General features: G+C 60.1%; 47 protein-coding genes and 1 CRISPR repeat array (2 of these 48 only partly in view). Of the genes, 25 read left to right on the plus strand and 22 right to left on the minus strand.

The window, feature by feature from the left end:
• A protein-coding gene (locus RVM26_RS17090; RefSeq protein WP_498939808.1) for a cupin domain-containing protein crosses the window boundary here: on the minus strand, positions 1-409 show its 5' portion. The gene continues 284 nt to the left of window position 1, outside the view; 409 of the gene's 693 nt are visible here — the first part of the coding sequence; the start codon lies at positions 407-409; its stop codon lies beyond the left edge, outside the window.
• A 136-nt stretch (positions 410-545) separates the two neighbouring features.
• Positions 546-1733, minus strand: a complete 1188-nt coding sequence (gene ampC, locus RVM26_RS17095) for a serine hydrolase family protein (RefSeq protein ID WP_498939810.1) — start codon at positions 1731-1733, stop codon at positions 546-548.
• 147 nt (positions 1734-1880) lie between these two features.
• On the opposite strand from ampC, the gene RVM26_RS17100 reads away from it, so the two are divergent.
• Positions 1881-2768: a LysR family transcriptional regulator gene (locus tag RVM26_RS17100; protein WP_498939812.1), complete on the plus strand. Its 888-nt coding sequence runs from the start codon at positions 1881-1883 to the stop codon at positions 2766-2768.
• Between the two features lie 20 nt (positions 2769-2788).
• On the opposite strand, the gene RVM26_RS17105 is transcribed toward RVM26_RS17100, so the two are convergent.
• From RVM26_RS17105 to RVM26_RS17125, 5 genes are all read right to left on the minus strand, one after another.
• Positions 2789-3892 (minus strand): TroA family protein, encoded by a 1104-nt coding sequence (locus RVM26_RS17105; protein WP_498939814.1) that lies wholly within the window; start codon positions 3890-3892, stop codon positions 2789-2791.
• Between the two features lie 22 nt (positions 3893-3914).
• On the minus strand, positions 3915-4805 hold the full coding sequence (locus RVM26_RS17110; RefSeq protein WP_096921635.1) for a metal ABC transporter permease: 891 nt from the start codon (positions 4803-4805) through the stop codon (positions 3915-3917).
• Complete coding sequence (locus RVM26_RS17115) at positions 4789-5523, minus strand: metal ABC transporter ATP-binding protein (protein ID WP_016915809.1); 735 nt, start codon at positions 5521-5523, stop codon at positions 4789-4791. Before RVM26_RS17115 ends, RVM26_RS17110 begins: the two co-directional genes overlap by 17 nt.
• Positions 5520-5669 (minus strand): hypothetical protein, encoded by a 150-nt coding sequence (locus RVM26_RS17120; RefSeq protein ID WP_167385702.1) that lies wholly within the window; start codon positions 5667-5669, stop codon positions 5520-5522. The genes RVM26_RS17115 and RVM26_RS17120 overlap by 4 nt, the downstream gene beginning before the upstream one ends.
• 158 nt (positions 5670-5827) lie before the next feature.
• Positions 5828-6496, minus strand: coding sequence for a hypothetical protein (locus tag RVM26_RS17125; protein ID WP_498939817.1), 669 nt, complete (start codon positions 6494-6496; stop codon positions 5828-5830).
• 157 nt (positions 6497-6653) lie between these two features.
• Here RVM26_RS17125 and cas1f point away from each other — a divergent pair, with 157 nt between their 5' ends.
• Positions 6654-7640, plus strand: a complete 987-nt coding sequence (gene cas1f / locus RVM26_RS17130) for a type I-F CRISPR-associated endonuclease Cas1 (protein WP_498939819.1) — start codon at positions 6654-6656, stop codon at positions 7638-7640.
• A complete protein-coding gene (gene cas3f / locus RVM26_RS17135; RefSeq protein WP_498939821.1) occupies positions 7637-10981 on the plus strand; it encodes a type I-F CRISPR-associated helicase Cas3f in 3345 nt (1114 codons plus the stop codon). Before cas1f ends, cas3f begins: the two co-directional genes overlap by 4 nt.
• Here the strand turns inward: cas3f and RVM26_RS17140 are convergent, their stop codons facing one another.
• A complete protein-coding gene (locus RVM26_RS17140; RefSeq protein WP_081192045.1) occupies positions 10982-11311 on the minus strand; it encodes a type II toxin-antitoxin system HicB family antitoxin in 330 nt (109 codons plus the stop codon). It abuts the gene before it with no gap.
• Positions 11312-11327: 16 nt separating this feature from the next.
• Complete coding sequence (locus tag RVM26_RS17145; RefSeq protein ID WP_081192043.1) at positions 11328-11579, minus strand: toxin HicA; 252 nt, start codon at positions 11577-11579, stop codon at positions 11328-11330.
• Between the two features lie 324 nt (positions 11580-11903).
• Between RVM26_RS17145 and csy1 the strand changes: the two genes are divergently transcribed.
• The 4 genes from csy1 to cas6f are packed head-to-tail and all read left to right on the plus strand — an operon-like array spanning position 11904 to position 15861.
• Positions 11904-13286 carry a type I-F CRISPR-associated protein Csy1 gene (gene csy1 / locus RVM26_RS17150; protein WP_498939824.1) on the plus strand — a complete coding sequence of 461 codons (1383 nt, stop codon included), beginning with the start codon at positions 11904-11906 and terminating at the stop codon, positions 13284-13286.
• On the plus strand, positions 13279-14247 hold the full coding sequence (gene csy2 / locus RVM26_RS17155; RefSeq protein ID WP_193461395.1) for a type I-F CRISPR-associated protein Csy2: 969 nt from the start codon (positions 13279-13281) through the stop codon (positions 14245-14247). The genes csy1 and csy2 overlap by 8 nt, the downstream gene beginning before the upstream one ends.
• Before the next feature lie 15 nt (positions 14248-14262).
• Complete coding sequence (csy3, locus tag RVM26_RS17160) at positions 14263-15288, plus strand: type I-F CRISPR-associated protein Csy3 (RefSeq protein ID WP_498939826.1); 1026 nt, start codon at positions 14263-14265, stop codon at positions 15286-15288.
• 3 nt (positions 15289-15291) lie between these two features.
• On the plus strand, positions 15292-15861 hold the full coding sequence (gene cas6f, locus RVM26_RS17165) for a type I-F CRISPR-associated endoribonuclease Cas6/Csy4 (RefSeq protein ID WP_498939828.1): 570 nt from the start codon (positions 15292-15294) through the stop codon (positions 15859-15861).
• Positions 15862-15990: 129 nt separating this feature from the next.
• Positions 15991-21239: a CRISPR direct-repeat array (repeat unit 28 nt; unit sequence GTGCGCTGCCGCCCAGGCAGCTCAGAAA).
• A gap of 107 nt (positions 21240-21346) precedes the next feature.
• On the opposite strand, the gene RVM26_RS17170 is transcribed toward cas6f, so the two are convergent.
• Positions 21347-21664, minus strand: a complete 318-nt coding sequence (locus tag RVM26_RS17170; RefSeq protein WP_039183279.1) for a hypothetical protein — start codon at positions 21662-21664, stop codon at positions 21347-21349.
• A 140-nt stretch (positions 21665-21804) separates the two neighbouring features.
• Here RVM26_RS17170 and RVM26_RS17175 point away from each other — a divergent pair, with 140 nt between their 5' ends.
• Entirely contained in the window at positions 21805-23424 is a 1620-nt protein-coding gene (locus RVM26_RS17175; protein WP_498939830.1) for a diguanylate cyclase domain-containing protein, read from the plus strand.
• Here RVM26_RS17175 and RVM26_RS17180 read toward each other — a convergent pair.
• A complete protein-coding gene (locus tag RVM26_RS17180; RefSeq protein ID WP_498939832.1) occupies positions 23394-24335 on the minus strand; it encodes an alpha/beta hydrolase in 942 nt (313 codons plus the stop codon). The genes RVM26_RS17175 and RVM26_RS17180 overlap by 31 nt on opposite strands.
• 570 nt (positions 24336-24905) lie before the next feature.
• Between RVM26_RS17180 and ltrA (RVM26_RS17185) the strand changes: the two genes are divergently transcribed.
• Together ltrA (RVM26_RS17185) and RVM26_RS17190 are read left to right on the plus strand one after the other, a co-directional pair.
• Positions 24906-26267: a group II intron reverse transcriptase/maturase gene (gene ltrA, locus RVM26_RS17185; RefSeq protein ID WP_498939834.1), complete on the plus strand. Its 1362-nt coding sequence runs from the start codon at positions 24906-24908 to the stop codon at positions 26265-26267.
• A 142-nt stretch (positions 26268-26409) separates the two neighbouring features.
• Entirely contained in the window at positions 26410-27312 is a 903-nt protein-coding gene (locus RVM26_RS17190) for an acyltransferase family protein (protein ID WP_498941794.1), read from the plus strand.
• Between the two features lie 92 nt (positions 27313-27404).
• On the opposite strand, the gene RVM26_RS17195 is transcribed toward RVM26_RS17190, so the two are convergent.
• Positions 27405-28022 (minus strand): hypothetical protein, encoded by a 618-nt coding sequence (locus RVM26_RS17195; protein ID WP_498939836.1) that lies wholly within the window; start codon positions 28020-28022, stop codon positions 27405-27407.
• 588 nt (positions 28023-28610) lie between these two features.
• Here RVM26_RS17195 and glnA point away from each other — a divergent pair.
• The 5 genes from glnA (at position 28611) to glnG (ending at position 35157) form a co-directional block, all read left to right on the plus strand.
• Complete coding sequence (glnA, locus tag RVM26_RS17200) at positions 28611-30017, plus strand: glutamate--ammonia ligase (protein ID WP_287808768.1); 1407 nt, start codon at positions 28611-28613, stop codon at positions 30015-30017.
• Between the two features lie 460 nt (positions 30018-30477).
• Entirely contained in the window at positions 30478-31839 is a 1362-nt protein-coding gene (ltrA, locus tag RVM26_RS17205; protein ID WP_498939834.1) for a group II intron reverse transcriptase/maturase, read from the plus strand.
• Between the two features lie 167 nt (positions 31840-32006).
• Positions 32007-32489, plus strand: coding sequence for a DUF4124 domain-containing protein (locus RVM26_RS17210; protein WP_096921621.1), 483 nt, complete (start codon positions 32007-32009; stop codon positions 32487-32489).
• A gap of 186 nt (positions 32490-32675) precedes the next feature.
• Positions 32676-33737, plus strand: a complete 1062-nt coding sequence (gene glnL / locus RVM26_RS17215; protein ID WP_498939838.1) for a two-component system sensor histidine kinase NtrB — start codon at positions 32676-32678, stop codon at positions 33735-33737.
• Complete coding sequence (gene glnG / locus RVM26_RS17220) at positions 33730-35157, plus strand: nitrogen regulation protein NR(I) (protein WP_081193481.1); 1428 nt, start codon at positions 33730-33732, stop codon at positions 35155-35157. Before glnL ends, glnG begins: the two co-directional genes overlap by 8 nt.
• A gap of 218 nt (positions 35158-35375) precedes the next feature.
• On the opposite strand, the gene RVM26_RS17225 is transcribed toward glnG, so the two are convergent.
• Both RVM26_RS17225 and RVM26_RS17230 read right to left on the minus strand, forming a co-directional pair.
• The gene (locus RVM26_RS17225) at positions 35376-35888 is read right to left on the minus strand and encodes a YqiA/YcfP family alpha/beta fold hydrolase (RefSeq protein WP_287808772.1); all 513 of its coding nucleotides are present in this window, start codon (positions 35886-35888) and stop codon (positions 35376-35378) included.
• A gap of 7 nt (positions 35889-35895) precedes the next feature.
• Positions 35896-36027, minus strand: a complete 132-nt coding sequence (locus RVM26_RS17230; protein ID WP_016915839.1) for an entericidin A/B family lipoprotein — start codon at positions 36025-36027, stop codon at positions 35896-35898.
• Positions 36028-37028: 1001 nt separating this feature from the next.
• Here RVM26_RS17230 and RVM26_RS17235 point away from each other — a divergent pair.
• Positions 37029-38165 (plus strand): RNA-guided endonuclease InsQ/TnpB family protein, encoded by a 1137-nt coding sequence (locus tag RVM26_RS17235; RefSeq protein ID WP_498939841.1) that lies wholly within the window; start codon positions 37029-37031, stop codon positions 38163-38165.
• An 82-nt stretch (positions 38166-38247) separates the two neighbouring features.
• Here the strand turns inward: RVM26_RS17235 and RVM26_RS17240 are convergent, their stop codons facing one another.
• The 3 genes from RVM26_RS17240 to RVM26_RS17250 all read right to left on the minus strand — a co-directional run bounded on the left by RVM26_RS17240 (position 38248) and on the right by RVM26_RS17250 (position 41451).
• Positions 38248-39693, minus strand: a complete 1446-nt coding sequence (locus RVM26_RS17240) for a sodium/glutamate symporter (RefSeq protein WP_287806342.1) — start codon at positions 39691-39693, stop codon at positions 38248-38250.
• A 92-nt stretch (positions 39694-39785) separates the two neighbouring features.
• Entirely contained in the window at positions 39786-40325 is a 540-nt protein-coding gene (locus tag RVM26_RS17245) for a phosphatase PAP2 family protein (protein ID WP_287806344.1), read from the minus strand.
• Complete coding sequence (locus RVM26_RS17250) at positions 40288-41451, minus strand: glycosyltransferase family 4 protein (protein WP_498939844.1); 1164 nt, start codon at positions 41449-41451, stop codon at positions 40288-40290. Before RVM26_RS17250 ends, RVM26_RS17245 begins: the two co-directional genes overlap by 38 nt.
• Positions 41452-41627: 176 nt before the next feature.
• Here RVM26_RS17250 and RVM26_RS17255 point away from each other — a divergent pair, with 176 nt between their 5' ends.
• A complete protein-coding gene (locus RVM26_RS17255; RefSeq protein WP_498939846.1) occupies positions 41628-43259 on the plus strand; it encodes a bifunctional metallophosphatase/5'-nucleotidase in 1632 nt (543 codons plus the stop codon).
• A 30-nt stretch (positions 43260-43289) separates the two neighbouring features.
• Here the strand turns inward: RVM26_RS17255 and RVM26_RS17260 are convergent, their stop codons facing one another.
• From RVM26_RS17260 to ugpB, 4 genes are all read right to left on the minus strand, one after another.
• On the minus strand, positions 43290-44342 hold the full coding sequence (locus tag RVM26_RS17260) for a sn-glycerol-3-phosphate import ATP-binding protein UgpC (RefSeq protein WP_498939848.1): 1053 nt from the start codon (positions 44340-44342) through the stop codon (positions 43290-43292).
• A gap of 2 nt (positions 44343-44344) precedes the next feature.
• On the minus strand, positions 44345-45187 hold the full coding sequence (gene ugpE / locus RVM26_RS17265) for an ABC transporter permease (RefSeq protein WP_498939850.1): 843 nt from the start codon (positions 45185-45187) through the stop codon (positions 44345-44347).
• 27 nt (positions 45188-45214) lie between these two features.
• Positions 45215-46099, minus strand: coding sequence for a sn-glycerol-3-phosphate ABC transporter permease UgpA (gene ugpA / locus RVM26_RS17270; RefSeq protein WP_039183234.1), 885 nt, complete (start codon positions 46097-46099; stop codon positions 45215-45217).
• Between the two features lie 129 nt (positions 46100-46228).
• Positions 46229-47554, minus strand: coding sequence for a type 2 periplasmic-binding domain-containing protein (gene ugpB / locus RVM26_RS17275; RefSeq protein ID WP_498939852.1), 1326 nt, complete (start codon positions 47552-47554; stop codon positions 46229-46231).
• A 175-nt stretch (positions 47555-47729) separates the two neighbouring features.
• Here ugpB and argE point away from each other — a divergent pair, with 175 nt between their 5' ends.
• Positions 47730-48911: an acetylornithine deacetylase gene (gene argE / locus RVM26_RS17280; protein WP_498939854.1), complete on the plus strand. Its 1182-nt coding sequence runs from the start codon at positions 47730-47732 to the stop codon at positions 48909-48911.
• A 74-nt stretch (positions 48912-48985) separates the two neighbouring features.
• Here the strand turns inward: argE and RVM26_RS17285 are convergent, their stop codons facing one another.
• Positions 48986-49300 (minus strand): hypothetical protein, encoded by a 315-nt coding sequence (locus tag RVM26_RS17285; RefSeq protein WP_039183225.1) that lies wholly within the window; start codon positions 49298-49300, stop codon positions 48986-48988.
• A gap of 156 nt (positions 49301-49456) precedes the next feature.
• On the opposite strand from RVM26_RS17285, the gene RVM26_RS17290 reads away from it, so the two are divergent.
• The 7 genes from RVM26_RS17290 to RVM26_RS17320 all read left to right on the plus strand — a co-directional run.
• A complete protein-coding gene (locus RVM26_RS17290; protein ID WP_498939856.1) occupies positions 49457-49921 on the plus strand; it encodes a YchJ family protein in 465 nt (154 codons plus the stop codon).
• 24 nt (positions 49922-49945) lie between these two features.
• Positions 49946-50974, plus strand: coding sequence for a Bug family tripartite tricarboxylate transporter substrate binding protein (locus RVM26_RS17295; protein WP_287805236.1), 1029 nt, complete (start codon positions 49946-49948; stop codon positions 50972-50974).
• Positions 50975-51004: 30 nt separating this feature from the next.
• Entirely contained in the window at positions 51005-54490 is a 3486-nt protein-coding gene (locus RVM26_RS17300) for a putative bifunctional diguanylate cyclase/phosphodiesterase (RefSeq protein ID WP_498939858.1), read from the plus strand.
• Between the two features lie 9 nt (positions 54491-54499).
• Positions 54500-54787 carry a GIY-YIG nuclease family protein gene (locus tag RVM26_RS17305; protein ID WP_039183214.1) on the plus strand — a complete coding sequence of 96 codons (288 nt, stop codon included), beginning with the start codon at positions 54500-54502 and terminating at the stop codon, positions 54785-54787.
• Positions 54788-54812: 25 nt separating this feature from the next.
• On the plus strand, positions 54813-55847 hold the full coding sequence (locus RVM26_RS17310) for a histone deacetylase family protein (RefSeq protein WP_498939861.1): 1035 nt from the start codon (positions 54813-54815) through the stop codon (positions 55845-55847).
• A 65-nt stretch (positions 55848-55912) separates the two neighbouring features.
• Positions 55913-56341, plus strand: a complete 429-nt coding sequence (locus RVM26_RS17315) for a hypothetical protein (RefSeq protein ID WP_498939863.1) — start codon at positions 55913-55915, stop codon at positions 56339-56341.
• Positions 56342-56373: 32 nt separating this feature from the next.
• Positions 56374-57671, plus strand: partial view of a VRR-NUC domain-containing protein gene (locus tag RVM26_RS17320; RefSeq protein WP_287805228.1) — the 5' portion only. The gene runs 382 nt beyond the window's last position; 1298 of the gene's 1680 nt are visible here — the first part of the coding sequence; its start codon is at positions 56374-56376; the stop codon falls past the right edge of the window.

Consider the following 57671-nt stretch of genomic DNA (forward strand, 5'->3'; position numbering starts at 1 on the left):
TGCCTGGCCGCCGGTCGGGCTGCCAGGGCAGGCGGTGGGCAGGAATGGCCAGCTGCAGCAGGTCGTTGTCATCGAATTGATGCAGTTTCACCAGAATCAGCGCCCCCTCTTCGCCAATATGGGGCGTATGGCCAGTGCCAATGGGATTGCGCAGGTAGCTGCCCGCAGGGTAGCGGCCATGTTCGTCGGCAAACACGCCCTCCAGCACCAGAATCTCTTCACCGCCGCCATGGGTATGGTGGCTGAACTGGCTGTGCGGCGCGTAACGTACCAGGCTGGTGGCGCGGGCGACTTCCTCGCCAATCCGGTCCAGCATCATACGTTCCACGCCTGCACTGGGCGACGCGACCCAGTGATACTGCTCCGGCGTCATACAGGCAAAGTGGCTAAAATCGGCGTTCAGGCGCATGGGCTTGGCTCTTTGCAATGAGTGAGATGAGCAGGGAGAGGGGCTAGTCTCCTTTATCAGCGCTGCAAAACGCAATCTTCCCTGATGCTTGACCTCGTCATTTGCAAACAAACCGCCGCTCGAAAGCGGCGGTTTTTCATTGCGGGGTGTCGGTCAGTGCACTGAGAATATGGTGAGCCGTCTCGATACGCGCCTGATTGGGGTAGTTGCGGTTTGCCAGCATCACCATAGCGATCTGCTCGCTGGGCACGAAGACCACATAGCCGCCGAAGCCATTGGTTGAGCCCGTCTTGTTGTAGTAGGCCGCTTGCCGAGGGGCCTGCGGTGGCGTGAGGCGATGTGCCGGGTTGGGCGCCAAAATCATCTCGAGCGAATTGCCTTCCAGCAGTGTCTCCAGGGTCACCGGGTAGTGATAATGCTCCCAGCCCAGGCCCTGGGTCATGGGGCCAACGTCGAAGTAGCCTGTGCGTGTCGTTGCCAAGGCGTCATCCAGCCGTTCCGTCGTGCCGCTGGCATTGGCCGGGTCTCGCATATTCGCTTCCAGAAAGGTCAGCACGTCGGCGGCATTGGCTTTCAGCCCGTAGGCCTGGGCATCCAGCACGCCTGGATTCACCCGAATGGGCTCATCCTCCTTCGAGTAGCCATAGGCATAATGTGCCCGTTGCGCGTCGGGCACTTGAAAATGGGTGTGTTCGAGCCCGAGCGGTATGAACAGCGCTTCTTCCATCAGCGTCTCGAAAGGGCTGCCCAAACGTTGCGCGGTGAGATAGCCCAGCAAACCGATGCTCGGATTGGAATACAGACGTTGTGCCCCTGGAGCCGATTCGGGTTGCCATTGGCGATAGTAATCGATCATTTGCTCTTCTGATTGCACCGAGTCCGGAAACTGCAGCGGAAGCTCGCCTGCCGTGTAGGTGCCCAGTTCCAGCAGGGTGATCTCATCGAAGGCACTGCCTTCAAGGGCTGGCCAGTAGCCGCTGGCGGGGTCAGAGAGGGAAAGGGCACCGCTGGCCTGCGCGTAGCCCGCCAGGGCAGCCGTGAAAACCTTGCTGATGGAGCCTAGTTCGAAAAGCGTCTCATCCGTGACCGGTTCCTCCGTCTCCAGGTTTGCAAGCCCATAATTAAAGTAATACGGCTGTCCCTGAATGCTTAGCGCGACGGCCATGCCGGGGATACGATACTGCTCCATCAGCGGGGTGATCGTGCTGTCCAGCAACGCTTGAAGGTCGGCCTCATGAGGCTCTTCGAGCGCCCAGGCTGCCCCGCTGAAAAGTAAGGAGGAGGCCATGAGAAGACAGCGGCGTGCTGAAAACGGCGTGCGCATGCAAAACTCCTGTTGCGATGAGTCATGTCGGTGGAAGGCAGCTCTGGTCGATACAGAAGCCACGGGTGACTAAAATAAAGAGCGCGATGGGTCTCCACAAATGGCAAGATTTTGCATGAGCTATTAGAAAAATTTGGGGGTGGCGCAGTGCGTTCCTATTTGCCGTTGAAGGCTCTGCGGGCCTTTGAGGCATCGGCCAGACATTTGAGCTTCACGCGTGCAGCAGAAGAGCTGCACGTGACACAGGCGGCCGTGAGCCATCAGGTCAAGCGCCTGGAAGGGCTATTGAAGGTGCCGCTATTCACACGTTTGCCCCGAGGGCTAATGCTGACTCAGGAAGGCGAGCTGCTGTTGCCTGTGCTGAAGAATGCGTTCGATCAGATGTCGCACACGTTGGAGCGGTTAGGCGAAAGCCGTCATCGTGAGGTCTTGAACGTGGGTGTGGTGGGTACGTTTGCCGTGGGTTGGCTGCTGCCACGGCTGGCCGACTTTCATGACGCGTATCCGTTCGTCGATTTACGGCTCTCCACCCACAACAATCGTGCCGATTTAGCCGCTGAAGGTCTCGATTTTGCGATTCGCTTTGGCACGGGCGCCTGGCATGGCACGGCGGCTCAGCCACTACTGCCTGCATCGCTTTCGGTGCTATGTGCTCCGGATATTGCTGTACGGCTCGACACGCCAGCCGATGTGTTGCATGAAACCTGGCTGCGTTCGTATCGTGCCGATGAGTGGGCCGAGTGGTTATTGGCCGCCGGATTGCCTCGTAGCCTTCCCACGACCCAGAGCATCGTCTTCGACTCTTCCATTGCCATGGTGGAAGCCGCACTTCAAGGGGTGGGCGTGGCATTGGCGCCACCGTTGATGTTTTCTCGGCAGCTGAGCAGTGGTGCGCTGGTGCAGCCTTTCGACACCACTGTCAGTCTAGGTGGGTACTGGCTGACACGCCTGCAAGCGCGGTCAGAAACCCATGCCATGGCGTCTTTCAGGCAGTGGCTGCTCACCACGATCAACCTGCATGAGGCTGAGCGGTAAGCAGCCGTTGACCTCAATAATCAGTGACGATGACCATGATCACCGTGGTCGTGGTCGTGGTCGTGGTCGCCATGACCATGATCATCGTGGCCTGGTTCGGCCAGGGCGGCGTGGAGTACCGTGGCGTTGTGGCGCATCATGCCCAGGTACGTACTGGCATCGCCCTCACTGGCCAGCGCATCCGCGTAAAGGGTGCCTGCAATGGGCAGGCCGGTTTCTTCGGCCAGTTGCACGATAATGGACTGGTTGGTCATGTTCTCGTGGAACAGCGCCTGAACATTCTCCTGCTCGATCACGTCCACCAGCGCTGCCATGCTGGCGCCGCTGGGGTCTGCTTCGGTAGAGAGCCCCACCGGCGACAGGAAGTTGACCCCATAGGCACGGGAGAAGTAACCGAAGGAGTCGTGGCCGGTGATGACGCTGGCGGAAGCCGGGATCTCACTGATCAGCGCACGAATCTCGGCATCCAGCTCCGCCATGTCAGCCAGGTAGCGATCGGCATTGGCCTGATACTGCTCGGCGTTGTCCGCATCGACTTCCATCAAGCCGTCGCGGATGTTCTCGACGTAGACCCGCGCCTGGGTCATGTCCTGCCAGGCATGGGGGTCATCGTCGCCGTGCTCGTGGTCATCATGGCCATGACCATGTTCATGAGCATCGTGCCCGTGATCGTGGCTGTGTCCATGGTCATGGCCGTGGCTATGTCCATGATCGTGGCTATGCCCATGATCATGCCCATGGTCGTGATCGTCATGCCCATGATCGTCATGGCCCGCGTAGGCCAGGGCGTTGATGCCATCCGTCGTGGTGACCACCGGGCCTTGATAGTCGCTGGAGTCGATCAGTCGCTCCATCCAGCCTTCGAACAGCAGGCCGTTGAAGACCACCAGATCGGCCTCGGCCAGCGCACGGGCATCACCTGGGCGCGGCGAGTAAACGTGGGCATCGCCATCAGGGCCGACCAGGGAAGTGACCTCGACATGCTCGCCGCCCACGTTCTCGACCATATCGGCCAGAATCGAGAAGCTGGTGACCACCTGCACACGCTCATTGGCGATGGCGGCAGGCAGGGCCAGCATGGCGGAAACGCCTACCAGCCAGCGGGAGGTATGGGAAAGGGACATGACAAACTCCTTTAGTGAATGATCAGGATGTCTGCTCCAGGGCGAGTGGCGTGGTCTTGCGTCGCAGCTTGGCCGCTAAGCTGTGATAGCGGCCAAACAGCGCTGACAACAAGTAAGCCACCCCTGCGAGCAGGATAATGCTTGGCCCCGAAGGGGTATCAAAATGGAACGACAGCAGCAGCCCGCCAGTGCTCGACACCATGGCCAGCACCACCGCGATGCCGATCAACCCTTCCAGCCGCTTGCTCCAGAACCGGGCCGCCGTGGCGGGCAGCATCATCAGCCCCACGGCCATCAGCGTGCCCAGGGTTTGGAAGCCCGCCGTCAGGTTCAGCACCAGCAGCCCCAGAAACACGCTATGCACCCAGCCACTGCGGTGGCTTTGGCCGCGCAAGAACAGCGGGTCCAGGCACTCCACCACCAGCGAGCGGAAAATCACCGCCAGCGTGACCACGATGAGCGTGCTGATACCGGCAATCAGTAGCAGGGCGGTCGAGTTGATGGCCAGAATGGAGCCAAACAGCACGTGGGTTAAATCCACGCTGCTGCCGCCCATGGAAATCAACATGACGCCCGCCGCCAACGAAATGATGAAAAAGCTCGCCATGGCTGCGTCTTCCCGCTGGCCGCCCATTTTGGAAACGGCCCCGGCCAGTAGCGCCACCATCAGCCCGAACAGCACGCCGCCCACACTCATCACCGGCAGCGAAAACCCCGCCAGCAAGAAGCCCAGCGCCACCCCCGGCAAAATGGCATGGGCCATGGCATCGCCAATCAGGCTCATGCCGCGCAGCACCAGAAACACACCCAGCGGCGGCGCAGCCAAGGAGAGTGCCAGCCCACCCACCACGGCGCGGCGCATGAAGCCGTAGTCGAACGGCGCGATAAACCACGCGTCAAGCAGTGCCAGCATGACGACCTCCCAACGAGAAGGGCACCACCTGGGCGGGGGCGTGATGCGTGTGCAAGGCACTCGGTGCCACCCAGCGGCCATGGCCGCCGCTCAGCATCAGCACCTCATCGGCCAGGCGGCGCAGGTGGTCCATGTCGTGCAGCACGATGATGATCGTCACGCCTTCATCGGCCATCTGGCGCAGGATACGGATCAAGATATCCACCGTGTCGCTGTCCACGTTGGCGAACGGCTCATCCAGCAGCAGCAGCTCGGCTTCCTGCATCAGCGTGCGGCCAATCAGTGCCCGCTGGCGCTGGCCGCCGGACAGCTCGCCCAGTGGCCGATGTGCCAAATGGGAGATGCCCAGCCGCGCCATGATCTCGCGACCCTTGCGGTAGTGCGCCGCGCAGTAACCTTTCATGGCCCCATGGCTTGGCCAACTGCCGGTCATCACCAGCTCTTCCACGCTCATGGGGAAGGTGAGGTCTAACGCCAGCTGCTGGGGCAGCCAGGCACGGCGCGCTTTATCCACCGTGCATACCACCTTGCCGCTAATCGGCCGAAGCTCACCCATAATGGCCTGAATCAGCGTGCTTTTACCGGCACCGTTCGCACCAATGAGCGCGGTGATCGCGCCGCGCTTGATGTCGCCGTCCACATGCTCCAGCACGGTGCGACCACCCTGTGCCAGGTGCAGGTCGTGCAGTTGCAGGCGAGAAGAGGAACGCTCACTCATAGCGGCCACCCGCCTGCCCACGCCACCAGCCCCCACAACGCCAGCAGGGGAAGGGCAACCAACCCCAGCCGTTTGGTGGCCGACAACGACATCAGCGAAAAATGACAAGGACCTTCCTTGTTATGGCGATGCATGTGCTCACTCATCGAGCAACCTCACTCACGAATAAATAAGTTATAACATAACGAATAGGGAAACAAAAAAAGAGCCGCATATTTTACGCGCTCATGCGGCCCTGACAACGACAAGCGTACCTATAAAAAGTGCCCGGCAAGCCGAGCACGAAAAGCAGCCTGGCCCACCTTCAGAACCGCCAGGTCGCGCTCAGCTGTTGAGGGGTAACCAGCAGGGCATATTCGCCTTCCAGCGTGACCGGGCCCAGCGACACACGGGCCGGTTGGAAGTGGTTGATCGCGCGGGACGCCTGATGGGGCTGGGTCCAGATCTGTAATTCATTGATCAGCATGCCGGTGGCAAAATTGACCGCGCCATCCCGCTCCCGGCCATCGGCCGCAATCACCGCGCCGGCCACGCTGTTCACCACCAGGGAGCTGACCCGCGCTTCCCAGCCACGGCGTTCGCGTTCAGCCTGGGCCAACTGCAGGCCCAACGCCTGCACCCCGCTCAACTCGCCCTGGGCCTTCAGCCGCTCATACTCTGCCAGCGCCGCCCGATGTGGCTGGCGATCGGTGAGCGTCCCCGCCAGCGCCAGCGCCGACTTCACCACGCCAATACGCGCATCGAAACGGTCATCGCGGCTGCTGGCCTCGCTGGACTGGTAGGCATCGACCACCAGGCTGGCCGCGTAAATGCCGCTCCAGCCCGCCTCCCACCACTGCGCCTGACGCGCCCCGTTCTCGAACACGCGGTCGTACGTGGCCCACTCATCCCCAGTTTGCGCCTGGGCGGGCAGTGTCAGCACCAGCAACGCCCCCGCCGCTAACATCTTCTGTACACGTTGCCGTAATTGCATGGCCAAACACCTGAGTCACCGAAACGATAGTGCTAAGCGTAGCACGGCGGAAAGGTGCCATGAGCGTGGAAAGTGGGTAGGCAAAGCGTGATGAGGATCAATGGTGTTTCAGGGCGAAGAGTGCTTAGATGGTGGCAAGAACAATAGGAGAGCCGCCATGGATGACTTTTCACCTTCTGATCTTAAAACCATCCTGCACTCCAAGCGTGCGAACCTGTACTACCTCCAGCACTGCCGAGTGTTGGTGAACGGTGGGCGGGTAGAGTACGTCACCGATGAAGGTAGCAAGTCGCGCTACTGGAATATTCCCATTGCCAATACCACCTCGATACTGCTGGGCACAGGCACCTCGATTACCCAAGCGGCCATGCGCGAACTCGCCAAGGCAGGCGTACTGGTCGGGTTTTGTGGTGGCGGTGGCACACCGCTGTTTGCCGCCAATGAAGTGGATGTGGACGTTGCCTGGCTGACGCCACAAAGCGAGTACCGGCCCACGGAGTATCTCCAATACTGGGTACGCTTCTGGTTTGATGATGCCAAACGCCTGGATGCTGCGCGCGCCTTTCAGCAGGCGCGCTTGGCCCGTATCGAAGCGCTGTGGACAAGCCGAGTGATGAAAGACGCAGGCTTTACTATTGCCACCGATCACCTGCACAGCGCACTCACCCATCATCGCGAAGCCATCAAGCAAGCCCCCAGCACGGTTGACCTGCTCACCCTGGAAGCGCGATTAACCAAAACGCTGTTCAAGCTAGCGGTGAACGCCGTTGATTACGGCGACTTCACCCGCGCCAAGCGCGGCGCGGGTACCGACCCCGCCAACCGTTTTCTCGATCATGGCAACTACCTGGCCTATGGCTTGGCGGCGACCGCCACTTGGGTATTGGGCATTCCCCACGGCCTGGCGGTACTCCACGGTAAAACCCGCCGAGGTGGGCTAGTGTTCGATGTGGCGGATCTGGTGAAAGACGCGGTGATTCTGCCCCAAGCGTTCATTTCCGCCATGCGCGGCGATGAAGAGCAGGAGTTCCGCCAAGCCTGCATCGAACGCTTGACCCGCACCGAATCCCTCGACTTCATGATCGATACGCTCAAGGAAGTCGCCCAGGCGCTGGGGCAAGAACTGGGGAACGGCGATTCATGAACGTGCTGCTGATTTCCCAGTGCAATAAAAATGCCCTGAAAGAAACGCGCCGAATTCTCGACCAGTTTGCCGAACGCCGGGGCGACCGCACTTGGCAAACGCCGATTACCCAAGCCGGGCTGGATACACTGCGTAAGCTGTTGCGTAAAACCGCCCGTAAGAATACCGCCGTCGCCTGCCACTGGATTCGTGGCCACGACCACAGTGAGTTGATGTGGGTGGTGGGGGATGCTGCCCAGTTCAATCTCAATGGCGCCGTACCGACCAACACCACCGCCCGAGATATCCTGCGACGCCGCGATGAAAATGATTGGCACAACGGCGAAGATATTCTCCTGCTCACCGCGCTGGCTGCGTTGCTGCATGATTTGGGGAAAGCCTGTGATGCCTTTCAGCAGCGGCTCAAGGGCAAGTTGGAAGGGCGTAATTTATACCGCCATGAGTGGATATCCCTACGTCTGTTCCAGGCATTCGTGGGAAGTGATGACGATGCCTCCTGGTTGGCGCGCTTGGCTGAAGGCAGTTATCAAGAGCAAGACTGGCTGGGTGGATTAGAGCGTGACGGGATAGATACACCCGCCTCTGCGGTATTTAGCCGTTTACCCCCGTTGGCGGCTGCGCTGGGTTGGCTAGTGCTTAGCCACCATCGGCTACCGTTAAAGCCACCGGAACGCGATGGCGAGGCTGAACGGCGCTGGGGCAGAGGAAATACGCCACTTCAATCAGAGCAACTAGGCGGGCTGTTTGCTTCTATTCATGCCGAATGGAACGAGCTTCCCGAGACCCAGGACCCTAAACGCATTACGCCCTACTGGCAGTTCAAGGGCGGGTTGCCTGTTAGTACGCCACGTTGGCGTGAGCGTGCCTCAAAGCTTGCCATGCGATTACAGGCACGGCTGCCCAATGGTTGCCACTGGTTGGAAAGCCGCTATGTCATGCACTTGGCACGGCTTAGCTTGATGTTGGCCGACCACCACTACTCAAGCCTTGAAGACCTCCAGCATCGCGTGCGCGGCGAGCCCAGCTACCCGTTAATTGCCAATACCGTGCGCAAAACTGGCAAGCCCAACCAGCCATTGGATGAGCATATTCTGGGGGTTGAGAAACATGCGGCGGCGGTTGCTCGCGCGCTACCCAGCGTCGACAGCCACTTACCCCGTTTAGCGCGCCACAAAGGGTTCCGTAAGCGCAGTAGCCACCCACGTTTTCGCTGGCAAGATAAAGCGTTTGACCTTGCCCAGTCGCTAAGGGAGCGCAGCCAGCGCCAAGGATTTTTTGGCATTAACATGGCGTCCACCGGGTGCGGTAAAACCCTCGCCAATGGGCGCATCATGTATGCGTTGGCTGACCCTCAGCAGGGCGCGCGGTTTAGCATTGCGCTGGGGCTACGCACCCTGACGCTTCAAACTGGCCAGGCTTTACGAGATCGCTTGAATTTAGGGGAAGACGAACTCGCCGTACGCGTAGGGGGAAGTGCCAATAAAGCCCTATTCGAACACTATGAGCAACAGGCTGAAGCCCGAGGCTCGGCGTCGCAACAGGCGTTGATCGAAGAAGATGCTCACGTGGTGTTCGACGGTAATTTTGATAATCACCCGGTGCTGCGCCGCTTGAGCGATGAGTCGGGCACTCGCGCGCTGATCGCTGCGCCCATTTTGGTATGTACCGTTGACCACCTAGTGCCAGCCACCGAGAGCATTCGGGGTGGACGTCAGATCGTGCCCATGCTGCGCCTGATGAGCAGCGATCTGGTGCTCGATGAAATAGACGATTTCGATATCAACGACTTGCCGGCGCTTACCCGATTAGTCAATTGGGCTGGGCTGCTAGGTTCACGGGTGCTGCTTTCATCGGCCACCTTGCCGCCTGCGCTGGTTGAAGGGTTGTATGAAGCCTACCGAAGCGGTCGTGAAGCTTTTCAACGCCATCGAGGCGAACCAGGCTTGGCGGTGGATATTTGCTGTGCCTGGTTCGACGAGCATGACCGCCAGCATGAAAACTGCGCCAGTAGCGAGACCTTCAAGGCCGCACACAACGCTTTTGCCAAGCGCCGCTTAGAACGTTTGGCCAAAAGCCCAGTACGCCGCCGTGCAGATATTTTAGCGTTACCGCCGTTGAGCAAACGCCCTGAAGAGGTAAGGCCAACGATTGCGACCCTGCTGCGTCAAAATGCGCTAGCACTCCACCAGCAGCATCATTCCGTTGACCCACACTCGGACAAGCGCGTCAGCTTTGGCTTGGTTCGCATGGCTAATATTGATCCCTTGGTGGATGTTGCCAAAGCGCTGTTTCAACAGGGCGCGCCGGAGGGTGTTCGCATTCACCTCTGCGTTTACCACTCTCGTCACCCGTTGGTCATGCGCTCAGAAATTGAGCGCCGGTTAGACAAAACGCTGCAACGGGCTGAACCAGATCGCGTTTTTCAGCAGCCGGATATTCGTCACCTTCTGGATGGCAGCGAAGAGCAAGACCATCTGTTTATCGTTCTAGGCTCGCCAGTCACTGAGGTGGGGCGCGACCACGACTACGACTGGGCCATTGTCGAACCATCGTCCATGCGCTCGATTATCCAGTTGGTTGGCCGTGTTCGACGACACCGCGAGCAGGCGTGTGATTCGCCCAATATTTTGCTGCTCGATACCAACCTCAAACATTTAGAGCAGCCTGGAAAACCCGCTTTCCACAAACCCGGCTTTGAAACAGATCTGCAATGGCGGCTAAGTAGCCACTCGCTTAGTGAGCTGTTAACGCAAGATGAGTACCAGGTGATCGATGCCCGCCCCCGCGTGCTGGCGCGGGAAGTGCTGCGCGCCAAAGATAGTCTTGTCGACCTGGAGCATGAGCGGCTACATCAACTGATGATCGAGCAGCCCGCCGAGCCATTGACCAAAAAAGAGCTACGAATTGGCAAAACGCCCAAACCACCGCCGTTAGGAGCCTACAGCTGGCATGTGATGCCGCAACTGCATTTGACGGGTGTATTGATACAGCGCGACCCCTTTCGCAAACAGCTCGAATCTGAAACCACGCTAGCGCTGCTGCCCGATGAGGGCGGTGAAACCTGGACACTCCACCGCGTAGACGATGGCGCAAGGCGAGGCGAAAAGCTCTACGTGCCGGTGGAAGAGAGCCTGCTGGTGCGGGTAGCGCTAGAAAAAGAGCAGGGCGAGCGGATACAGCCCTGGGGTGCAACCGACTATTTAACAGCCCTGGCCGACTTGGCGGAAGACCTGGATATCTCCCTGGATCGCGCCGCCCGTACCTTCGGCACGGTAACAGCTTCGGCTAGAAATCAGCGATGGGGGTATCACCCTGTGTTGGGGTTTTGGCGGAGTAACTAGCTATACGTTCGCGAGCCGATCACTGATTAAGCGGTTGAGGCTGATATTTTCCTCTGCTGCCTTGATCGCAAGCTCGCGGTGTTTTTCTGGGGGAATGCGCACATTAAAACGACCAGAGTAGTGGCGTTCAGACAGTGGGAGCGGTGGTGTTTCTCCTTCGGCCTCCATGTCGGCCACTACGTCGGCCACCAGAGACAGAATACCTTCCAGCGCTTCTTGGTGAGTATCTGCAAGCCAGGAGAGGCTGGGTAGTTCGGCGCATAAACCAACGAATTGGTCATCTTCTTCGGACCAGCGGATGCGGTAGGTGTAATGGGTATGGTTCACCATGGTGCGACTCCCATCGTCATGCTGATGACGATAATTTATCAATGGCAGCGAGCGCTTGGCGTACCTGATAAGCCTTGGCTTCTCCATTTTTCCCTCGCTGAATATTAACGCGAGGGTCGCGGGGCCAAGGTGTTTTGTACACTCGATGGCTGGTTTTTTGCTGGCGAGGAGGGCCAAAGTAGTGATCGCATAAATAGGCCAATTCGTCGAAGCTCATGCTTTGAGGCTGTCGACGTGCTTTATCCAGAAGCTTATCAAGCTTTGCCATAAGCGCTCTCAAATAGTAGTACTAATAATAGTACTGTATTGGATGTATGTCACGCTGCCATGATGAGTCTGCTGCCTGTTCGGCAGGACATTGCCAAATGCAAATATAAGGCGTGCGATAGTATTGCTGAGCTACCTTCTCGGCAGTCAGAAATGAAGGTTAGGAGCCTTGGAGCAGGTAGTCAAGCCTTTTTGATTTTATAAGCGTGCGATAGTAGGATGTTTCTTGTGCTCGCGATTTTTTGCTGTGTAGAAGGGCTTACTGGTTTGTAGTTGTCAGAGCTGTTCAGGCTACAGTGTAAAAATATGATTAGAGGGGGAATTTATGCTTGAAAGTACCGAAAGTGAGGGGCAAGGACTCAAATTGGTAATCCAGCGCTTTCTGAAGGAGCGCTTCGATACCAAGGCAGAAAAGCTATCCCCCGACGATCCAAAATACCAAGCGCTGGTTGAGCAGTTTCAATTCGATACCTGGATCAACGATGCAGCCAGGCGCGTTGGTCAACTGCAAGTCGTCACCCATTCTCTCAAGCCGATTCACCCGGATGCCAAAGGCTCCAATCTTTACGCCCCACCTGAATCGCTAAATAACCATTCTCTGGTTGGCAGCCACACGCTATCCACTGATTTTGCGGGCGATGTGGTGGGGAACGCTGCCGCCCTGGATGTTTATAAGTTCTTGAAGCTGCAATTCGAAGGAAAGTCACTGCTTGAGCGGGTGCTGGAAAACGACTCTGAGCTGGCAAAGGCGTTAAGCGCCAATCCTGAGCAGGCTCAAGCATGGATCAAAGCCTTTGCGGCGATTACCGAACCGCGTGGAGAGCATGCCTCACATACCCGAGGCAAACAGCTCTATTGGCTGGTGGGGGAGGATGCAGCAGACCTGGAAAATGATGCTGAGAATTTTCATCTGCTCGCACCGCTTTACGCCACTTCGCTGGCGCACCGTGTATTCCAAACCATTAACCATGATCGCTTTAGCGAAGAGGCCAAAGAGGCACGTAAGGCCAAGCGAGAAAGCAAGTACGCTGGGCAGGCCGTGCACAGCTACCCCAACTTGGCTGCACAGAAAATGGGCGGTACCAAGCCGCAGAATATCTCGCAGCTGAATAGCGAACGGGGTGGCAATAACTATTTGCTGGCCTCCATGCCACCCAGTTGGAATGTTCGAGATATTCGTCCGCCGCTGAAAACCGCGACGGTATTCTCTCACCCCGGCATCTTTGGCAGTCGTTCAGACGTGCGCTCGCTGGTTAGAGACCTCAAACAGTTTCTTGAAACGAACCCTACGCCAGACATGCACACCCGCGACCTGCGCGATGACTACACCGCCATGTTGATGGACGAGCTGGCGCTGTTTGCCATGCAGATGCATAGCCTGCCATCGGGGTGGAGCGACGATGAAAAGTGTGAATTACCAGTAGAAGAAATGTATTGGCTAGACCCCGGTCGTGCTGAAGGTGATATTGCTTTTCGTGAAGCGCGAAACAGCATGGAATGGGCAGACGATATTCGCCATCGATTCGCTAATTGGCTCAATGCCGCGTTAGGCGGAAAGCTGCCTTTGGGTGATGTGGAATTCCGCCACTGGAAGAAAGCGCTAGAGAAAGATGTGACCCACCAACGCTTGCTTGATCGTGATCGCCGCTGGATGGAAAGCCTAATGGAAGACTTAACCAACCTGCCAGGAGGTGATGACGATGAGTAAAGTAAAAAACCTTTTGGTTCTGCCGCGCCTGCGAGTGCAAAACGCCAACGCGATTTCCAGCCCCATGACCTGGGGCTTTCCTGCCATGAGTGCATTTGTGGGCTTGATGCATGCTCTGGAGCGGAAGCTGGTAGAGGCGAGTATTCCCGTGTCGTTAGACCGCGTTGGGGTTATTTGCCATGACTTTGAAGCCCAGGCCACTGAGGGTGGTTACATCCGTGGCTTTCACCTGACGCGTAATCCGGTGGATAAGACAGGTGGTACGGCAGCGATTGTAGAAGAAGGGCGTGTCCATCTGGATATCACGCTGATCTTTACAATTGATACCGGCGCTACAGAAAGCGAGCATGAGAATATCGCTAAAAAAATCGGAGAGATTGTAGCGGGCATGCGCATTGCCGGAGGCAGTGTCATCCCTAACCGTGCGGAGCCAACCCATAAACAACGTCCTCAATGGGTCACGCTTGATGACGATGAAGAAGAGCGGCAAAAGCAGTTCGCGCGCTTAAAGCGGCGCTGGCTGCCGGGCTTTGCCCTCACCCTTCGGGATGATTACCTCACCGAGCACCTTCACACACTGCAACAGCAAAATCCAGACGCCAGTTTACTGGATGCATGGTTAGACCTCTCTCGTCTTAACCATGTTTGTACGCTAGAGAACGAAGGCAAACCCAACGAAAAGCCTGTTTGGCAGGCGCAGCGTCCCTATCGTGGCTGGTTGGTGCCTATTCCAGTCGGTTATGGCGCTATTTCAGATCTTTTCCAGCCAGGTGAAGTCGCCAACGCCCGCGATACCAAGACCCCGTTCCGCTTTGTCGAAAGTCTCTACTCCATCGGTGAGTGGGTTAGCCCGCACCGTATGAAGCAACCTGAAGACCTGCTTTGGTACGTTGATAACGACGAAGAAGCGGGCCTCTACCGTCTCAATAACGACTATCACCTTCGCACCTCAGCACAGTAAACAAGGAGCTTTATCATGGCTAAAAACGATACCCTTAAAACCGCTTCTGTCCTCGCCTTCGAACGCAAGCTCGACCCTTCCGATGCGCTACTGTACGCCAGCAACTGGGATAAGCGGCAAGAAGAACAGCAATGGCAGCCGGTCAAGGTGCGTGAAAAGTCGGTGCGCGGCACGATTTCCAATCGCTTGAAAGCCAAAGACCAGGACCCCGCCAAGCTAGATGCCGCGATTGAAAATCCCAATCTACAAACCGTCGATGTAGCCACGTTGCCCCATGATGCAGATACCCTGGTGGCTCGCTTCACTCTGCGCGTACTGGCTGGTGCGGGAACACCGTCAGCCTGTAATAACGCTGAGTACCAAGCCAAGCTGGAACAGGCCGTTGCCGAATATAAACAAGCACAAGGATTCGGCGAACTGGCGCATCGTTACGCCAATAACCTCGCCAATGGCCGTTTTTTGTGGCGCAACCGCATGGGCGCAGAGCAAGTAGAAGTGAGTGTTCGCCAGTTGGCTCAAGGCAAAGCCACCAAAGAGTGGACGTTTGATGCGCTGTCACTTTCGTTGCGTGCTTTCGAGGATACTGCCGAGCTTAAAGAACTTGCGGGTGTCATCGCCGCTGCGTTGGCGGGCGAGCAGCACTTGCTGCTAGAAGTGGTGGCCTATGTCCGCATGGGCAGTGGTCAAGAAGTATTCCCTTCTCAAGAGCTGATTCTTGACCGAGGCCGAGGCGACAAAAGCAAAACGCTTTACCACGTCAGCGATATTGCCGGTATTCACTCGCAGAAGCTGGGTAATGCCATCCGTACCATCGACACCTGGTACCCCAATGAAAGCGATGAAGATCTTGGGCCTATTGCTGTCGAGCCTTATGGTTCAGTGACCACCCAGGGCAAAGCGTACCGCCAGCCCAAGCAGAAGGCCGACTTTTACTCACTGCTGGATAACTGGATGATCAAAGACCAAGTGCCTTCCAAGGAAAACCAGCACTTTGTGATGGCAACACTCATCCGTGGTGGCGTGTTCGGCGAGGCGGGGTAAGCCATGGATTATTACATTGATATCCGGCTCAGGCCCGACCCCGACTTTCCCGAAGCCATGCTGATGGGTGCGCTATACAACAAGTTGCATCGAGCGCTATTTGACCTACAGGCAACGGATCTAGGCGTGAGCTTTCCAGTCCATAAACACGGTGTTCGTGCCCGCACGTTAGGCAGCCATTTGCGTTTGCATGGCACCCATGAGCGACTAAAGCAGCTGATGGGTATGGATTGGCTGATAGGCATGCGGGATCACACGCAGGTAAGCGAAGTGTTGGAAGTTCCTGCGGGTGCTCAGCATATCAACGTAGCGCGGAAGCAGTTCAACACGGGCAGCGAGAGCCGTGCCAAGCGCTATGCCAAACGGCACAGCATTAGCGAAGAGGAGGCAAGGAGCATTTACGCCAAGGTGGCGGCTCGACGAATTGAGCTACCGTTTGTGCAGATCAATAGCCGATCTACTCAGCAGCGTTTCAGCCTGTTTATTGAACATGGCAAACCTGCAGCGTCTTCATCGGAAGGCACATTCAGCCATTACGGCTTAAGCCCCAGCGCCACCGTGCCCTGGTTTTGACCCTTTTTTCTAACATGAAAATAGGCAGCTAATAATCAATGACTTAGCGGTATTGCTCCTGAAAGGGTAATACCGCTTTTTTTGGTGAAAGCTCTTTAACAATCAGCACATTAGTTTTGATATGCTCTAGTGCGCTGCCGCCCAGGCAGCTCAGAAATGCCAACTCTTCTAGCAATGCGCATAGCTGCTGTGCGCTGCCGCCCAGGCAGCTCAGAAAAAGTGAGCGGGACTGCTCCTCCAGTTGCTTCATGTGCGCTGCCGCCCAGGCAGCTCAGAAATGGCAGCCATTGAGCCGGGCAAAGGCCCGACCGTGCGCTGCCGCCCAGGCAGCTCAGAAAGTCTGGGGCGACCTCTCCGAGCTGATCGACAGGTGCGCTGCCGCCCAGGCAGCTCAGAAAGACATGCGCAGCCATGCCCGGCGGATGCTCGAGTGCGCTGCCGCCCAGGCAGCTCAGAAAGTTTCGCCTGGGCGGGCTCGCCGACCGAGCTCGTGCGCTGCCGCCCAGGCAGCTCAGAAATATGCCCGGTAGACGCCCTGCCCTGCCGCTGTGTGCGCTGCCGCCCAGGCAGCTCAGAAAAGAACGTATGCGCAGTGGATACCGAACACGTCGTGCGCTGCCGCCCAGGCAGCTCAGAAACAAACGGCACGCACCAGTTGGCTGGCGCTACAGTGCGCTGCCGCCCAGGCAGCTCAGAAAATCGCAGCCTTGAAAGCCGCCAAGGCAGATGCGTGCGCTGCCGCCCAGGCAGCTCAGAAACGAGCCAGCCTGTATCCGGGCTGCCGTTGGCCGTGCGCTGCCGCCCAGGCAGCTCAGAAAAAGCCGTCGACAAGATATGGCGGACTCGAACGGTGCGCTGCCGCCCAGGCAGCTCAGAAAATGGCAGCGATGACGCCCGCCAGGCAGAGAGCGTGCGCTGCCGCCCAGGCAGCTCAGAAATCCCGGGATGAGGGGTAGAGAGAACACCATGAGTGCGCTGCCGCCCAGGCAGCTCAGAAACAGAGGGACGCCTACCAGGCCGAAGCGGTGCAGTGCGCTGCCGCCCAGGCAGCTCAGAAAAAAGACCGGTTCCAGCTCGTCACGGTCATGATGTGCGCTGCCGCCCAGGCAGCTCAGAAACCACGCCCTGGGAGATCCGCCACATTGTCGGGGTGCGCTGCCGCCCAGGCAGCTCAGAAATGCATCGCCGCAGGCATGACACACAAAGAGATGTGCGCTGCCGCCCAGGCAGCTCAGAAAATCACCACCAGGTCGCTCACGCCGGATTTCACGTGCGCTGCCGCCCAGGCAGCTCAGAAATGGACGGCATACCGAGAGACATTCTGGAGGCCGTGCGCTGCCGCCCAGGCAGCTCAGAAAACGCCAGAAAAGCCCGCACCACCGGAGGAAGCGTGCGCTGCCGCCCAGGCAGCTCAGAAAACTGAGCAGCGTTTAACCGACCAGCTACACGAGTGCGCTGCCGCCCAGGCAGCTCAGAAATGGGGCGGCAACGTTGCCGTCAATTTTCATAAGTGCGCTGCCGCCCAGGCAGCTCAGAAAAGGTCCATCGCGGTTTTGCGGGGCTGGCTCAGGTGCGCTGCCGCCCAGGCAGCTCAGAAAATACAAAGGCGCTGGAGCAGGCCAACGCCAAGGTGCGCTGCCGCCCAGGCAGCTCAGAAAAGTAGAAGGTGTCGCCGCCGGGGTTGTCCTTGGTGCGCTGCCGCCCAGGCAGCTCAGAAACAGCAGATAGAAACGCTCAACGCTGCCATGGCGTGCGCTGCCGCCCAGGCAGCTCAGAAATGGATGCCGAGCAACTGCACCGCCATACAAAGGTGCGCTGCCGCCCAGGCAGCTCAGAAAAGCAGCTTTTCAACCGTGATCGAGAGGCCGTCGTGCGCTGCCGCCCAGGCAGCTCAGAAACCAGGTTTTCATATCGGTGTCATCGGCACCGTGTGCGCTGCCGCCCAGGCAGCTCAGAAAAGCATCATGGGCGACGGCAAGGCCCATAAAGCGTGCGCTGCCGCCCAGGCAGCTCAGAAAAAGTCCGTGCGAGCAATCCGGCCAGACGATTAGTGCGCTGCCGCCCAGGCAGCTCAGAAATTCCAGCGCCATGCGGTGGATGTACTCGACGGGTGCGCTGCCGCCCAGGCAGCTCAGAAAATCCATGCCTGCCGTCGCATCTGGGCGAGCCTGTGCGCTGCCGCCCAGGCAGCTCAGAAAAGCTTACCCGGCGTGGCTTCTACTCCGGTGTCGTGCGCTGCCGCCCAGGCAGCTCAGAAAGCACCTAGACGGCGGTTCATGCGGTTAAGCGAGTGCGCTGCCGCCCAGGCAGCTCAGAAACGCAAAACATGCGCGCCGATGCGCTGCTATCCGTGCGCTGCCGCCCAGGCAGCTCAGAAATGCTGGCGGACACGGCGCAGGCCGATGGCCAGGTGCGCTGCCGCCCAGGCAGCTCAGAAACAGACCAAGGCGCTGGAGTGGGGCTTGAACGCGTGCGCTGCCGCCCAGGCAGCTCAGAAAGACTGGACCCGCCGCTTTGTGCGCTGGGTCTTGTGCGCTGCCGCCCAGGCAGCTCAGAAACAGGTCAGCTCTGCAAACCCCGCCTTGAGTGCGTGCGCTGCCGCCCAGGCAGCTCAGAAATGCCATGACGCGATTCACCAGCGCCTCGTACTGTGCGCTGCCGCCCAGGCAGCTCAGAAAAAATGGCCCCCCCGCTCCATTCGGTCGATTACGTGCGCTGCCGCCCAGGCAGCTCAGAAATGCGCGCTGATGCTCGATCAGCTACCCAAGCGGTGCGCTGCCGCCCAGGCAGCTCAGAAAAACATGGCGCATCATGACAAGCATGGCATCTTGTGCGCTGCCGCCCAGGCAGCTCAGAAATGAGCGACGTAGCTGACGCTACAACAGCCCGTGTGCGCTGCCGCCCAGGCAGCTCAGAAATCTTGAACCCATTGCTCTGAGTGACTGATACCGTGCGCTGCCGCCCAGGCAGCTCAGAAAATTGCGCGGTAAAGACTCTCGATAGACGATATGTGCGCTGCCGCCCAGGCAGCTCAGAAATAAACATGCATGCGTCAAGTCAACGCTAGCGCGTGCGCTGCCGCCCAGGCAGCTCAGAAAAGCACCGGGGCGGCGGCCAGAAAGCGTCCGACGTGCGCTGCCGCCCAGGCAGCTCAGAAACACTGGATCGAGGACTGGCACCACTGCATCACGTGCGCTGCCGCCCAGGCAGCTCAGAAAAAGAGCATACGGTAGTAGATTGCTCACTGATCGTGCGCTGCCGCCCAGGCAGCTCAGAAATTCACCTCGGGAAATTTCAGGATTTCCCATGCGTGCGCTGCCGCCCAGGCAGCTCAGAAACTCTGCTGTTGACTCAATGAAGATGATGCCCTGTGCGCTGCCGCCCAGGCAGCTCAGAAAATCGTCAAGCCAATCACGAGCTTCCGCATCGGGTGCGCTGCCGCCCAGGCAGCTCAGAAAAATTCGACGGGCATCGGCGTGGCCCAGCGGCCGTGCGCTGCCGCCCAGGCAGCTCAGAAAAGCACCAGGGGCTGCAAGCGCGCCCCCATGCCGTGCGCTGCCGCCCAGGCAGCTCAGAAAGGTGACAGGGGGAGGGTGTCACCCGTGTCACCGTGCGCTGCCGCCCAGGCAGCTCAGAAAAAGGTCAAACCCCGCGTCATCGTGCTTGAAAAGTGCGCTGCCGCCCAGGCAGCTCAGAAAATCGCAAAAGACATGCGGGCGCTGAACGAAACGTGCGCTGCCGCCCAGGCAGCTCAGAAAGCCGATGCCTGGCGGGAGGCCAGCGCCCACGCGTGCGCTGCCGCCCAGGCAGCTCAGAAAAACCGCCACCACACAGCGGAGGGCGACTGATGGTGCGCTGCCGCCCAGGCAGCTCAGAAACACACGTAGCCAGTCTTCTGGAGCTCGTTGACGTGCGCTGCCGCCCAGGCAGCTCAGAAATGACCCGCTACCACTTCCGCCGCCCGCATTTGGTGCGCTGCCGCCCAGGCAGCTCAGAAAAAAGCCGTTGGGCGCGAAATGGGTTTGCCACCGTGCGCTGCCGCCCAGGCAGCTCAGAAAAAGGCGCGATTGATGCAGCGCGTGTCTTTCAGGTGCGCTGCCGCCCAGGCAGCTCAGAAATCTTGCGCAGGTTTCTTACGGGCCACGGTTATGTGCGCTGCCGCCCAGGCAGCTCAGAAAAGCAGGCGCATCACGCCATCGGTGACTTCGTTGTGCGCTGCCGCCCAGGCAGCTCAGAAATGAAAATACAGCCCCAACCCGGCGTAGCCGTAGTGCGCTGCCGCCCAGGCAGCTCAGAAAAGCCCAGTCACGGTTGCCCATGTGCCGCTTACGTGCGCTGCCGCCCAGGCAGCTCAGAAATATGAGCAATGGCAAGAGCGCCTATTCCCGAAGTGCGCTGCCGCCCAGGCAGCTCAGAAATTCCGGTACCAGCATGGTGGGCTCAAACGTGCGTGCGCTGCCGCCCAGGCAGCTCAGAAAATGGGTATCAGCACAACTGCAATGCCAGCAAGGTGCGCTGCCGCCCAGGCAGCTCAGAAAAACATGTGGCATTCACGAATGTCGGCTGTGTAGTGCGCTGCCGCCCAGGCAGCTCAGAAATTCGCGATGCCCAGGCCGCGCCCATGGACATGGTGCGCTGCCGCCCAGGCAGCTCAGAAACGGCACCGAGGAGTGCATCGAGTGCGGCGATCGTGCGCTGCCGCCCAGGCAGCTCAGAAAGATGTGAAAGGCAAGCAGATGCTGAGCATCAAGTGCGCTGCCGCCCAGGCAGCTCAGAAAGGGTACAGGGGAAGTCCAGCGGCTCCTGCATCGTGCGCTGCCGCCCAGGCAGCTCAGAAACTGCACAGGTAGATCGCATGATGAAAGAGGCCGTGCGCTGCCGCCCAGGCAGCTCAGAAATGCAGGTCGGCCAGCTCTTCGCTCAGCTCTTCGTGCGCTGCCGCCCAGGCAGCTCAGAAAAGCCCCTTCATGCCGCGTTATCGATGCACCTAGTGCGCTGCCGCCCAGGCAGCTCAGAAACAGGGCGGCCAGGCGCTCGTCGATATAGGCGAGTGCGCTGCCGCCCAGGCAGCTCAGAAAGCTGCGCTTTGGGGCACGGCGGCGGGCTTCGTGTGCGCTGCCGCCCAGGCAGCTCAGAAAAGCGGAGGCCGTGGCTGCGCTCAAGGCTTCCAGTGCGCTGCCGCCCAGGCAGCTCAGAAACACCAGCGAGGTGTGGCATGAGCGAGCCAACCGTGCGCAGCCGCCCAGGCAGCTCAGAAATGCAGCGTGCCATCGGGCAGGAACTCCGGTGAGTGCGCTGCCGCCCAGGCAGCTCAGAAAAACGACCCCGCCACCGGCGAGAGCGTCACGCTGTGCGCTGCCGCCCAGGCAGCTCTTGTTCCGGTCGGTGCGCTAGTGTTGAGGCGGTGAGTTCGTGCAGGTGCCTGCCGCATGGGTGGCCCATGCTTAACCCCCGCCCCAACATGTCGCCCGAGCGGGGGCTGTGGTTACTCTTTTTCGTCCTCTTCTTCCTCTTCCCAGTGTTCCATGGCGCGTTTGTCGTCGGGTAGGCGCACGATGTCGCCGATGACGATTTTCTGGTGCGATTTGAAGCGGTGGCCGTGTTCGTCGAGGATGGCGGCGACGCTGCCGATGCTGACGGCGTCGTCGTCGCGGTAGGCTTCTACTTTGACGCGTACGATGCGGCCCTGGTAGCGGGCGGAAAGGATAGCGCCGGGGTAGGGGGAGGTGTGGTCAGGGTCGTTCTTGAAGTACTCCACCACGCTCGCGCTGCCGGGGTCGTCCCATTCAATATGTTTATGCATAGGAAGGCTTCCTTTCGTGTGTCCAGAAAAAGGGTTCCTTTTCAGTGTAGTTTGCGTTGGTAGAAGTCAACCAATGTTCGTGGACACCGTGGGCTGGGCCGCTTAACTTAACCGTTTACGAACCAGGGAGCGGAGCGCCCATGCACTTATACCATGCGCTGTTCGAGCAGTCGGCGACCCCGCTGTTTGTGATGATGTGCGATGGCCAGGCGTGCGTTCAGGGCAATGCTGCTTTTCGGCGTGTGGCCGGTTGGCAAACCATGGGCTCGGAAGCGGCCTTGGGGCGCTGTTTTCCATTGGATGGGGCGAGCGTGCTGGACACTATTCGCCGCTGTGACGAACAGCAGCAGCCATGCGCGTTGAATGTCCGGTGGGGGGAGTCGGGGCGGGCGTGGCAACTGCAGCTTTCGCCCGTGCGCGATGGGGGCCAGCGAGCGGTGTATGGCGAACTGAGCCAATTGATGCTGCCGTTTGGCGAGTCGCTGGATGATCTGCTCTCGCAGCTGCCGGGGTTCGTGTACCAGCTGCATCTCTCCTTGGAGGGGGCGTGGCGCTACACCTACGTGGGCCAGCGGGTCACGGAGCTGTTTGGTGCCACCGTGGAAGAGGTGCTGGCAGATGCCCAAACGCTGTTGGCCAACATTCATCCCAGTGACCGCGATACGGTGATTGAAGGGTCACTGCAAAGTGCGCGCTCCTTGACGCCCTGGCGAAGTGAGTTTCGCATGTTTCGTCGCGATGGCGAGATGCTGTGGGTCGAGGCCCATGATCGTCCTCGCCGCCAGCCCGATGGCAGCCTGCTATGGACAGGCTACGCCAACGACATTACCCAGCGTAAGGCGCTGGAGGCCGCGCTGCGCTCCAGCGAGCAGCGTTTTCGCCAGCTGGTCGAGCAGGCCAACGACATCATCTACACGCTGAATGCCGAAGGCACGCTGACCTATGTGTCGCCGAACTGGCCGCGCATTCTGGGCCATGAGGTCGAGGAGGTGCTGGGGCAGAACATGAGCTTCGTGCTGCACCCGGAGGACCTGGAGGCCTGCCAACGCTACATCGAAAAAGTGTACTGCACCGGCGAACCCCAGGGGGTGATCGAGTACCGTGTGCAGCACGCCAACGGCGAGTGGCGCTGGCACTTTACCAACGGGGCACCGCTGCTGGACGAGCAGGGGCGGGTGATGAGTTTTCTGGGGATTTCCCATGATGTGACGCCGCGCCGAGAAATGGAGCAGACAATGCTGCATCTGGCCCAGCACGATACCTTGACCGACTTGCCCAACCGGTCGCTGTTTTTCAGCCACTTGAGCAGTGCCATTGCTCAAGCCAAACGGTGCGATACGCCGCTGGCGCTGCTGTTCATCGATTTGGATGATTTCAAGCCGGTCAATGATCGTTTTGGCCATGGTGTCGGTGACCAGTTACTGCAGGCCGTGGCCCAGCGCCTCCGGCAACGGCTGCGCGGGGGCGACCATGTGGGGCGCATAGGGGGCGATGAGTTCGTGGCCATGCTGGGCGGGCCCGTGGGTGCCGAAGAGGCCCTGAGGGTGGCAGACCAGCTGTGCCAGGCACTGGCGGTGCCGTTCACGCTGTCGGTGGGGGAAGTCCATGTCTCGGCCAGTATTGGAGTGGCGCTGTTGCCCCTGCACGCTGCTGAAGAGTCCACGCTGATCCATTGTGCCGACCAGGCGATGTATCAGGCAAAGGCGCAGGGGCGTAACCAGGCGGTGCTCTATGCGCCCGTTTCGCCAGGTGCTTCGTGACCCACGTACTGGAACAGGAAGTTGAGCGCGGCGGGCAGGCTGGCTCGCCATACACGCCAAGTGTGCCCACCGGGGTACAGGTCTAGCCGCACCAGCTCTGGCTGAATGCGTTCCATGGCCTGGCGTAGCTGGCGAGCGTGGTATTCGGCGTCGTATACGTCACTGCGCCCGGCACTGATGTAGAGCGGCACGGGCGGAGTGTCGCCCTGTTCGGCGGCGGGGCGCGGTGTGACCTGAAGGCGATAGTGTTCCAGGTGCGCGGGGTAATTGAGCTGCTCCCACAGTGCCTGGTCGAACTGGCCTCGTTCATCCAGAAAGGTGGGGTGGCGGTGCGCCGAAGAGTTGCTGGGCGGCGTGGGCACGTAGCTGGCCGGGCTCAGCGCGGCGGCGGCAGCAAACATTTCGGGGTGTTCCAGCGCGAAGTTGAGCGCGCCGTAGCCGCCTGCCGAAAGCCCGGCCACCCCACGCTGCTCACGAGTGGTGCCCACGTGGTAGTGGGCTTCGATGTGAGGCATCAGGTCGTTGAAAAAGGCGCTGCGGGCGGGTTCGTTATGGCCATCTACCCACCAGCTGCGGCTGCCTGGCATCACGAATACGGCGGGGGGGATATGCCCTGCCTGAATCAGTCGGTCTGCCACTTGTGGCAGGTTGCCCCGAGTAGCCCAGTCCAGCTCGTTACCGAAAGAACCGTGCAGCAGGTAGATCACGGGGTAGGGCGTTGTCGCTTGGCTGTCATAGCCATCGGGTAAATACAGCGTATAAGGGTAATCGTAGCCCAGCGTGGGGGAGTAGAACTGCTCGCGCACCACCTCGCCTGCCAGTGCGACGTTGCTCAACACCAGCCAGCCAAAGAGCCCGGCCAAGCGTCCAGCCAGCAGAGCAATGCGTTGCAAGGCAGTTCTTCTGATCACGGGGCCTCCGGAATTTACGGGCATTTACAAGGTCGGACAACAGGCGGCTCGCGGGTGTTCACTCTCGGCCGCTATCTAACAGGATAGCGGCTAGGCGGTGCGCTGGGGGAAAACCGGGAGGCTGGATGCAGAAAATCGAGGAAATCTACTGGCTTCGTGCTTACGGCTGCATTGCCGTTTTTTTGGTGCGCCCGGCACGGGCGCACTCCTGGAGGTGCAAGTCCTCCCGTGAGCTGGCCACAGCGAACGAAGCGAAGCGCAACTGCGGAAGGGCGACCGACCGTGGGGAGGAAGCGTGGAGCGTAAACCGTGAGCCGATGAACAAGAATCGGATACGAGGCACTGCCAAGCAGGGCGAGCGGGCCAAAAGTCGCGAAGCTCTTGTGGCCAAGGCGAGGCGGTGTAAATCCGGCGGTTGTGCGGTGAAGGAGTGTGTTCTTACCCGGGGAGATCTCGCCTCATGTCTGAAAGGGCGACGTGGCAACACGGAGCGAGAAGTCAGCAGAAGCCATAGTAGCTGCTTGGTCAGGGCGAAGGGCTGAACGAGAAGGAGCGTCAAACGCCTTGTCGATGAGCACTGTAACGCATCAGATGCCCGCGTCAGCGGGGCGGATCGCGGAACGGAAAGGTGAAGCCTTGCCGAATGCGCTCAGCGATGAAACAGGGCTCCCGCGGCGAGAACCGGAAGGCGCAGGGCGAAGCCTGCTTGAGCAGGCCTTCGCACGAGAGAATATGCAACGGGCATGGAAGCGCGTGAAGGCCAACAAGGGATCGGCAGGTGTGGACGGGCTGGATATTGCCCAAACCGCGGAACACCTGCGATGGGTGTGGCCGGAGCTTCGCCAGCAACTGCTGAGCGGCTCCTACCAACCACAACCCGTTCGTCGGGTCGGCATCCCGAAACCGGACGGCAGTGAGCGGGAACTGGGTATCCCCACCGTCACCGACCGTCTGATTCAACAGGCACTGCTGCAAGTGCTGCAACCTCTGATTGATCCCACCTTCAGCGAGCACAGCCACGGCTTCCGCCCGGGCCGCCGGGCCCACGATGCGGTGCTGGCTGCGCAACGCTACGCCCAACAGGGCCGCCATATCGTAGTGGACGTTGACCTGTCGAAGTTCTTCGACCGGGTTAACCACGACATCCTGATCGACCGCCTGAAGAAACGCATAAACGACCCCGGAGTCATCCGGCTGGTGCGTGCGTATCTCAACGCGGGCATCATGGATGGTGGCGTGGTCATGGATCGGCATGAGGGCACGCCGCAAGGCGGGCCGTTGTCGCCGTTGCTGGCCAACGTTCTGCTGGACGAGGTGGATAAAGAGCTGGAACGTCGGGGGCACTGCTTCGCCCGTTACGCTGATGACTGCAACGTTTACGTTCGCAGTGAGAAGGCGGGAGAACGGGTGATGCGCCTGCTACGCCGGTGTTACAACAAACTGCGCTTGGTGATCAACGAATCCAAAAGTGCAGTCGCCAGCGTGTTCGGTCGCCAGTTCCTCGGCTACGCCCTGTGGCAAGGGAGGGGTGGAGACGTTCGACGGGCGGTATCCGCCAAGGCGTTACAGGCGTTCAAGCTCCGGATCAGGCAACTGACCCGGGGGGCAGGTGGTCGCAGCATGGCCCAGGTGGTGGAGAAGCTCCGCAGTTACCTGCTCGGCTGGAAAGGGTACTTCAGGCTGGCACAAACGCCACGCATCTGGCGATCACTGGATGAGTGGATACGTCGCCGCCTGAGAATGCTCCACCTCCGGCACTGGCGACGGGGCAAGACGATCTACCGGGAGCTGACCCGCTTAGGCGCGAGTTCCTGGGTTGCGGAATCCGTGGCGGCGCTGAGTCGTCGCTGGTGGCATAACAGTCGCTCTGCCATCCATAATGTGCTGACCATTGCCTACTTCGATCGGTTGGGAGTGCCGAGACTCTCGTGAAACCTCAACTTCTCGAACCGCCCGGTGCGGACCCGCATGCCGGGTGGTGTGGGAGGGGCGGAACCTATGGGTTCCCCCCTATCCCGATTTTCATTGGCTGGACCATTTGAACCAGCGGGTAGATAACCTGGCCACCGACCTCATGCGGATTCCCCTGGTGTTGGGCACCCCCGTGTTCCTGTTCATCTCGATATTCGTTTTCGCCGTGCGTTACGACAAGCAGGTCCCGCCGGGCTTTCTGTTCCAGCGGGTCAAGTACGTCATGCTGCCTTACCTGATGTATGGCTTTATCTATTCGACGGCAGAGTGGTGGCGGTTGGCGGGCAGCGACGATGCTGTGGGCTTTTTGGCCAACGCACGCAGCTACTTCATCTATGCGGGCTGGCACGGGTATTTCTTGATCATCGCCATGCAGTTCTATGCGGCGTATTGGGCATTTACCCGCTGGCAGCTGTGGCGGGTGAATCCGGTGCCCTGGCTGTGGGTGGCGTGTGTAGTCAGCATGGCCTACTGGGGGCTGGCGTACTGGTTCCAGGTAGAACCCCCAGGCTACTTGCTGTGGATCGCGCCCCTGGGGTGGGTGTATCTCTTCTTTCTGGCGCTGGTGCTGGTGCGCTATTACCCGCTGGTGCCTCGTGCCGTGCTGCAGGAGCGCCCCGTGTGGCTGCAAACGCTGTCGCAGTCCCGTTGGCTATGGGGGTGGGTGGCGCTGATCGTGATGGCCACCTTTGCTCATTGGCTGGCGTTCTCTTCCAAGGAAGTTTGGGTCATTCCCTTTTTCGTGCTGGTGACCATGCGCCGCTTGAAGGGGCGCCGAGCGCCTGGCTGGGTGCGCTATATCAATGTCTACTCTTTCGGTATTTACCTGGCCCACCCGATGTTTTTTGCCATTACCGATATCTTGGTCGGCGTGGAAACGCTGCCGCTGGTGCTTTACGCACTGCTCTTGATCGTGGTGGCCAGCGTGGGCTCGGTGCTGTTGAACAAGGCGGTGAACACCACCACCTGGGGCGCCATGCTGTTTGGCAAACGCCTGAAAGTATGAGGTTGGCGTTAGGTAAGCCTCGCTGGGGCCGTTCAGTATGCCTTGTGGATTGGGGAAGGCGTTGAAGAGTGATGAAGGGATGAGGGCGACGATCAGTGTGGGGGTGTTTCGGTAGAAAAGCGTGCTTTCAACGCGCTCAGTGGAGAGCCTCGCGGCAACCCCAGTGCTTGCCCGCTGAGGGTCTTCAGGCGGGTAGGGCAGGCATGCAGGCGCTGTAGCAGGTCGGTCATTGCCGTGACCTCCAGCTCGGGGTCGAAGCCCCCCAGGCGTTCCAGCCAGGTTCGGCTGATGGCCATGTAAGGGGGCAATGCGGCGTTAGGGCCACGTAGCTGCTGCCACAGGCGTTCTGGCAACCGAGGCGTCATCGCGCTGATGATCAGCGCATCCAGCGTTTGCGTATCCAGCTCGGGGTACAGCAGGGGCCATAGCTGTGAAGGCAAGACTTGCTTATGCATGGCCACCAGCAGCCATTCGGCCTGGCTGACATACGCCGCCTGATTCAGGCGAGCGCCTAGTTTCTTCTCTGGGGTGACGAGGCAGTGGGCGTGGAAACGGTGCTCCAGGGTCGCGAAGCGCTCATCCAGAAACGCGGCGGTCACGATCACGGGCACGAGATGCTCGGCCAGGCCAGATTGACGAATGGAGCGCAGGTGGCGAGGAAGGCAGGCTCCCACCACGGAAGCATCGACGATAAAGCAAACCGTACCCATGTCAGTGGCTTCCTTTGTGTTAATTGCTCACATTTTGTAATTTATTGTAGACATTGGTTTCTTTTTGCAGCAAGTGGAATGATCGAGAAGCATATAAAAATAGACCGTCTGATTAATGCACTTATTTTGTGCAACTCCGATATTTTCCGTATTTTTTTTGGTGCAAATTGGGCGAGGGAAGTGCTCCATGTGATGACGTGACGAGCCAATGCGACATCAAGAGGCATCAGGAATAATGATTTTTGCTTTTTGAATCATGCTGTTATTTTTTTGAAAGCCATATTGGTGCAAAGTTGGCATGCTACGTGCTTATATTTCGTGACAGCTTCGTAGGCAGTTTCATGAACAGTTTCATGGGCCGTTTGTCAGTCGCTAGCAGGCCATAGGCAGAAGCCGCTTGGCGTGCTACAACGATAGCCGGTCTGAAATGATCGCTGGGCGATTTGTTATCCATGGTCAAGCAAACGTAAAGCGAACAAAAAAGACAAACGCGCCACGTGCCAAGGCATGTAGACGATTTGTTGAATAACACTTTTATCGATAGCTTATTGTTTCAAGCTCTAAGCCACGCTCATACCGGAGGACACTATGTCAGCCAAGACTCTTGCGCTAATCGAAGAACATGACGTTAAGTGGGTAGACCTGCGTTTCACCGACACACGCGGTAAAGAGCAGCACGTGACCGTGCCTGCGCGTGACGTGAACGAAGAGTTTTTTGAAAACGGCCAGATGTTCGATGGTTCTTCCATCAATGGCTGGAAAGGCATCAACGAGTCTGACATGATCCTGCGTCCGGAGGACGGCACCGGCTTCCTGGACCCCTTCACCGAAGACGCTACCCTGATCCTGCGTTGCGACATCATCGAGCCTGCCACCATGCAGGGCTATGATCGCGACCCGCGCTCTATCGCTAAGCGTGCAGAAGCTTACCTGCAGTCTACCGGTCTGGGCGACACCGCCTTCTTCGGCCCCGAGCCGGAATTCTTCATCTTCGACGAAGTGCACTGGAAGTCCGACATTCAAGGCTCCATGTACAAGATCACTTCCGACGAAGGCGCCTGGGCCACCGACAGCAAGGTCGAGACTGGCAACCTGGGTCACCGTCCGCGCCTCAAGGGTGGCTACTTCCCGGTGCCGCCGGTCGACAGCTTCCACGATATCCGTGGTGCCATGTGTAATACCCTGGAAGCGATTGGCCAGACCGTCGAAGTACACCACCACGAAGTGGCCAACGCCGGTCAGAACGAAATCGGCGTGAAGTTCAACACGCTGGTGAAGAAGGCCGACGAAGTTCAGGAAATGAAGTACGTGATCCACAACGTGGCGCACGCTTACGGCAAGACCGCTACCTTCATGCCGAAGCCGCTGGTAGGCGACAACGGTTCTGGTATGCACGTACACCAGTCGTTCTGGAAAGATGGTCAGAACCAGTTCGCGGGCGATGAGTACGCTGGCCTGTCTGAAATGGCGCTGTACTACATCGGCGGTATCATCAAGCACGCTCGTGCTCTGAACGCCTTCACCAACGCTTCTACCAACTCGTACAAGCGTCTGGTACCGGGCTTCGAAGCGCCGGTCATGCTGGCCTACAGTGCTCGTAACCGCTCTGCGTCTATCCGTATTCCTTACACTGCCAGCCCGAAAGGCAAGCGTGTAGAGACTCGCTTCCCTGACCCGACTGCCAACCCCTACCTGGCGTTCGCAGCGATGCTGATGGCGGGTATCGACGGTATCAAGAACAAGATCCACCCTGGCGATGCCATGGACAAGAACCTGTACGACCTGCCGCCAGAAGAAGGCAAGTCCGTACCGACAGTGGCCAACAGCCTGGATCAAGCACTGGAAGCACTCGATGCTGACCGTGCGTTCCTGACCGAAGGTGGCGTGTTCACCGACGATATGATCGATGCCTACATCGAACTGAAGATGGAAGACGTCGAGCGTATCCGCATGACGACTCACCCGATCGAGTTCGACATGTACTACAGCTGCTAAGCTGATGGCATGACTGCTAAGATCACCCTTGCGGTGTGACGAGCCAAAACCCCGCTTCGGCGGGGTTTTTTTTTAGTGCGCCCGGCACGGGCGCACTCCTGGAGGTGCAAGTCCTCCCGTGAGCTGGCCACAGCGAACGAAGCGAAGCGCAACTGCGGAAGGGCGACCGACCGTGGGGAGGAAGCGTGGAGCGTAAACCGTGAGCCGATGAACAAGAATCGGATACGAGGCACTGCCAAGCAGGGCGAGCGGGCCAAAAGTCGCGAAGCTCTTGTGGCCAAGGCGAGGCGGTGTAAATCCGGCGGTTGTGCGGTGAAGGAGTGTGTTCTTACCCGGGGAGATCTCGCCTCATGTCTGAAAGGGCGACGTGGCAACACGGAGCGAGAAGTCAGCAGAAGCCATAGTAGCTGCTTGGTCAGGGCGAAGGGCTGAACGAGAAGGAGCGTCAAACGCCTTGTCGATGAGCACTGTAACGCATCAGATGCCCGCGTCAGCGGGGCGGATCGCGGAACGGAAAGGTGAAGCCTTGCCGAATGCGCTCAGCGATGAAACAGGGCTCCCGCGGCGAGAACCGGAAGGCGCAGGGCGAAGCCTGCTTGAGCAGGCCTTCGCACGAGAGAATATGCAACGGGCATGGAAGCGCGTGAAGGCCAACAAGGGATCGGCAGGTGTGGACGGGCTGGATATTGCCCAAACCGCGGAACACCTGCGATGGGTGTGGCCGGAGCTTCGCCAGCAACTGCTGAGCGGCTCCTACCAACCACAACCCGTTCGTCGGGTCGGCATCCCGAAACCGGACGGCAGTGAGCGGGAACTGGGTATCCCCACCGTCACCGACCGTCTGATTCAACAGGCACTGCTGCAAGTGCTGCAACCTCTGATTGATCCCACCTTCAGCGAGCACAGCCACGGCTTCCGCCCGGGCCGCCGGGCCCACGATGCGGTGCTGGCTGCGCAACGCTACGCCCAACAGGGCCGCCATATCGTAGTGGACGTTGACCTGTCGAAGTTCTTCGACCGGGTTAACCACGACATCCTGATCGACCGCCTGAAGAAACGCATAAACGACCCCGGAGTCATCCGGCTGGTGCGTGCGTATCTCAACGCGGGCATCATGGATGGTGGCGTGGTCATGGATCGGCATGAGGGCACGCCGCAAGGCGGGCCGTTGTCGCCGTTGCTGGCCAACGTTCTGCTGGACGAGGTGGATAAAGAGCTGGAACGTCGGGGGCACTGCTTCGCCCGTTACGCTGATGACTGCAACGTTTACGTTCGCAGTGAGAAGGCGGGAGAACGGGTGATGCGCCTGCTACGCCGGTGTTACAACAAACTGCGCTTGGTGATCAACGAATCCAAAAGTGCAGTCGCCAGCGTGTTCGGTCGCCAGTTCCTCGGCTACGCCCTGTGGCAAGGGAGGGGTGGAGACGTTCGACGGGCGGTATCCGCCAAGGCGTTACAGGCGTTCAAGCTCCGGATCAGGCAACTGACCCGGGGGGCAGGTGGTCGCAGCATGGCCCAGGTGGTGGAGAAGCTCCGCAGTTACCTGCTCGGCTGGAAAGGGTACTTCAGGCTGGCACAAACGCCACGCATCTGGCGATCACTGGATGAGTGGATACGTCGCCGCCTGAGAATGCTCCACCTCCGGCACTGGCGACGGGGCAAGACGATCTACCGGGAGCTGACCCGCTTAGGCGCGAGTTCCTGGGTTGCGGAATCCGTGGCGGCGCTGAGTCGTCGCTGGTGGCATAACAGTCGCTCTGCCATCCATAATGTGCTGACCATTGCCTACTTCGATCGGTTGGGAGTGCCGAGACTCTCGTGAAACCTCAACTTCTCGAACCGCCCGGTGCGGACCCGCATGCCGGGTGGTGTGGGAGGGGCGGAACCTATGGGTTCCCCCCTATCCCGATTGGGCAGAATAGGTGAGGAGACAGCGTGGTGAGCAAGCGGCGTGTTGCATGGTCAGCCATATTACCCACAGGAGTTTTCGTGGCTGCCTGCCTGTGGGTAAGCGCTGCCCAGGCGCAAACGGTGTACCGCATCGTCGATGCCCAGGGCAACGTCACGTTTACTGATAACCCCGAGCGCGGAGGCGAAGTGCTGCGGCTGGCGCCCTTGCCCAGCTTGCCTGCCGCGACCCGCCCAGCCGCGCCTTCGGCGGCACGGCCTTTGGGGCGTCCGGGCCAGCCGTTCATGCCTTATGACCGGTTCGTCATCGTTGCCCCCGCGCCAGGGGCGTCGCTGCGCGGTGGCATGACACCCGTGGAGGTCAGCGTTTCCCCTGCGCTGCGCGAGGACCACCAGATCCAGCTGCTCGTCAACGGCGAGCTTAGCCAATCTCCTCTGCACAGCGATGCTTTTTGGCTGGCAGGCCTGCCTCCAGGGCAACATCGTTTGCAGGCAGAGCTGCTGGACAGCCAGGGGCGTATTCAACATCGCACCGATCAGGTGACGATTTTTATCGCCGATTAATGCAATGCACTATAATGGTGCATTAGGTTGACTAACTCTCCCTGCCCGTGCGCTATAAATGCCCGAGCGGCACCGGCTGGCTGCCCCCAAGCCGTGCATGGCGTCGTTTTGGGTAACTTGGCGCGCTTTTTGCACTTCCTCAGCTAAATCTCTAACGCAACGGTTAGCGACGCTTCAGGACACGCCATGTATCAGCGCTTATTGGAACACCTCACCACGGCGGTACTGCTGCTGGACGGCGAACTTCGGGTTCGCTGGATGAATCCGGCCGCCGAGGCGCTGTTGGCGGTGAGCTTCAGCCGCGTACAAGGCATCAGTCTGGATACCTTGCTGGGCGGCGATGAGAGTATCGATGACGTGCTGGCCAAGGCACGCGATGCGTTTCACCCTTACACCCAACGCGAAGCGCGTATTACGCCGCTCAACAGTGAACCCTTGACGGTGGATTACACCGTGACGCCGCTGTCTGCCGAAGAGCTGCTGTTGGAGGTGGAGCCCCGTGATCGGCTGATGCAGATTTCTCGAGAAGAAGCGCTGACCACCCGCCAGGAAACCATCAAGGTACTGGCCCGCGGGCTGGCCCATGAGGTGAAAAACCCCTTGGGCGGTATCCGCGGTGCGGCGCAGCTGCTGGAGCGCGACCTGGACGACCCGGCCTTGCGGGAGTTTACCCACATCATCGTCGAGGAAGTGGATCGTCTGCGCGATCTGGTGGACTCCATGCTGGGCCCCAATCGCATCATCAAGCATGAGCCGGTGAACATTCACAAAGTGCTGGAACGCGTGCGTGCGCTATTGCTGGCCGAGCACCCGCAGGTCACCGTTCATCGCGATTACGACCCCAGCTTGCCCGACCTCTTTGGCGACGAGTCGCAGATGATTCAGGCGGTCTTGAACGTGGCCCGCAACGCGGTACAGGCCATGAGCGAAGCCGACACGCCGTCCCCCACGCTGACCCTGCGCACCCGTGCCCGCCGCCAGTTCACCCTGGGGGCCGAGCGCCATCGGCTGGTCAGCGAGGTGGGTGTCATCGATAACGGCCCCGGCATTCCCGATGCGCTTCGCGAAACGCTCTTCTACCCCATGGTGTCAGGTCGCGCGGAAGGCAGCGGCCTGGGACTGTCGATTGCTCAGTCAATTTTGCACCAACATCAAGGATTGATCGAATGCGATTCTCGACCCGGACACACCGAATTTCGTTTACTGATTCCATTGGTTATTAATTTACCGGAGATGCGTCATGACTGAGGCGACACGTACCGATGTTGCACGGGTGGTTATCGTCGATGATGACCGCGCTATCCGCTGGGTACTGGAACGCGCGCTGGCGCAACCCGACCTGGATGTAGAGTGTATCGAGCGGGCGGATACGGCGCTGGCTCGGCTGCTGGAAAACCCGCCGGACGTGCTGGTCACCGATATTCGCATGCCAGGCATCGACGGTCTGGACTTGATGTCCCGCGTGCGTGCCGCCCATCCTGATTTACCCGTCATTGTCATGACCGCCCACTCGGATCTGGATAGCGCGGTGGCTTCTTACCAAGGGGGCGCTTTCGAGTACCTGCCCAAGCCCTTTGATGTCGACGAAGCGCTGGCGCTGGTGCGGCGCGCGGTGGCTCATGCCCGCGAGCGGCAGCGGCCGGTCAGCGTACCGGAAGGGCTGAGCGCCGAGATCATCGGCGAAGCGCCTGCCATGCAGGAGGTGTTTCGCGCCATCGGCCGCTTGTCGCACTCTCATATCACGGTCTTGATCAATGGGGAGTCGGGCACCGGTAAAGAGCGGGTGGCCCAGGCGCTGCATCAGCACAGCCCGCGCTCCGGCAAGCCGTTCATTGCCCTCAATATGGCGGCAATTCCTCGTGACCTGATCGAGTCGGAACTGTTTGGCCATGAGAAAGGCGCCTTTACCGGTGCCGCCCAGCAGCGCCAGGGGCGTTTCGAGCAGGCCAACGGCGGTACGCTGTTTCTGGATGAAATTGGCGACATGCCCGCCGAGACGCAAACGCGCCTGCTGCGGGTGCTGGCTGATGGCGAGTTTTACCGGGTCGGCGGCCATACGCCGGTCAAGGTGGATGTGCGCATCATTGCCGCTACCCACCAGAACCTGGAATCTCTGGTGGATGAAGGGCGTTTTCGTGAGGATCTGTTCCACCGTCTGAACGTGATTCGGGTGCACCTGCCGCGCCTGGCCGAGCGCCGTGAAGACATCCCCCGCTTGACGCGTCACTTTTTGGCGGAGGCGGCCAAGGAGCTATCCACCGATATCAAGGTGCTGACGCCCGAGGCAGAAGCTCACCTGACGCGGCTGCCGTGGCCGGGTAACGTTCGTCAGCTGGAAAATATCTGCCGTTGGCTCACCGTGATGGCATCAGGGAGGGAGATCTTGATCGAGGACCTGCCTCCCGAGCTGCGCTCGGTCAGCGCGCCGGAAGGAGGTGCTTACGGTGATTGGCGTTCGGCCTTCCGGGATTGGGCCGACCACGCCCTGGCCGAAGGGCATACGCACCTGCTGGAAGAAGCGGTGCCGGATTTCGAGCGCATCCTGATCGAAACCGCCCTGAAGCATACCGGGGGGCGCAAGGGGGAAGCGGCCGAGCTGCTGGGCTGGGGGCGCAATACCCTGACGCGCAAGCTCAAGACGCTGCTGCCTGCGCTTGCCGACGAGTAGGCTGTTGATCGCCGTAGGCTCGGCGATCCCGGCTCGGAACCACTAAAAAGCCCGCTGACACGGTCAGCGGGCTTTTTCATGCCATCCTGTTCACGGCATGCGGGGCAGCTTAGTCGTCTGCACCCGGTACGCCGCCCAGCTCTTCGATCAGCGCCTTGTAGCTTTCGGTCTGCTCGGTGAGGGTCTGAGTGACAAGCAGAACAATAGGAGAGGACGCATCACGCTGCACACGTGGCCAGAAACCGCGTGAAATCCGCCAAGATGACATCCAGGCTTTGGTGCAGCCGATGGTCGTCATCCACCATGCGCAGCGAGAGCCGCTGGCGCTGGGCGTGCTCGATGACCGGGCCTGGCAGCACCACATCGTCCTGCCAGCCATGGATCACATGGGTGTGTCGGGCCTGAATGAAAGGGGAGCTTTCCGGGTAGCGGGGCATGCCGAGCGCGGGAGCCAACAGGAAGCAGCCCAGCATGGGCGTCTCGGCACTCAGTGCCGCACTGATCCAGCCGCCCAGGCTAGACCCTGCCAGAATGCATCGGGATGGGTCGTCGCCTCGGGCATTCAGCGTCTCACGCAGGTGGCTCAAGCGGGCCGCCGGCTCGCTCATGCCGCGATAATCCATGACCACGGGCTCGCAGTCATCCACGTGTTCCGCGACGCCTTTCAGCGCCTGTATCTTCAGGGCGCCTGGGCCGCTCTCCAAGCCGTGGGAAAGAAAGACCGTCATCATCATGGGGTTATTCCGCCGAGCGCTGAATGGCGGCGCCACCCCGCTCGATATCCTGACCCATACCACGAACCGTATTACATCCGCTGATGACCAGCAGGGTCGACATCAAGAGTATGCCAAGCAGCATGGAGCGTTTCATGAGCGTGTCCTCAGTGGGGCCCATCCTCGAGAGTGGGGCATTCGGTGTATAACATAAGCGTTAACGAGAGGGCTCGCCACTGGTCGTGCTGACTTTGTGACACAAACGGCGTTGGCAGGCTAAAAATGCGCTATACGCATTTGTCTCATGTGCCAGTTTTATACAGGTTTCGGGTCGTCGGTGGGCTGGATTGGCATAGCAGGGTGGTTTTTTTATTTTCATATGTATTTGTTTTTTATTTGCTTTTCTATTTTTTAAAAGTTTTGGCCTGGCTGATGCATTATCATGGACAGTAGCATGAACTGCCTCGGGTTCACAGGGAGTGTCCCCTTTCTTCATCGACAGTGTGGGCAGGCTAACAGGCAGTCAAGGAGGGCAGGACGCCCAGAAAGCACCAGGGACGTGTAGGGACATCGAGCCTGCTCACTCTTGCCAGCACCTGGATGTGCTGGCCATCAAGGCCAAGGATCGGCAGCGATGCAAAACAGCCATCTCGCGTTTGTGGGATGGTTTTTTTGTGTTATTTTTGTTGTCTCAAGTAACTGATTTTAGATACTTTTACAAATCCATCCCTTCATCTGTACAGTAATGGTACAGATGGGCGCAGTGTTTTGGTCTATCCTGTCGTGTAGACCAAATTTCAGCGGTGAGAAGACGTCAACGCAACGGCCGCACACTGACAGGGACACGCGTTATGGCGATGGTATTGATGTTATGCATGTTCGTGCTCTTCTTGGGGTTTTCGGGGGTAGGCCTGTATATGGCGTTCAAGACGTCATTTTCAGGGGGCCTGGAAGAGCGTGACGACATGCCACCTGATATGTAAGTCCTCCCTTGCAAGACATCCGTCCCAATGTAAAACGCCCGCTATTGCGGGCGTTTTGCTATCCGATGTTTACCAAACAGCGCGTAAAGCATCGCCCAGTCGGGCGGTGATACAAGCGCGCACCGCGTAGCGGTGCCAGATTGACCTCGCCTCATTACCCTGATATTTATACAGCATGACAAAGCGTGCCTACAAAGAGCGGTTCTACCCCACCTCCGAACAGGCTGAGCTGCTGGCGCAGTCGTTCGGGTGTGCCCGTTTTGTCTGGAATAATACCCTGGCCTATCGCACCGAGGCGTATCAGCAGCGCGGTGAATCGGTCCCGCACTCATCGGCGGAAAAGCGACTGGTGGGCTTAAAGGCGGAGTTTCCGTGGTTGCGGGATGTTTCCAGCGTGATCCTGCAGCAAACGCTCCGCGACCAGAAAGCCGCCTTCGACAACTTCTTCAACCCAAAGCTCAAGGCGCGCTACCCACGTTTCAAGCGCAAGGATTGCCGGCAGTCGATCCGGCTGACCAAGGCCGCGTTCCGCTATCGGGATGGTGAGATCACTATCGCAAAAGCGAAGACGCCGTTACCCATCCGATGGAGCCGGTCACTACCCTCTGCACCCTCTACCATCACGATTTCACGCGATCGTGCTGGACGCTACTTCATCAGTTGCCTGTGTGATTTCGTGCCAAAAGCGCTTCCGGTCACGCGCAAAACGGTCGGCATTGACCTCGGCTTGAGCGATTTGTTCATTACCAGTGACGGCGCAAAATCGGGCAATCCGCGTCATCTGAAACGCTACGAGGCGAAGCTGGCCTGCTTGCAGCGCCGGTTGGCGAAAAAACAGGCAGGTTCAAACAACCGCAACAAACACCGTTGGAAAGTGGCACGGCTACATGCCAAGATCGCCGACTGTCGCCGTGACGCTACCCACAAAGCGACCCGCGCACTCATTAACGAAAACCAAGTCCTGTGCGTCGAGTCACTTAATATCATTGGTATGATCAAGAATAGACGGCTTTCTAAATCCATTAGCGATGCCGGGTGGGGTGAGTTCGTCCGGCAACTGGAATACAAGGCCGCCTGGGCGGGGCGCCAACTGGTGAAAGTGAGCCAGTGGTTCCCCAGCAGCAAGCGGTGTCATGGCTGTGGCTACAAGGTTGAGAAACTGCCGCTGTCGCAACGTCACTGGCACTGCGAAAGCTGCGGCTATCCCATTGACCGCGACATCAACGCGGCCAGGAATATACAAACCGCCGGGCTGGCGGGGTTAGCCTGTGGAGCGACCGGAGCGGAGGGCAGCGGCCTGGCTGCTATCTAGTGAAGGCGTGTGGAAGCAGGAAGGTTCTGGGGGTGATCTCAGAACCCTCGCCCAAAGCGCGAAGCGCGGCGGGCGGGGAGTGTCAGTTGCCTTGCCATCGACCCTTGCCACGGTCGGGCACCATCCTGCCAAAGTAGAGCAATCCGAATGCCAGCCAACCGACGGTCAGTATGGCGGTCAATCCCAGCACGGCGGGTGCGCCAAACTGGGCAATCAGCGGTAACGCGGCGGCGGTGAACAGGCCGCCCCCCACCACGGGTTCGAACATCAGCTGTTTGTAGCCAAAACTCTCCAGTGCGCCGGACTTGTTCTTGGGGTCTGCCATGCGCATCAGCAACAGTCCGGTGACGGTCACCCCCATGGATTGGCCGAAGTCACCAATACCGCGTTCGAACCAGTTCTCGGGGATCACGCGAGGGGCGATCACGATCAGCACGAACAAGCCCCAGGCAATCCCGGCCAGTGCCAGCAGCAGGAACGGGATGAAGTAATCGCCCAGCGTGGTCAGCGAAAGCGTCGCGAGGGCGGCTACGATGGTGAAATCCAGCGCGGTGCCCGCAATACGTGACATGGTGCGGGTGGATACGTGCCGTTCCAGCCCAAAGCGCATGACACATAGCTGTACGATCACCCCGCCAATCATGGCGATGGGAAACAGCGGCACGTGGGCGAGTATTTCCAGCCCGCCGTCGCGTGCCCAGGTCATCTGCTCTACCCACTGCAGGCCTGTCAGCAGCAGCCAGCCAATCACGATGGCGATGCCCACCAGCCCGATATGCAGGCTCAAGGGGTCGGTGGTGCCTGCTTCTTGTGCCAGATCCTTCTTGAATTCGCTGAACTCCTCTGTGGAGGGGCGTTCGTCTTCACGCAGGCTTTCATCCGGCTGGTCTTCTTCACGGGTGGGCTTGACCACGCCTCTGCGTGCCGCGATGTTGATCATCACCGTGCCGATCAACACCCCCGAAACGATGCCGACGGTGGCCAGGCCCAGCGCCAGGTCGGCGCCTTCCTCAAAGCCGAGGTCGGCGAAGGTATCGGCCATGCCTGCGGCGGTGCCGTGCCCGCCTTCGAAACCGATTTCAATCAGTGCCCCCACCATGGGGTTCATGTTGAACATGGGAACCAGTACCAGCAAAGCAAGGCTTAGACCTACCACATACTGGCCCCACGCCATGGTCTGGCCCACCACGACCTGCGGCCCTGCACGTAACCAGATGGTGCGAATCCCAGGGATGGCCTTGCCGATGAACAGGGCAGCAAAGACGACGTTGATCAGCAGCCCAGGCAGCGCCGACCAGCTCTCCTGGACGTAAGCGGGGAACAACCCGGGGCTTTCTTCGAACAGTGTGGGCATGAAGCGCCCGATGACATCGGGGCCAAGCAGCAGCAGGAGCAGCCCGCCAATCACCGAACTGGGAAGAAACAGGCGGCGCAGCCAGGGTAGCCAAAGGCGCAGCGCATTGCTGACCAGCAGCACCAGCGCAATGAGCACCAGCGCGATAAACAGTTCACCTACGGTCATGGTCATCTCATCGCTCCTTGATGATCCGAAAAGGGTAATGAGATAAACGTAGTGCCAATCAAATGAAAGCGCTATGGCGTTCAGGCGTCGAACAGCACCTAGCCCATCCAGTAAAGGCTCAGTAACGCAAACCCGTAGCCCATGGCAGCACCGGCCAGCACGTCACTGGCATAGTGCAGGCCCAGGCCTACTCTTGAAATCGCGATGATCAAGGCAAGCGGTAACACGATCGGTAGCAGCCAGGGCGTGTGGCTGGCCACCAGTACGCTGAACATCACGGCATGCATGGTATGACCACTGGGAAAACTGTAGCGGTCTCGGGCAGGTTGGCCGCAGTGGACGCCCCCCAGGTAGGTGATGAAAGGGCGTTCGCGACACAGCCGAGTTTTCACCAGCTTGTAGACCAGAATCGCCAGCAGCGCGATCAGTGAGTATTGCCACATGCGCCATAGTCCGTCCGTTTGCAGCCACGGCTGAGCTGCAATCAGCAGCACCCAGATGGGCCAATCACCCAGTTTGCTGGCCGTCTGGAGCGTCAGACGCCAGGGGCGGTAGAGCGAGAGATGCGTCACGCGCTGGCAAAAGCGCCACTCCCACAGGTCAAGACGATCGAATACGACAAGCGGGCGAGCTCGCATGGCGGGCCTCCTGGGCATGGTGCAGGTAACGTAGAAATTGTTCGGCAATGCCCGACCAGCTCTGTTCCAGTGCGCGCAGGCGGGCGACTCTTCCTAGTCGTGCGTAATCGGCAGGGTGCTGGCACAGCGTGACCGCTGCGTGTTGAAAGCCCAACGCATCGTCGGTCGCCACGGTGATGCCGTTATGACCACTGTGAATCAGTTCTGCACTGGCTGCGTGGCGAAACGCCACGACTGCCAGGCCGCTGGCCATGGCTTCGGTCACTACGTTGCCCCAGGTTTCGGACAGCGAGGGAAACACGAACATGTCGGCGCTGGCGTAGTGGCGTGCCAGCGAATGCTTGTCCACAAATCCGGTGAAGTGGACTTCTGGCAAGGCTTTTTGCAGCTGGCTGCGGGCCGGGCCGTCGCCCACGATGACCTGCGCCATATCGGGGCGAGCGCTGCGCATGGCTTGCAGCGTTTCCTGCAGGAGCGAAAGGTTCTTCTCGGGTGCCAGGCGCCCCACGTACAGGGCCACCGGTTGATGCTCGCTGACGCCCCACTGCTGACGCAGCGCGAGGTCGCGGTGGGCGGGCGAAAAGCGCTCGCCGTCGATACCTCGGGCAAGCACCTGCACGTCTTTGATGCCATCTTGGCGCAGCGCCACGGCTTGCTGCTGGGTAGGCACCAGGGTGAGGGTGCAGCCATTGTGGAAATAGCGCAAATAGCGTCGTGTCGCTTTGGTCAGCCAGGCAACACCATGATCTTGGCAATAGTGGTCGAAGTTGGTATGCCAACCGGCCACCAGCGGCAATTCCAGGCGCTGGGCTGCCTGGCGGGCCGCCCAGCCCAAGGGGCCTTGGGTTGCCAGATAGACGACGTTCGGGCGGTACTGCTGCCAAAAGCGCTGAAGCTTCCCAGGGCGGGCAAAGCCTACCTGAACGTCGGTATAGTTAGGCAGCGCAAACCGCTTGACCTGAAGTTCCTGGGTGGCGCACGCGGCGCTGCCAGGTTGACGCGGCGCCGGGCGTATCACGTCCACTGTGATACCCAGCAACAGCAGTTCACGACACAGCCGGTTCAGCGTGTGCGCGACGCCGTTGATTTCCGGTGACCATGTTTCGCTGACGATACAGAGTCGCATGAGCGATTCATCCCTTTATCACGTTTAGCGCCATGGTGAGGCCCAACAGTGACACCGAGGCGACAGCCAGGTGAACAAGCGATGACACGCAATGTGCCCTGTCTTGTGCAGCAGTAAGCAAGTATCGTTACATATACCAGGAAAGTGACTTGACCCTGACGAAAGGAACCCAGTCCATGACCTCACGACACTTTGTTACTCCATGCGCCATTGCGGGTGCACTCATGATCTCGTCATCGGCCGTGATGGCCGACGAGACCTTTACCCTGACGATCTATCACACCAACGACCTGCATGGCCGCACGGATGCTTACCCGGCCCTGGTGGCCACCTTGAACGAGGCCCGGGAGGCCTATGGCGAGGGGTTGCTGCTGGATGCGGGGGATATCTTCTCCGGGACGCTCTACTTCAACGAATTTCAGGGCCAGGACGCGCTGACCTTCATGAACCTGATGGGCTACGACGCGTTCGTGCCGGGAAATCATGAGTTCGACCTGGGTGACCCTGAGACCGGTCATCAGGCGTTGGCGGCGTTCTTTGCAGGGGCAGACTTCCCCATTTTAGGCGCCAACCTGGACTTTTCGGCGTCTCCCGAGTTTGCCGAGCGCCTCGGGGAGAGCATCACGGCCGACCCCCAGGCGGGGTATCTCTATGACGGCATGATCCTCGAACATCAGGGTGAGCGTATCGGGATCTTCGGATTGAGCACCCAGGATAGCGACGCCATCTCCAGCCCGGGCCAGGTCACCATTGGTGAGTATCGTCAGGCGGCCGAAGCTATGGTCGAGGCGCTCGAAGCGCAGGGAGTCAACAAGATCATCGCGCTCACGCATCTGGGCTACGACAGCGACCCCCGCGTCGGTAACGACCTGCTGCTGGCAGAGCAGGTCGAGGGGATCGACGTCATCATCGGGGGGCATAGCCATACGCGGGTCGCCCCGCCTGCGCTGCTGACCGAGCACTGGCCAGCGCCCACCGTGGTAGGGCAGGCGGGTGAGTATGGCCAGCATCTGGGGGTCATGCAGGTGATCTTCGATGCCGATGGCGTGGTCCAGGAGGTCAGCGGTGAGCTGCTGGCCACCGACGAGCGCACGCCGGATGCGGCTGCGCTGGAGCTTTTAGCACCGTATACCGAGGCCATCGAAGCACTGCGTGACGAACAGGTAGGTGCGAAGGCGATTCTGGCGCTGCCCAACCCTCGTCATGGCCAGGGTGATGCGCTGAGCGTACGCGCCAACGAAACGGCGCTGGGCAACCTGATTGCCGACGGTCAGCTCCATGCAGCGCGCAAGGTGGTACCGGACACCCTCATGGCGCTACAGAACAGCGGCGGTATTCGTGAAGCGCTGCCCCAAGGGGATATCACCGTGGGTGACCTGATCGCCGTGCAGCCGTTCGGTAACCGTTTGACGCTGCTGGAAGTCACTGGTGCCGAGCTGCTGGAAACCTTCGAAATTGCGCTGACCAATGCGCCGGACGAAAGCGGTGGCTTCCTGCAGGTGTCCGAAGGCACGCGGCTCACCTACGACAGCCGTCAACCCGCAGGCGCGCGTCTCATCAGCCTGGAGGTGAACCGCGAAGGTGCCATGCAGGCGATCGATCCGGACAAGACCTATACCGTGGCTACCAACAACTTCACGGCGGCGGGTGGCGATGGCCACACGGCACTGGGGGCGGCCCACGACGATGGCCGCCATACCATCGTGGGCCATACCGACTGGGAGATGTTGCGTGATCATGTGGTGTCTCGTGGCGAGGTGTTCTATCAGCCCGAGGGTCGCATTGTGGATATTGCCCAGGACGAATAGTCACTTCATCGCCCTGGGCAAGCGGCAGGCTCAGCCGGTGCGCTGCCCGGTGGTGGCATTGAACGGGTGCAGGGCACCGGCGGTGACGTACAGGTTGAGCGTCTCGCCCTCCTGAACGGGGGGCTGGCCTGCGGTTTTCAGTACCGTAGGCTGTTGGCGGTCGGCCAGATGCACGTACAGGTGGCTTTCGGCCCCGGCTGCTTCGTACAGCATCAGCGTGGCTCGTAGCGCGATATGCGGCTCGGCAGGCGGTGTCAGCAGCATGTCATCCGGGCGAATACCCAGGGTGTCCGTGCCTTCCGGCAGCTGGCTCAGTATCCCTTGGTGGTCCTGAGGGGTCAGATACGCCAACGGCAGGATGTTCATGGCAGGGGAGCCGATGAACTGCGCCACGAACAGCGTGGCAGGGCGCGTGTAGATCTCCATGGGCGTGCCCACCTGCTCGATATTGCCTGCGTTCAGCACCACCAGGCGGTCGCCCAGGGTCATCGCTTCGAGCTGGTCGTGGGTGACGTACAGGCTGGTGGTCTTCAGGCGACGCTGCAGCTGCTTGATCTCGACGCGCATCTGCACCCGCAGCTTGGCATCCAGGTTGGAGAGCGGCTCGTCGAACAGGAAGGCCGAGGGCTCGCGTACCAGCGCGCGTCCCATGGCCACGCGCTGGCGCTGGCCACCTGAAAGCTTGCGCGGTTTGCGCTCCAGGTACTCCTCGATTTCCAGCATTTTGGCGGCGGCGCGCACGCGCTGGTCGATGTCATGCTTCTTGAAACCGCGGTTCTTCAAGCCGTAGGCCAGGTTGTTGTAGACCGTCATGTGAGGGTAGAGCGCATAGTTCTGGAACACCATGGCGATGTCCCGTTCGGCAGGCTCCAGCCGATTGACCACCCGCTCGCCGATCTTCAACGTGCCTTCGGTTATGGTTTCCAACCCGGCCACCATGCGCAGCAGGGTCGATTTACCGCAGCCGGAAGGCCCCACCAGTACCACGAATTCACCATCTTCGATGTGCAGGTCGATGCCTTTGACGGCTGCCACGTTACCGGCGTAGGTTTTCTTAAGCCCTTCCAGGGTAATGCTGGCCATGGTTACTTCTCCGTCTCGGTCAGGCCTTTCACGAACAGGCGTTGCATAAACAGGATCACCAGTACCGGTGGCAGGGCCGCCATCACGACGGCCGCCATGCTCAAGTGCCATTGGGGGTTTTCATCGGAGGTCATGCGCTGAATGCCCATCACGATGGTGTAGTAATCCGGGTTGGTGGTGATCAGCAGCGGCCACAGGTACTGGTTCCAGCCGTAGATGAACATGATCACGAACAGCGCCGCGATATTGGTGATCGAGAGCGGCATCAGAATGTCCTTGAAGAACTTCAGCGGCCCCGCGCCGTCCACCCTGGCGGCTTCCAGCATCTCTTCAGGGATGGTCATGAAGAACTGGCGAAAGAGAAAGGTAGCGGTGGCCGAAGCAATCAGCGGAATCGACAGCCCGGCAAAACTGTTGAGCATCTTCAGGTCGGCCACTACCTGGAAGGTGGGGATGATGCGCACCTCCACCGGCAGCATCAAGGTGATGAAGATCAGCCAGAAGAACAGCATCCGAAAGCGGAAACGGAAATAGACGATGGCAAACGCGGACAGCAGCGAGATGGACAGTTTGCCCAGCGTAATGGCCATGGCCATCACGAAGCTGTTCCACAGCATGGTGCCTGCCGGTGGCGCGCCCGCGTTGGAAACGCCGGACTGCCACATGCGCGTGTAGTTTTCCAGGCCGTGGCTGCCGGGCAGCATGGGCAGCGTGCCGCGCAGCAAGTCGCCGGGGGCCTGGGTCGAGGCCACCAGCGCCACGTACACCGGAAATACCACCACGGCAACGCCCAGGATCAGCGTCAGATGGGCCAGGAGGTTGGCCCAGGGGCGGTTTTCAACCATAACGAAACTCCTCACAATCCGCCTGGATCAGTAGTTGACCCGGCGCTCGATGAAGCGGAACTGAACGATGGTCAGGGCGATCACGATGGCCATCAGAATGACCGACTGCGCCGCCGAAGAGCCCAGGTTCAAGCCTACGAAGCCATCGGCATACACCTTGTACACCAGGGTGTTGGTGGCCTGTGCGGGGCCGCCCTGGGTCGTGGCGTGGATAATGCCGAAGGTATCGAACATCGCGTACACCACGTTGACCACCATCAGGAAAAACGTGGTGGGGGAAAGGAGTGGAAAGACGATGGTCCAGAAGCGCTTCATGGGGCTGGCCCCGTCGATGGCGGCGGCTTCGATCAACGACTGCGGGATGGACTGCAAGCCCGCTAGAAAAAACAGGAAGTTGTAGGAAATCTGCTTCCAGGCAGCGGCAAAGATCACCAGCAGCATGGCGTCGCTTCCCGACGTGCGGTGGTTCCAGCGGTAGCCCACCATGTCGAGCATGTAAGGCACGATGCCGATGGAAGGATTGAAAATGAACCACCACAGCACCCCGGCAATGGCGGGCGCAATGGCATAAGGCCATACCAGCAGGGTGGTGTAGGCGCTGCGCGAACGGATCATGCGATTCACCGTGCAGGCCAGCAGCAGCGCCACCGACATGGAGAGCAGCGTGGTGCCGATGGCAAAGGTGGCCGTGACCGAAAGCGCATTGAGGTAGTTGCCATCGCTGAACAGGCGAGTGAAGTTCTCCAGGCCGACGAAGGTCGTGCGCAGGCCGAAGGCATCTTCGCGCAGCAGCGATTGATACAGCGCCTTGCCCGCCGGCCAGATGAAAAAGATCAGCGTAATGACGATTTGCGGGGCCAGCAGCGCATAAGGCAGAAAGCGCCCCGGAAAGGTCATGCGTTTGGTTTGCATAAGCAGGTTTCCGCGAGAACGGGTAGCACGTAAGGCGAGGGGTACGCGGGTCGAGGAGTACCGATGCCGAGCGATACTTGAAACGACTTCGCCGCCTGGCGTTAGTCAGGCGGCGAAGCGAGTGCTTACTTACTGATTGGCGGACTGGAAGTCACGCAGCAGGCGGTTACCCCGCTCAACGGCTGCATCGGCAGCGGCCTGACCAGATTTGTTGCCGGTCATGACGGATTCCATCTCTTCGGAAATGATGTCGCGAATCTGCACGAAGTTGCCGAAGCGCAGGCCCTTCGAGTTTTCGGTGGGCTCGTTCAGCGTCATCTGCTTGAGCGAGATATCCGCGCCTGGGTTCTCGTCGTAATAGCCCTGCTCGGTGCTCAAGTCCCATGCCGCCTGAGTGATCGGCAGGTAGCCGGTTTGCTGGTGCCACTTGGCCTGCACTTCGGGCTCTGAAAGGTACTCGAAGAAGGCAGCAACGGCTTCGTACTCTTCATCGCTATGGCCTTGCAGTGCCCACAGCGTGGCACCCCCGATAATCGAGTTCTGCGGCGCGCCGTCGACATCGGCATAGTAGGGTTGCATGCCGAAGCCTACTTCGAAGTCGGCGTTGGCTGCCACATCTGCCCGTGAGGCCGATGAGCCGAAGAAGATCGCGCACTCCTGGGAGTAGAACATGGGTTCGGCATCAGGGCCTGAACCGGGGCCGCCCCATTTGTAGGCACCCGCGTCCTGCCAGGCTTTCAGGTTGTCCCAGTGGCGAGCCACCAGGTCGTTATTGAAGTTCAGCTCGGTGTCCAGGCCACCAAAGCCGTTCTCCAGAGTGCCCAACGGCGAGTTGTGCATGGCGGAGAAGTTCTCCAGCATCACCCAGCTTGGCCACGAGGTGGTAAAGCCACAGTTGGCCGCACCCGATTCGGTAATTTGAGTGGCGTATTCTGCGACTTCTTCCCAGGTTTGCGGCGGCTGCTCCGGGTCTAACCCCGCTTCCTCGAACACATCACGGTTGTAGTACATGATGGGCGTGGAAGAGTTGAACGGAAACGACAGCATGTTGCCGTTGGTGTCGGTGTAGTAGCCCACCACGGCGGGCAGGAAGGCATCCGGGTCGAAGGCACGGCCGTGGGCTTCCATCAGCTCGTAGACTGGGTAGATCGCACCGTCGGCGTTCATCATGGTGCCGGTACCGACTTCGAATACTTGCAGGATGTGGGGCTGTTCGCCTGCACGGAAGGCCGCGATCGCGCCAGTCATCGTTTCGGTGTAGTTGCCCCGATAGCTGGGGGTGACGCGGTAATCGTCCTGGGAAGCATTGAAGTCTTCGGTCATCTCTTCCAGCAGGTTACCGAGCTGACCTCCCATGGCGTGCCACCACTGGATGTTGGTCGTGGCCTGGGCCGACAGGCTGAAAGTGGCCGTCGCCACACCGAGGGCAAGAGCATGCAACGTGAAACGAGACATAACGACTCCTTGTAGGTCATGCGCAGTACGTTTGTTGAATTTTTTGGGTGCACTGCACAGTAGAAAGTGTAGATGACGCTTTCATGAATGCACGGTGAAGTTGTCGTGACGGTCAGCATTTCCAAATGCCCATGGCGGTGCTAGGGTGGCCAAAAGCCTGCACAGCGAGAGCACTATGAGCGATGTCACCACGCTACTGACCAGACTGGTCGCCTTCGATACCACCTCCAGCGCGTCCAACCTGGCCCTGATCGAATTTGTCGAAGCGTACCTGACCAAGGCTGGCGTCGCTTCCGAGCGGGTGATGAGCCCTTGTGGCACCAAAGCCAACCTGATTGCGCGCATCGGCCCTGATGCGCCCGGCGGGGTGATGCTTTCCGGGCATACGGATGTGGTGCCCGTCGTAGGGCAGCCGTGGAGCAGCGACCCGTTCACCCTGCGTGATGGGGGCGATGGTCGGTTGTATGGGCGAGGTACCTGCGACATGAAAGGCTTCATCGCCTGCGCGCTGGCCATGGTGCCCGAGTGGGTCAAGGCGCCTTTGCAGCAGCCGGTCTACCTGGGCTTTTCCTATGACGAAGAGATCGGCTGTGTCGGGGCGCCGAGCCTGATCAAGCGCTTTTATGAGCACTACTCCACCACGGCACGGGTCATCGTCGGCGAGCCGACCAGCATGCAGCCAGTGGTTGCCCAGAAAGGCGCTACCAACCTGCGCACTACCGTAGTGGGGCGCGAGGCCCACAGCAGCCAGGTGAACCAGGGCACCTCGGCGATTCATGTGGCGGCCAGGCTGGTCACTTTCATCGAGGACACCATGGCCACGCTGGTCGAAGAAGGACGCGTGGACGAGGCGTTCAACGTGCCGCATACCAGCCTGCACGTGGGCAAAATCAAGGGGGGCACGGCCATCAACATCATGGCGCGGGAGTGCCAGTTCGAGTGGGAGATACGCCACCTGCCCACGGAAACCTTCGAAGAGGTGTATGCCCGCTTCAGCGACTACTGCGCCACGCTGAGTGAGGCCCTGGCGGCCCAGGGGAAAACCGTCGACATCACCACAGAGCCCTTGAACGTGACGGTGCCCGGGTTGGCAAACCGTGACAACCAGCAGGTGCTGCAACTGGCAGAAGCGCACCTTCCGGCAGGCTGTTGCCAGCATGCCGTGGCCTACGCCACCGAGGCTGGCCAGTTTCAGGGGCAGGGGCTGCAGACGATCATTCTGGGGCCGGGCAGCATTGCCCAGGCGCACCAGCCGGATGAGTATATCGAGATCTCACAGCTCGAGGCATGCCAGCAGTTCATGCAGCGCTTGGGTGGCTCCCTGCAATCGGCCTATCAAGCCGATGAACATGCCTGAATTCGAGCACTCACGCCCATAAAAAAACATCCGCCCGGTGACGCGGCGGATGTTTTCATGATGCTTTAGAACGATCAGTGCTGAGGGTAATGCTCTTCATAAAGCTCGGCTTTCGCATGGCGCATGACATCTTCGCAGGCCTGCTGGCGAGCCAGTTGGGTCAACAGCTTCTGGGTGACTTCGAAGCCTTTGCCCAGGCAGTGGTCGACTTCGTCTCGGCTAACCGTGGGCGACACGTCATAGTCGATTTTCACCGTACGCCCTTTGCCTTCCAGGCGGTCTGCCACGGCTCTAAGCCGCCACGCGATTCGCTCTTTCCAGTTTGCTGATTCTTCCGCGCCTTCGTTTACGCTAAACGTGCACTGCCATTCCGGTCTGTAAACCTTCATAGGAGAACCTCCACTGCGTTTGGAAAGAATGATCGATCGTGTTGTCGTACTCCGTCTGTCTGAAGATCTTGCTCTGCTACTATACCTGACTCGGGCCCTATTACCGAAACAAAACGTCTACAGCCCTTATTCATTGCACAAGCCAGAGTCACCGTTATGACCCACCCCATGCCGGAAAGTTGCCCCTGTGGCAGCACGTTGCCACTGGTAGCCTGCTGCCAGCCGTTTCATCAGGGCCAGGCCGTTCCAGAAACCCCGGAAGCCCTGATGCGTTCACGATACACCGCCTTTGCGTTGAATGAGCGTGACTATTTGCTGGCCACCTGGCACGCCACCACGCGCCCAGCCACACTGCCACCCGACCCCACGACGCAGTGGCAGTCGCTGGTCATCGTATCGGCACCGCAGCCTTCCCGCGGTGAGGGGCACGTGCACTTCAAGGCAACGTTCAGGGAATCAGGCCGTTGGCATGTGCTCGAGGAAGCCTCGCGGTTCGTATGGGAAGAGCAGCGGTGGTGGTACGTCGACGGAAAGCCCACCGTGATACGCCTGAAGCCAGGCCGTAACGATGCCTGCCCTTGTGGAAGCGGACGCAAATTCAAGGTATGTTGCCAGCTATAAGACTAAGTAGCATGAGGCACCCCGATGAACGCGAAGCAAACCGAACGGCGACGGCAGCGTGGTTTATGGTCTTTATCGAGTGGCTGGGGGGCCATCGTGCTATTGGGGTGGCTAAGCCTTTTCGTGGGCGCTTCTGCCCATGGCCAGACGCAAGCGGAGCCTTACCCTGCCACGGACATGACGCTGGTGCTGCCCTACGGGGAAGGCGGCGCAACGGATGTCTTGTTCAGAGCCATTGCCGAGCGTGCCCAGGTCGCGCTACAGGCCCCCATCGTCGTCGTGAACATGCCCGGCAGCGGGGCCACGCTGGGGGCGCAGTTCGTCAAGGAATCCCCGCCCGATGGCTACACCGTACTGGGCAGCCATCAAACCATCGACCTTGCCTACCTGTCGGGGCTTTCCAACTTTTCGCATAAGGCATTCGCCCCCATTGCCCTGCTGACCCGCACCGTGAACATTCCGGCCACCTATGCAGGTCACTCGGTCAGCAGTGCTTCCCAGATTGCCGAAAAGGTGCGCGAACAGCCGGGCAAGCTGCTGTTCGGGGTGATTCCCAACTCAACGGACCACTTTTTTTGGCTACACTTCTTCGCGCAGGCCGGTATCGATGCCAGCGATGTACAGTTCGTCCGATATCCTGATACCGGTGCCCAGGTCGTGGCCTTGTTAGGCAGAGAGCTTGATTTTGCCATGCTCAACCTGCCGTCGGCAGGTGCCCTGTTTGCGTCGGGTGCCCTGGTGCCTCTGGGCGCTGCCAGCGAGCAGCGTCTTGCGGCGCTACCGTCCGTGCCGACGCTTCTGGAGCAGGGCATCATGCTGGTCAATACCACGGACCGCGGTTTGTTTGCTCCCTTGAACACGCCTCCTGAGCGTCTTGACGTCATTGCGACCGCCTTCCGTCAGGCGCTGGAAGCGCCTGGCCTGGCACGTCGCTTGATGGACACCCACGGCTCTCTGGTGGACTTTCGCCCGCTGGAGGCCTATGGGCAGTATCTGGATGAGCAGTATCAACAGTTGGAAAGCCTGACCCAGCGGTTAGCGTTCGAGCGCTAGCCAGACCATCGACCGGAGCCACCACGTCTAATGCCCTTGAATACTCGTGATTTAGCCGCCGAGACGCTACTGCTGCTGGTCTCGGCGATGCTCCTGTGCATGGGAGCGACCAGCCTGTTGGTGGGGCTGGTGCTGCCACAAGTGGTATTCGGCCCGATGCTGGTGCCGGATGCCGCGCTGGCGACGCTGCTGATCGGCGTCAGCCTGCTGGCCACGCTGTGCCGATGGCGCGTGCTGAGGCTGGCAAGTGCCGGAGGCTTGACGGCGCTGCTGCTGTACACCTTGCTGCACAACCTGATGGTGCAGGGTGTCAGCGAATCGTGGGTCACTGGGCAACCGCGCATGACCAGTTTGGCGGCGGTGGTGTTGCTGATGATCAATGTCTGCCTATGGCGTGGTGTGGAAGGGGCGGCAAAAAAGCGCTGGTGGCGCGCGGCAGGAATAGGTTTGCTGCTGTTTGGCGGCGTGGTGGTGCTCCAGCTATGGCGTCCTCAGGCAAACCAGGCGACGCTATTTACCTCCTCGCCTCTGGCGGTACTGGTATTCATCGTGCTGTTGGGGGCTGCGCTGTTGGTGGCCGGCTGGCGGCAGCGTCATGAGCGGCTCAGCCCGGGCCGCTTGACCGTGGTGGTCGGGTTGGCAGGGGTGTTGGCCAGTAGTCTGGCGTGGTTGCTGCTGAGCATGCATCAGCGCTCCTCGGCCGAGTTGCAGGCCAGTTACCTGCTGGATAATGTGCAGCTCAACGCCGAACAGGCCATGTCGGAACGGCTACAGCTGATGCAGCGCATGGCTGAGCGCCTGGACGGGGTGACAGGCGTGCAGCGTGAGCGGTTGCTGGCACAAGATGCCCAGAACTATTTTCGCGATACGCTCAGCCTGCATGCCATGGCACTGAGGGAGGAGACGGGGGCGCTGCGGTGGTCGCAAGGGCGCAGGCAACGCAGTGATGGCTGGCTGCTGGAGCAGCTGGCCATGCCTGCGGTACAGGCCTGGATGAACATTCCGTTCGAACGCCCCCGGTTACTGATCCCGGACAGCCGTCAGCCCAGCCAGATATTGATGGCCGTCCCCATTCCTGGCCAGCCCGAGCAGCTGCTGGCCTCGTTGCATCTGGGCGAGCTGCTGGGCAACGAGCTGCGGCTGGCGCTGGGGCCTTTTCATGTGGACGTCAGCCGGGCGGACCAACGGCTGATTCGGCTGCACCCTTCCGGGTTCACGGTCGATGATGGCGAAGCCTCCACGCTGATGCTGGCATCTCGGCATATGGGGTTGCCGGGGGGGATCAACCTCATGCTGAGCGCCTATCCCGGCCAACACTACAACTGGGCACTGTTGGGCGTGATGCCGCTGAGCGTCACGCTGGGTGGGCTGGTGATGAGCTGGCTGCTGGCGTTCAGCGTGGGGCTGATGAGGGCAAGCGTCACCCGGGCCAAAGAGCTGGCCGAAGCGCGCCACTCCCTGGCCGACAGCGAGCAGCGCTATCGTTCGCTGTTTGCGCACCACCCCGACGCCATTTTTGCCGTGGATCCCGAAGGGCGTTTCATCGAAGCGAACGCAACCTGCGGGCGTGTGACCGGCATTCCTCGGGAAGAGGTCTTGCAGCGTCACTTTGCCAACTTTATCGACCCTGACGACGTCACGCATGTAGCGCAACAGTTTCAGCAGGTGCTGGGCGGCGAAATCGCGCGCTTCGAAGTCTCGCTGCGCCACCGTGATGGCCAGCAGCGCTTGCTGGATGTGATCGGTATTCCGATCACGGTCAATGGCCGAGTCGACGGGGTGTACGGCATTGCACAGGACGTCACCGCAAGCCGCGCCCAGCAGACTCGTTTGCGCATTCTGGAGCGCAGCGTGGAAGCCAGCGTGAACGGCGTGCTGATTGCCGATGCCCGCGCACCGGATTTGCCGATCATCTACGCCAACCGTGCGTTTAGCGTGATGACCGGCTACTCGCTGGAAGACGTCATTGGTCGGAACTGTCGTTTTCTGCAAGGGCCGGAGAGCGACCCGGACATGGTGGAGGCGCTGCGCTGCGGTCTCCAGAATCAGCGAGAGACCCACGTCACGCTGTGCAATTATCGCAAGGATGGTACGCCGTTCTGGAACGACCTCTACGTCGCACCGGTACGGGGCCAAGATGGCGGGGTGACCCATTTCGTCGGCGTTCAGCACGATATTTCCAAGCACAAGGCCTACGAAGCTCGCCTGGCCTATCATGCCACCCATGACGACCTGACTCGCTTGCCCAACCGCATGCATTTCGAAGAAGCGCTGCAGGCACAGTTCGCCAAGGCCCAACAGGAGGAGCATGCCATCAGCGTGCTGTTCGTGGATCTGGACGATTTCAAGCCGATCAACGACAGCCTGGGGCATGCCGTGGGTGATCAGGTATTGATCGAAGTAGGCCAGCGGCTGAAGGCGGCACTGCGCCAGGAAGATACGGTGGCCCGCTTGGGCGGTGACGAGTTCGTGCTGCTGATTTCGTCGGTCAGTGACGAAAAGCAGGTGATCGACATCGTCGAGCGCCTGTTGCCCGCCTTGGCTCGCCCTTACTGCATCGATGGCCACGAGCTGTACCTGACGGCCAGTGTCGGTATCGCCATCAGTGGGCCGACCACACCCCAGCCACAAAGCTTGATTCAGCAGGCAGACATGGCGATGTACAAGGCCAAGCAGCAAGGGCGCAATGCGTATGCCTGGTTCAGTAACGACATCAACGAGCTGGCCAGCGAGCGCGTCATCCTGCGCAACGATTTGCAGGAAGCCATCGACCATCAAAACTTCGAGCTGCACTATCAGCCACTGTTCGACGGTGCGGGCAACATCGTCAGCGTAGAAGCCCTGGTACGCTGGCGGCACCCCGTGAAAGGCTATATTTCTCCGGCGCGTTTCATTCCGCTTGCCGAAGCAACGGGGCAGATCGTGCCCATCAGCGAGTGGGTCCTGCAGCGTGCCTGTACCGACATGCTGAGCCTGCAGCAAAAGGGGTTGGGAAGCCTGAAGGTGGCGGTCAATCTCTCGCCTTTGCAGTTTCATCGCGCAAGCTTTCTGGCGACGCTGCGCCAGACACTCTCGTCGACCGGTCTTCCTGCCGAGCAGCTGACGCTGGAACTGACCGAAGGCATCCTGATGAACAACACCGAGGCGGCGATTGGCATTCTGCATGCGCTGCGCAGCATGCAGGTGAGCGTCGCCATTGATGACTTCGGCACCGGCTACTCGAGCTTGAGCTATCTGAAACACCTGCCCATCAGCACCATCAAGATCGATCGCAGCTTCATCAACGAGCTGATTCACAGCGATGACGATGCCGCCATCGTGCAGGGCATCATTTCCATGGCCCACCATTTGGGGCTTGGCGTGGTGGCCGAAGGGGTCGAGAATGGCGCCCAGCACCAACGTTTGATGACTTACCGCTGTGACATGTTCCAGGGCTTCGGGCTGGCCAAACCCATGCCGCTGGCGGAGCTCGAAAACATCATGGCGGCATTCACGGCTTCGACCACCTCTGGCTGACGAGAAAACATGGCGTTGACCACCACGACCTGGTACCTGTATCTGCTGGAGTGTCGCCGAGGCACCTATGTGGGCATCACCAATGATTTGACGAAGCGCTACCAGGCCCACCGAACCGGCAAGGGCGCGCGCTATACCCGTGCGCACCCGCCCACGGCGCTCTTGGGGGCGCAGCCGTTTCCTGATCGCGCCACGGCCAGCCAGGCCGAGTACCGCTTGAAACAGCGCACCCCGGATCAAAAGCGCCACTGGGCCCGCCAATGGCCGGTTGAAGGGTGGCACCCGGAAAGCGAGTAAACACACCATGGCAACAGGAGCCTTCATGCGTACGTTTTTTTCCGAGGATAGTCGTCTGCGTCAGGCGCGCAGTGAACTGCACGATGGCACGCTGGTCAGCCCCTTCGAGTGCCCGGAGCGCATGGATCTCGTGCTGGCGGCGCTGGCGCAGGCCAATATCGAGGTGCAGGCGCCGCAGGCCTATGGGCTCGACCCCGTGCTGGCGGTGCACGATGCAGACTACGTGGCGTTCCTGGAAGGCTGCTGGCAGGCATGGCAGGCCGCCGGTCATGAAGGCGAGGCCATTCCCAATATCTGGCCAGCGCGGACCCTGCGCGGCGACCGCATACCGCGTTCGGTGAGCGGCCAGCTGGGCTACTATGCGCTGGCCGCCGAAACCTCGATCAGCGAGGGGACGTTTGCGGCGGCCATGGCCAGCAAGGACACTGCGCTGGCTGCCGTGGAGCATACGCTGGCTACCGGCGAGCCCAGCTTTGGGCTGTGCCGCCCGCCTGGTCATCATGCAGCCTTCGATCAGTTCGGTGGCTACTGCTTCTTCAACAATGCCGCCATTGCTGCCCAGCGGGCCCTGGCCAGCGGCATGCATCGCGTGGCCGTGCTGGACGTGGACTTTCATCACGGCAACGGTACCCAGCAGATTTTCTTCCAGCGTGACGATGTGCTGTTCGCTTCCCTGCATGGCGACCCCGACGTGACCTTTCCCTACTTTTCCGGCTATGCCGACGAAACGGGGGAGGGCAAGGGCGAGGGCTACACGCTGAACTACCCGCTGCCGCCCGGTACGTCGGTGGCGCGGTGGATGGCGGCGTTGGACGATGCCTTGACCCGGATTGCCCAGGCCGAGTGTGAGCTGGTGGTGGTGTCGCTGGGCGTGGACATCTTCGAAGGCGACCCGATCAGCGCTTTTACCTTCCAGCACGCCGACTTTACGACCCTTGGCCAGCGGCTGGCCCAGTGTGGTTTGCCCTGCGTCTTTTTACTGGAAGGGGGCTATGCAGTGGGAGATATCGGTGTCAATGTGGTGAATGTCTTGCAGGGCTTTGGTGCGGGTGCGAGATGACAACGCCACCAAATTCGGGCAGTCTTACGCCTTTATTAGCCTATCGATGATGGCGGGAGCGTGTCGTGGCAGTCTACGGCGGAATACAGGCACATGAAGTGGAGCGTTGGCTGAATGCCCTCACCAACGCGGCCTATGACCGACGCTGCCCGCTCTCCCAAGTGCATGGCGGCAATGCCCGTGCACGCATTGCGCGTCAGGACCTCATTTATTTGGCCACCTCGTTTCGCAGCGGTGAACGCACTCGCGACGCTGTCGCCGATGGCTTGAGCCGCTGGTGCCAGCACTACCTCAGCGAAGCGGAGTGGTACGTGCTGGTGGGCGGCCGCAAGCCGCCCGCCTCGAACGTTACCAGCACTGCACCTCTCGCGGGTCAGCCCCGTGATGCCCAGACCGATAGCGAGCCTGCCGCCCCTTCCATTGATGATGCCTCCTTGGAAGATCCCTTCGTGGACGACGCGCTAGACGCGCTTTATCAACACCGGGTGGGTTAACCCACGCCAGCCAGCGCTGTTACAATGGATGCATGAACAGTGCTCATGCCGTTTCGGCCACCGCCTCCCTCGATGACCCTTTTTACTACCTGGCGAACTTCCGCTTCGTGGTCGATTGGGTGCAGTCGCGTCATGGCGATTTGCTGAGTGCCGAGGAGCATCACGCCCTCCAGCAATGGTCACAGCTGCCGCGGGCTGCTCAAGCGCTGCTGGTGCGCATGGTGATGCGCAAAGGCGAGCTGTTCCGCATCGATAAGCTCAGCTATCCCGAGATTGGCGACACCCGGCAGGCACTGGCCCCGCTACTGGCCCAGGGGTGGGTCGACGAGACACCGCCGTTGAGCGTCGAGGCGCTATTTCGACTGCTGCGCCTCAGCGAGCTGCGCGACGCTCTGCAACCGACGATCCTTGAGCTGGGCATTGCCCCCAGGGCGACCAAACGCGAACTTCAGGCGGCACTGACACTACGGCTTACCGAGGCACGCCCGCTGCAGCAGTGGTGGCCAGAGGCCACCACGAACATCGTGCGCCTCGACATCATGGCGCTATGCGACCGCCTGCGGCTGATGTTCTTTGGCAACCTGCGCCAGGACTGGGCCGAATTCGTGCTCACCGAGCTTGGCTTGCAGCGTTTCGAACAGCTTCCGCTCTCTTCGGATTCGCGTGCATTTCAGCGCCGCGAAGAGGTCGATACCTATCTCACGCTGCACCGCCTGCGCGAGCGCCTGGAGAGCGGCGAGGCGCCGGGAGTGCTCGCCACGGACGTGCCCGCTGCCTTCGGCAACCGCTGGCTGGACGCCCGCCGCTCGCGGCTGCTGCTGACCCTGGGGCACACGGCAGAGCGCAGCGGTGAGGCGGCCCTGGCCCTGGCGCTGTATGCCGAGTCCAGCAACAGCGAAGCGCGCATTCGTCGACTGCGAGTGCTGGAGCGCCTGGGCCGCTATCAGGAGGCTTACGCGCTTGCCCAGGCGTCGCTCGATCAGGCAGGCGAGAGCGAAGCCCAGGCGCTGGGACGCCTGCTGCCGCGCCTGACGCGCAAGTTGAATTTGCCCGCCCCATCGGCTGCGAAAGCCGTCGATGCCCCCACTTACGTGCTGGAGCTGCCCGGGCCGCAGCCGGTGGAGCGCGCCGTTGCCGAGCACTTATCCACCGCCAGTGCGCCGGTCTTCTATGTGGAAAACTGCCTGATCACGGGGCTCTTCGGCCTGCTGCTCTGGCCAGTCATTTTCAAGCCGCTGCCGGGAGCGTTCTTTCACCCGTTTCACAGCGGGCCTGCGGACCTCTATCGCGAAGACTTCGTGGGCCAGCGCCAGGCAGAGATCGACGCCTG

It is taken from the genome of Halomonas sp. KM072 (assembly GCF_050710315.1).
GTDB lineage: Bacteria > Pseudomonadota > Gammaproteobacteria > Pseudomonadales > Halomonadaceae > Vreelandella > Vreelandella hamiltonii.

What these genes read in the sequence shown, in the direction of transcription:
- RVM26_RS17170 (WP_039183279.1), bottom strand. Translation starts at nt 21,664, where the DNA reads ATGCATAAACATATTGAATGGGACGACCCCGGCAGCGCGAGCGTGGTG.
- RVM26_RS17250 (WP_498939844.1), bottom strand. Translation starts at nt 41,451, where the DNA reads ATGCGACTCTGTATCGTCAGCGAAACATGGTCACCGGAAATCAACGGC.
- RVM26_RS17195 (WP_498939836.1), bottom strand. Translation starts at nt 28,022, where the DNA reads ATGGGTACGGTTTGCTTTATCGTCGATGCTTCCGTGGTGGGAGCCTGC.
- RVM26_RS17140 (WP_081192045.1), bottom strand. Translation starts at nt 11,311, where the DNA reads ATGGTGAACCATACCCATTACACCTACCGCATCCGCTGGTCCGAAGAA.
- ltrA (WP_498939834.1), top strand. Translation starts at nt 24,906, where the DNA reads ATGAGCACTGTAACGCATCAGATGCCCGCGTCAGCGGGGCGGATCGCG.
- ugpA (WP_039183234.1), bottom strand. Translation starts at nt 46,099, where the DNA reads ATGCAAACCAAACGCATGACCTTTCCGGGGCGCTTTCTGCCTTATGCG.
- RVM26_RS17285 (WP_039183225.1), bottom strand. Translation starts at nt 49,300, where the DNA reads ATGAAGGTTTACAGACCGGAATGGCAGTGCACGTTTAGCGTAAACGAA.
- ugpE (WP_498939850.1), bottom strand. Translation starts at nt 45,187, where the DNA reads ATGGTTGAAAACCGCCCCTGGGCCAACCTCCTGGCCCATCTGACGCTG.
- csy3 (WP_498939826.1), top strand. Translation starts at nt 14,263, where the DNA reads ATGGCTAAAAACGATACCCTTAAAACCGCTTCTGTCCTCGCCTTCGAA.
- RVM26_RS17230 (WP_016915839.1), bottom strand. Translation starts at nt 36,027, where the DNA reads ATGAAACGCTCCATGCTGCTTGGCATACTCTTGATGTCGACCCTGCTG.
- csy1 (WP_498939824.1), top strand. Translation starts at nt 11,904, where the DNA reads ATGCTTGAAAGTACCGAAAGTGAGGGGCAAGGACTCAAATTGGTAATC.
- RVM26_RS17120 (WP_167385702.1), bottom strand. Translation starts at nt 5,669, where the DNA reads ATGAGTGAGCACATGCATCGCCATAACAAGGAAGGTCCTTGTCATTTT.
- RVM26_RS17145 (WP_081192043.1), bottom strand. Translation starts at nt 11,579, where the DNA reads ATGGCAAAGCTTGATAAGCTTCTGGATAAAGCACGTCGACAGCCTCAA.
- RVM26_RS17175 (WP_498939830.1), top strand. Translation starts at nt 21,805, where the DNA reads ATGCACTTATACCATGCGCTGTTCGAGCAGTCGGCGACCCCGCTGTTT.
- RVM26_RS17240 (WP_287806342.1), bottom strand. Translation starts at nt 39,693, where the DNA reads ATGACCATGACCGTAGGTGAACTGTTTATCGCGCTGGTGCTCATTGCG.
- ugpB (WP_498939852.1), bottom strand. Translation starts at nt 47,554, where the DNA reads ATGTCTCGTTTCACGTTGCATGCTCTTGCCCTCGGTGTGGCGACGGCC.
- cas3f (WP_498939821.1), top strand. Translation starts at nt 7,637, where the DNA reads ATGAACGTGCTGCTGATTTCCCAGTGCAATAAAAATGCCCTGAAAGAA.
- cas6f (WP_498939828.1), top strand. Translation starts at nt 15,292, where the DNA reads ATGGATTATTACATTGATATCCGGCTCAGGCCCGACCCCGACTTTCCC.
- RVM26_RS17305 (WP_039183214.1), top strand. Translation starts at nt 54,500, where the DNA reads ATGGCGTTGACCACCACGACCTGGTACCTGTATCTGCTGGAGTGTCGC.
- RVM26_RS17310 (WP_498939861.1), top strand. Translation starts at nt 54,813, where the DNA reads ATGCGTACGTTTTTTTCCGAGGATAGTCGTCTGCGTCAGGCGCGCAGT.
- RVM26_RS17300 (WP_498939858.1), top strand. Translation starts at nt 51,005, where the DNA reads ATGCCCTTGAATACTCGTGATTTAGCCGCCGAGACGCTACTGCTGCTG.
- RVM26_RS17290 (WP_498939856.1), top strand. Translation starts at nt 49,457, where the DNA reads ATGACCCACCCCATGCCGGAAAGTTGCCCCTGTGGCAGCACGTTGCCA.
- ltrA (WP_498939834.1), top strand. Translation starts at nt 30,478, where the DNA reads ATGAGCACTGTAACGCATCAGATGCCCGCGTCAGCGGGGCGGATCGCG.
- RVM26_RS17260 (WP_498939848.1), bottom strand. Translation starts at nt 44,342, where the DNA reads ATGGCCAGCATTACCCTGGAAGGGCTTAAGAAAACCTACGCCGGTAAC.
- csy2 (WP_193461395.1), top strand. Translation starts at nt 13,279, where the DNA reads ATGAGTAAAGTAAAAAACCTTTTGGTTCTGCCGCGCCTGCGAGTGCAA.
- RVM26_RS17225 (WP_287808772.1), bottom strand. Translation starts at nt 35,888, where the DNA reads ATGATGACGGTCTTTCTTTCCCACGGCTTGGAGAGCGGCCCAGGCGCC.
- RVM26_RS17235 (WP_498939841.1), top strand. Translation starts at nt 37,029, where the DNA reads ATGACAAAGCGTGCCTACAAAGAGCGGTTCTACCCCACCTCCGAACAG.
- glnL (WP_498939838.1), top strand. Translation starts at nt 32,676, where the DNA reads ATGTATCAGCGCTTATTGGAACACCTCACCACGGCGGTACTGCTGCTG.
- RVM26_RS17255 (WP_498939846.1), top strand. Translation starts at nt 41,628, where the DNA reads ATGACCTCACGACACTTTGTTACTCCATGCGCCATTGCGGGTGCACTC.
- cas1f (WP_498939819.1), top strand. Translation starts at nt 6,654, where the DNA reads ATGGATGACTTTTCACCTTCTGATCTTAAAACCATCCTGCACTCCAAG.
- glnG (WP_081193481.1), top strand. Translation starts at nt 33,730, where the DNA reads ATGACTGAGGCGACACGTACCGATGTTGCACGGGTGGTTATCGTCGAT.
- RVM26_RS17125 (WP_498939817.1), bottom strand. Translation starts at nt 6,496, where the DNA reads ATGCAATTACGGCAACGTGTACAGAAGATGTTAGCGGCGGGGGCGTTG.
- ampC (WP_498939810.1), bottom strand. Translation starts at nt 1,733, where the DNA reads ATGCGCACGCCGTTTTCAGCACGCCGCTGTCTTCTCATGGCCTCCTCC.
- RVM26_RS17295 (WP_287805236.1), top strand. Translation starts at nt 49,946, where the DNA reads ATGAACGCGAAGCAAACCGAACGGCGACGGCAGCGTGGTTTATGGTCT.
- RVM26_RS17105 (WP_498939814.1), bottom strand. Translation starts at nt 3,892, where the DNA reads ATGTCCCTTTCCCATACCTCCCGCTGGCTGGTAGGCGTTTCCGCCATG.
- argE (WP_498939854.1), top strand. Translation starts at nt 47,730, where the DNA reads ATGAGCGATGTCACCACGCTACTGACCAGACTGGTCGCCTTCGATACC.
- RVM26_RS17115 (WP_016915809.1), bottom strand. Translation starts at nt 5,523, where the DNA reads ATGAGTGAGCGTTCCTCTTCTCGCCTGCAACTGCACGACCTGCACCTG.
- RVM26_RS17110 (WP_096921635.1), bottom strand. Translation starts at nt 4,805, where the DNA reads ATGCTGGCACTGCTTGACGCGTGGTTTATCGCGCCGTTCGACTACGGC.
- RVM26_RS17245 (WP_287806344.1), bottom strand. Translation starts at nt 40,325, where the DNA reads ATGCGAGCTCGCCCGCTTGTCGTATTCGATCGTCTTGACCTGTGGGAG.
- RVM26_RS17190 (WP_498941794.1), top strand. Translation starts at nt 26,410, where the DNA reads ATGCGGATTCCCCTGGTGTTGGGCACCCCCGTGTTCCTGTTCATCTCG.
- glnA (WP_287808768.1), top strand. Translation starts at nt 28,611, where the DNA reads ATGTCAGCCAAGACTCTTGCGCTAATCGAAGAACATGACGTTAAGTGG.